At 70.1% G+C, this 55,761-nt stretch carries 55 protein-coding genes and 2 tRNA genes (1 of these 57 only partly in view); 28 read left to right on the top strand and 29 right to left on the bottom strand.

Features of this window, described 5'->3' with window-relative positions; genetic code table 11:
- Together KXC43_RS37150 and KXC43_RS37145 are read left to right on the top strand one after the other, a co-directional pair.
- On the top strand, window positions 1-491 hold the 3' portion of the coding sequence (locus KXC43_RS37150; protein WP_221380911.1) for a YceI family protein. Its footprint begins 88 nt before the window's first position; only the last 491 of its 579 coding nucleotides appear in the window; its start codon lies off the left edge, out of view; the stop codon is at window positions 489-491.
- 160 nt (window positions 492-651) lie between these two features.
- Window positions 652-2,118, top strand: coding sequence for a glutamate-cysteine ligase family protein (locus tag KXC43_RS37145; protein WP_221380950.1), 1,467 nt, complete (start codon window positions 652-654; stop codon window positions 2,116-2,118).
- Between the two features lie 5 nt (window positions 2,119-2,123).
- Here KXC43_RS37145 and KXC43_RS37140 read toward each other — a convergent pair whose 3' ends face one another.
- Window positions 2,124-3,455, bottom strand: coding sequence for a Hansenula MRAKII killer toxin-resistant protein 1 (locus KXC43_RS37140; protein WP_221380910.1), 1,332 nt, complete (start codon window positions 3,453-3,455; stop codon window positions 2,124-2,126).
- Between the two features lie 166 nt (window positions 3,456-3,621).
- Between KXC43_RS37140 and KXC43_RS37135 the strand changes: the two genes are divergently transcribed.
- Window positions 3,622-4,719, top strand: coding sequence for a PASTA domain-containing protein (locus tag KXC43_RS37135; protein ID WP_221380909.1), 1,098 nt, complete (start codon window positions 3,622-3,624; stop codon window positions 4,717-4,719).
- 4 nt (window positions 4,720-4,723) lie between these two features.
- Here KXC43_RS37135 and KXC43_RS37130 read toward each other — a convergent pair whose 3' ends face one another.
- A complete protein-coding gene (locus KXC43_RS37130) occupies window positions 4,724-5,023 on the bottom strand; it encodes a hypothetical protein (protein ID WP_221380908.1) in 300 nt (99 codons plus the stop codon).
- Between the two features lie 389 nt (window positions 5,024-5,412).
- On the opposite strand from KXC43_RS37130, the gene KXC43_RS37125 reads away from it, so the two are divergent.
- The 3 genes from KXC43_RS37125 (at window position 5,413) to KXC43_RS37115 (ending at window position 7,090) form a co-directional block, all read left to right on the top strand.
- Complete coding sequence (locus KXC43_RS37125; protein ID WP_221380949.1) at window positions 5,413-6,294, top strand: helix-turn-helix domain-containing protein; 882 nt, start codon at window positions 5,413-5,415, stop codon at window positions 6,292-6,294.
- Window positions 6,264-6,482 (top strand): DUF397 domain-containing protein, encoded by a 219-nt coding sequence (locus KXC43_RS37120; protein WP_438870937.1) that lies wholly within the window; start codon window positions 6,264-6,266, stop codon window positions 6,480-6,482. Before KXC43_RS37125 ends, KXC43_RS37120 begins: the two co-directional genes overlap by 31 nt.
- A 155-nt stretch (window positions 6,483-6,637) precedes the next feature.
- Window positions 6,638-7,090, top strand: a complete 453-nt coding sequence (locus KXC43_RS37115) for a hypothetical protein (RefSeq protein ID WP_221380906.1) — start codon at window positions 6,638-6,640, stop codon at window positions 7,088-7,090.
- Between the two features lie 2 nt (window positions 7,091-7,092).
- On the opposite strand, the gene KXC43_RS37110 is transcribed toward KXC43_RS37115, so the two are convergent.
- From KXC43_RS37110 to KXC43_RS37100, 3 genes are all read right to left on the bottom strand, one after another.
- On the bottom strand, window positions 7,093-7,707 hold the full coding sequence (locus KXC43_RS37110) for a hypothetical protein (protein WP_221380905.1): 615 nt from the start codon (window positions 7,705-7,707) through the stop codon (window positions 7,093-7,095).
- 91 nt (window positions 7,708-7,798) lie between these two features.
- On the bottom strand, window positions 7,799-8,614 hold the full coding sequence (locus tag KXC43_RS37105; RefSeq protein ID WP_308129425.1) for a WecB/TagA/CpsF family glycosyltransferase: 816 nt from the start codon (window positions 8,612-8,614) through the stop codon (window positions 7,799-7,801).
- A gap of 471 nt (window positions 8,615-9,085) precedes the next feature.
- Window positions 9,086-9,168, bottom strand: a tRNA-Leu gene (locus KXC43_RS37100).
- Window positions 9,169-9,365: 197 nt separating this feature from the next.
- On the opposite strand from KXC43_RS37100, the gene KXC43_RS37095 reads away from it, so the two are divergent.
- From KXC43_RS37095 to pknB, 7 genes are all read left to right on the top strand, one after another.
- Window positions 9,366-10,169, top strand: a complete 804-nt coding sequence (locus tag KXC43_RS37095; RefSeq protein ID WP_221380903.1) for an FHA domain-containing protein — start codon at window positions 9,366-9,368, stop codon at window positions 10,167-10,169.
- A gap of 5 nt (window positions 10,170-10,174) precedes the next feature.
- Window positions 10,175-10,657 carry an FHA domain-containing protein FhaB/FipA gene (locus KXC43_RS37090; protein ID WP_221380902.1) on the top strand — a complete coding sequence of 161 codons (483 nt, stop codon included), beginning with the start codon at window positions 10,175-10,177 and terminating at the stop codon, window positions 10,655-10,657.
- Complete coding sequence (locus tag KXC43_RS37085) at window positions 10,654-12,108, top strand: PP2C family protein-serine/threonine phosphatase (RefSeq protein ID WP_221380901.1); 1,455 nt, start codon at window positions 10,654-10,656, stop codon at window positions 12,106-12,108. The genes KXC43_RS37090 and KXC43_RS37085 overlap by 4 nt, the downstream gene beginning before the upstream one ends.
- A 79-nt stretch (window positions 12,109-12,187) precedes the next feature.
- Window positions 12,188-13,645, top strand: coding sequence for an FtsW/RodA/SpoVE family cell cycle protein (locus KXC43_RS37080; RefSeq protein ID WP_221380948.1), 1,458 nt, complete (start codon window positions 12,188-12,190; stop codon window positions 13,643-13,645).
- On the top strand, window positions 13,642-15,138 hold the full coding sequence (locus KXC43_RS37075; protein ID WP_221380900.1) for a penicillin-binding transpeptidase domain-containing protein: 1,497 nt from the start codon (window positions 13,642-13,644) through the stop codon (window positions 15,136-15,138). Before KXC43_RS37080 ends, KXC43_RS37075 begins: the two co-directional genes overlap by 4 nt.
- A gap of 2 nt (window positions 15,139-15,140) precedes the next feature.
- Entirely contained in the window at window positions 15,141-16,481 is a 1,341-nt protein-coding gene (locus tag KXC43_RS37070; RefSeq protein ID WP_221380899.1) for a serine/threonine-protein kinase, read from the top strand.
- Complete coding sequence (pknB, locus tag KXC43_RS37065) at window positions 16,478-18,331, top strand: Stk1 family PASTA domain-containing Ser/Thr kinase (RefSeq protein ID WP_221380898.1); 1,854 nt, start codon at window positions 16,478-16,480, stop codon at window positions 18,329-18,331. The genes KXC43_RS37070 and pknB overlap by 4 nt, the downstream gene beginning before the upstream one ends.
- 48 nt (window positions 18,332-18,379) lie before the next feature.
- Here the strand turns inward: pknB and KXC43_RS37060 are convergent, their stop codons facing one another.
- From KXC43_RS37060 to KXC43_RS37045, 4 genes are read right to left on the bottom strand one after another with little or no spacing between them, the layout of a single operon-like run.
- A complete protein-coding gene (locus tag KXC43_RS37060) occupies window positions 18,380-19,030 on the bottom strand; it encodes an aminodeoxychorismate/anthranilate synthase component II (protein WP_221380947.1) in 651 nt (216 codons plus the stop codon).
- A gap of 1 nt (window position 19,031) precedes the next feature.
- The gene (locus KXC43_RS37055; RefSeq protein WP_221380897.1) at window positions 19,032-19,328 is read right to left on the bottom strand and encodes a hypothetical protein; all 297 of its coding nucleotides are present in this window, start codon (window positions 19,326-19,328) and stop codon (window positions 19,032-19,034) included.
- Between the two features lie 3 nt (window positions 19,329-19,331).
- Window positions 19,332-21,311 (bottom strand): class E sortase, encoded by a 1,980-nt coding sequence (locus KXC43_RS37050; protein ID WP_221380896.1) that lies wholly within the window; start codon window positions 21,309-21,311, stop codon window positions 19,332-19,334.
- Window positions 21,311-22,123, bottom strand: coding sequence for a DUF881 domain-containing protein (locus KXC43_RS37045; protein WP_221380895.1), 813 nt, complete (start codon window positions 22,121-22,123; stop codon window positions 21,311-21,313). The genes KXC43_RS37050 and KXC43_RS37045 overlap by 1 nt, the downstream gene beginning before the upstream one ends.
- A 179-nt stretch (window positions 22,124-22,302) precedes the next feature.
- On the opposite strand from KXC43_RS37045, the gene KXC43_RS37040 reads away from it, so the two are divergent.
- A complete protein-coding gene (locus KXC43_RS37040; RefSeq protein ID WP_184954305.1) occupies window positions 22,303-22,566 on the top strand; it encodes a cell division protein CrgA in 264 nt (87 codons plus the stop codon).
- A gap of 173 nt (window positions 22,567-22,739) precedes the next feature.
- Window positions 22,740-24,884: a (Fe-S)-binding protein gene (locus tag KXC43_RS37035; protein ID WP_221380894.1), complete on the top strand. Its 2,145-nt coding sequence runs from the start codon at window positions 22,740-22,742 to the stop codon at window positions 24,882-24,884.
- Window positions 24,885-24,887: 3 nt separating this feature from the next.
- Here the strand turns inward: KXC43_RS37035 and KXC43_RS37030 are convergent, their stop codons facing one another.
- Window positions 24,888-25,556, bottom strand: coding sequence for a GOLPH3/VPS74 family protein (locus tag KXC43_RS37030; protein WP_221380893.1), 669 nt, complete (start codon window positions 25,554-25,556; stop codon window positions 24,888-24,890).
- Window positions 25,557-25,656: 100 nt separating this feature from the next.
- Between KXC43_RS37030 and KXC43_RS37025 the strand changes: the two genes are divergently transcribed.
- The 3 genes from KXC43_RS37025 to KXC43_RS37015 all read left to right on the top strand — a co-directional run bounded on the left by KXC43_RS37025 (window position 25,657) and on the right by KXC43_RS37015 (window position 29,050).
- The gene (locus KXC43_RS37025) at window positions 25,657-26,991 is read left to right on the top strand and encodes a hemolysin family protein (protein ID WP_221380892.1); all 1,335 of its coding nucleotides are present in this window, start codon (window positions 25,657-25,659) and stop codon (window positions 26,989-26,991) included.
- Window positions 26,984-28,051 (top strand): hemolysin family protein, encoded by a 1,068-nt coding sequence (locus tag KXC43_RS37020; RefSeq protein WP_221380891.1) that lies wholly within the window; start codon window positions 26,984-26,986, stop codon window positions 28,049-28,051. The genes KXC43_RS37025 and KXC43_RS37020 overlap by 8 nt, the downstream gene beginning before the upstream one ends.
- Window positions 28,052-28,168: 117 nt before the next feature.
- The gene (locus KXC43_RS37015; protein WP_221380890.1) at window positions 28,169-29,050 is read left to right on the top strand and encodes a laminin G domain-containing protein; all 882 of its coding nucleotides are present in this window, start codon (window positions 28,169-28,171) and stop codon (window positions 29,048-29,050) included.
- Here the strand turns inward: KXC43_RS37015 and KXC43_RS51700 are convergent.
- Window positions 29,043-29,168, bottom strand: coding sequence for a hypothetical protein (locus tag KXC43_RS51700; protein WP_255645489.1), 126 nt, complete (start codon window positions 29,166-29,168; stop codon window positions 29,043-29,045). The genes KXC43_RS37015 and KXC43_RS51700 overlap by 8 nt on opposite strands.
- A gap of 68 nt (window positions 29,169-29,236) precedes the next feature.
- On the opposite strand from KXC43_RS51700, the gene KXC43_RS37010 reads away from it, so the two are divergent.
- Window positions 29,237-29,734 (top strand): hypothetical protein, encoded by a 498-nt coding sequence (locus tag KXC43_RS37010; RefSeq protein WP_221380889.1) that lies wholly within the window; start codon window positions 29,237-29,239, stop codon window positions 29,732-29,734.
- A gap of 17 nt (window positions 29,735-29,751) precedes the next feature.
- On the opposite strand, the gene KXC43_RS37005 is transcribed toward KXC43_RS37010, so the two are convergent.
- The 3 genes from KXC43_RS37005 to KXC43_RS36995 all read right to left on the bottom strand — a co-directional run bounded on the left by KXC43_RS37005 (window position 29,752) and on the right by KXC43_RS36995 (window position 30,975).
- The gene (locus KXC43_RS37005) at window positions 29,752-30,009 is read right to left on the bottom strand and encodes a hypothetical protein (RefSeq protein WP_221380888.1); all 258 of its coding nucleotides are present in this window, start codon (window positions 30,007-30,009) and stop codon (window positions 29,752-29,754) included.
- A 342-nt stretch (window positions 30,010-30,351) separates the two neighbouring features.
- Window positions 30,352-30,422 (bottom strand) — tRNA-Gly (locus KXC43_RS37000).
- Window positions 30,423-30,474: 52 nt separating this feature from the next.
- Window positions 30,475-30,975, bottom strand: coding sequence for a pyridoxamine 5'-phosphate oxidase family protein (locus tag KXC43_RS36995; protein ID WP_221380887.1), 501 nt, complete (start codon window positions 30,973-30,975; stop codon window positions 30,475-30,477).
- Between the two features lie 105 nt (window positions 30,976-31,080).
- Here KXC43_RS36995 and dcd point away from each other — a divergent pair, with 105 nt between their 5' ends.
- On the top strand, window positions 31,081-31,659 hold the full coding sequence (gene dcd / locus KXC43_RS36990) for a dCTP deaminase (protein ID WP_221380886.1): 579 nt from the start codon (window positions 31,081-31,083) through the stop codon (window positions 31,657-31,659).
- 197 nt (window positions 31,660-31,856) lie between these two features.
- Here dcd and KXC43_RS36985 read toward each other — a convergent pair whose 3' ends face one another.
- The 3 genes from KXC43_RS36985 to KXC43_RS36975 form a co-directional block, all read right to left on the bottom strand.
- The gene (locus KXC43_RS36985) at window positions 31,857-32,606 is read right to left on the bottom strand and encodes a hypothetical protein (RefSeq protein ID WP_221380885.1); all 750 of its coding nucleotides are present in this window, start codon (window positions 32,604-32,606) and stop codon (window positions 31,857-31,859) included.
- Window positions 32,607-32,761: 155 nt separating this feature from the next.
- Window positions 32,762-33,238, bottom strand: coding sequence for a YcxB family protein (locus tag KXC43_RS36980; RefSeq protein ID WP_221380884.1), 477 nt, complete (start codon window positions 33,236-33,238; stop codon window positions 32,762-32,764).
- A 254-nt stretch (window positions 33,239-33,492) separates the two neighbouring features.
- Entirely contained in the window at window positions 33,493-34,353 is an 861-nt protein-coding gene (locus KXC43_RS36975; RefSeq protein WP_221380883.1) for an LLM class F420-dependent oxidoreductase, read from the bottom strand.
- 74 nt (window positions 34,354-34,427) lie between these two features.
- On the opposite strand from KXC43_RS36975, the gene KXC43_RS36970 reads away from it, so the two are divergent.
- Window positions 34,428-34,703, top strand: a complete 276-nt coding sequence (locus KXC43_RS36970) for a YciI family protein (RefSeq protein ID WP_221380882.1) — start codon at window positions 34,428-34,430, stop codon at window positions 34,701-34,703.
- Here the strand turns inward: KXC43_RS36970 and KXC43_RS36965 are convergent.
- Window positions 34,700-35,242 (bottom strand): phosphoribosyltransferase family protein, encoded by a 543-nt coding sequence (locus KXC43_RS36965; protein WP_221380881.1) that lies wholly within the window; start codon window positions 35,240-35,242, stop codon window positions 34,700-34,702. The two genes, KXC43_RS36970 and KXC43_RS36965, sit on opposite strands and share 4 nt — an antisense overlap.
- 100 nt (window positions 35,243-35,342) lie before the next feature.
- Here KXC43_RS36965 and KXC43_RS36960 point away from each other — a divergent pair, with 100 nt between their 5' ends.
- Together KXC43_RS36960 and KXC43_RS36955 are read left to right on the top strand one after the other, a co-directional pair.
- On the top strand, window positions 35,343-36,470 hold the full coding sequence (locus KXC43_RS36960) for a PP2C family protein-serine/threonine phosphatase (protein ID WP_221380880.1): 1,128 nt from the start codon (window positions 35,343-35,345) through the stop codon (window positions 36,468-36,470).
- 457 nt (window positions 36,471-36,927) lie between these two features.
- A complete protein-coding gene (locus KXC43_RS36955; protein ID WP_221380879.1) occupies window positions 36,928-38,784 on the top strand; it encodes an acyl-CoA dehydrogenase in 1,857 nt (618 codons plus the stop codon).
- Between the two features lie 52 nt (window positions 38,785-38,836).
- On the opposite strand, the gene KXC43_RS36950 is transcribed toward KXC43_RS36955, so the two are convergent.
- On the bottom strand, window positions 38,837-39,355 hold the full coding sequence (locus tag KXC43_RS36950; RefSeq protein ID WP_221380878.1) for a SixA phosphatase family protein: 519 nt from the start codon (window positions 39,353-39,355) through the stop codon (window positions 38,837-38,839).
- Between the two features lie 88 nt (window positions 39,356-39,443).
- Here KXC43_RS36950 and KXC43_RS36945 point away from each other — a divergent pair, with 88 nt between their 5' ends.
- Complete coding sequence (locus KXC43_RS36945; protein ID WP_221380877.1) at window positions 39,444-39,740, top strand: DUF6458 family protein; 297 nt, start codon at window positions 39,444-39,446, stop codon at window positions 39,738-39,740.
- 63 nt (window positions 39,741-39,803) lie between these two features.
- Here KXC43_RS36945 and KXC43_RS36940 read toward each other — a convergent pair whose 3' ends face one another.
- Window positions 39,804-40,643 carry an SDR family oxidoreductase gene (locus KXC43_RS36940; RefSeq protein WP_221380876.1) on the bottom strand — a complete coding sequence of 280 codons (840 nt, stop codon included), beginning with the start codon at window positions 40,641-40,643 and terminating at the stop codon, window positions 39,804-39,806.
- A gap of 116 nt (window positions 40,644-40,759) precedes the next feature.
- Here KXC43_RS36940 and KXC43_RS36935 point away from each other — a divergent pair, with 116 nt between their 5' ends.
- On the top strand, window positions 40,760-41,131 hold the full coding sequence (locus KXC43_RS36935; protein ID WP_308129424.1) for a winged helix-turn-helix transcriptional regulator: 372 nt from the start codon (window positions 40,760-40,762) through the stop codon (window positions 41,129-41,131).
- Here KXC43_RS36935 and trhA read toward each other — a convergent pair.
- Complete coding sequence (trhA, locus tag KXC43_RS36930; protein WP_221380874.1) at window positions 41,128-41,805, bottom strand: PAQR family membrane homeostasis protein TrhA; 678 nt, start codon at window positions 41,803-41,805, stop codon at window positions 41,128-41,130. The two genes, KXC43_RS36935 and trhA, sit on opposite strands and share 4 nt — an antisense overlap.
- Window positions 41,806-41,872: 67 nt before the next feature.
- On the opposite strand from trhA, the gene KXC43_RS36925 reads away from it, so the two are divergent.
- Genes KXC43_RS36925 through KXC43_RS36915 form a run of 3 tightly spaced genes read left to right on the top strand, consistent with a single transcriptional unit; the run spans window position 41,873 to window position 44,050 of the window.
- Window positions 41,873-42,481 (top strand): 5-oxoprolinase subunit B family protein, encoded by a 609-nt coding sequence (locus KXC43_RS36925; RefSeq protein ID WP_221380873.1) that lies wholly within the window; start codon window positions 41,873-41,875, stop codon window positions 42,479-42,481.
- Window positions 42,478-43,299 carry a 5-oxoprolinase subunit C family protein gene (locus KXC43_RS36920; RefSeq protein ID WP_221380872.1) on the top strand — a complete coding sequence of 274 codons (822 nt, stop codon included), beginning with the start codon at window positions 42,478-42,480 and terminating at the stop codon, window positions 43,297-43,299. The genes KXC43_RS36925 and KXC43_RS36920 overlap by 4 nt, the downstream gene beginning before the upstream one ends.
- On the top strand, window positions 43,286-44,050 hold the full coding sequence (locus KXC43_RS36915) for a LamB/YcsF family protein (RefSeq protein WP_221380871.1): 765 nt from the start codon (window positions 43,286-43,288) through the stop codon (window positions 44,048-44,050). The genes KXC43_RS36920 and KXC43_RS36915 overlap by 14 nt, the downstream gene beginning before the upstream one ends.
- 181 nt (window positions 44,051-44,231) lie before the next feature.
- On the opposite strand, the gene KXC43_RS36910 is transcribed toward KXC43_RS36915, so the two are convergent.
- The 8 genes from KXC43_RS36910 to KXC43_RS36875 form a co-directional block, all read right to left on the bottom strand.
- Entirely contained in the window at window positions 44,232-46,025 is a 1,794-nt protein-coding gene (locus tag KXC43_RS36910; protein ID WP_221380870.1) for an NHL domain-containing thioredoxin family protein, read from the bottom strand.
- Window positions 46,026-46,085: 60 nt separating this feature from the next.
- A complete protein-coding gene (locus KXC43_RS36905) occupies window positions 46,086-50,189 on the bottom strand; it encodes a hypothetical protein (RefSeq protein ID WP_221380869.1) in 4,104 nt (1,367 codons plus the stop codon).
- A gap of 297 nt (window positions 50,190-50,486) precedes the next feature.
- A complete protein-coding gene (locus tag KXC43_RS36900; protein WP_221380868.1) occupies window positions 50,487-50,627 on the bottom strand; it encodes a hypothetical protein in 141 nt (46 codons plus the stop codon).
- A 167-nt stretch (window positions 50,628-50,794) separates the two neighbouring features.
- A complete protein-coding gene (locus KXC43_RS36895; RefSeq protein WP_221380867.1) occupies window positions 50,795-52,246 on the bottom strand; it encodes a dihydrolipoamide acetyltransferase family protein in 1,452 nt (483 codons plus the stop codon).
- 5 nt (window positions 52,247-52,251) lie between these two features.
- Window positions 52,252-53,241 carry an alpha-ketoacid dehydrogenase subunit beta gene (locus KXC43_RS36890; RefSeq protein WP_221380946.1) on the bottom strand — a complete coding sequence of 330 codons (990 nt, stop codon included), beginning with the start codon at window positions 53,239-53,241 and terminating at the stop codon, window positions 52,252-52,254.
- The gene (gene pdhA, locus KXC43_RS36885; RefSeq protein ID WP_221380866.1) at window positions 53,238-54,377 is read right to left on the bottom strand and encodes a pyruvate dehydrogenase (acetyl-transferring) E1 component subunit alpha; all 1,140 of its coding nucleotides are present in this window, start codon (window positions 54,375-54,377) and stop codon (window positions 53,238-53,240) included. Before pdhA ends, KXC43_RS36890 begins: the two co-directional genes overlap by 4 nt.
- A 456-nt stretch (window positions 54,378-54,833) precedes the next feature.
- A complete protein-coding gene (locus KXC43_RS36880) occupies window positions 54,834-55,037 on the bottom strand; it encodes a hypothetical protein (RefSeq protein WP_221380865.1) in 204 nt (67 codons plus the stop codon).
- Between the two features lie 451 nt (window positions 55,038-55,488).
- On the bottom strand, window positions 55,489-55,761 hold a 273-nt coding region (locus KXC43_RS36875), incomplete at its 5' end, for a hypothetical protein (protein WP_221380864.1).

The following is a 55,761-nucleotide window of genomic DNA, read 5'->3' as shown; positions in this document are numbered from 1 at the left end:
GGGTCGGCTTTGTGGCGCGACACCTCATGGTCAGCAAGGTTCGCGGTCAGTTCGCGGACGCGTCTGCTGTCATCACGATCGGCGAGGACCCGCTGACGTCCTCGGTCGAGGCGACGATCAACACCGCCAGCATCGAGACCGGCCAGGTCGACCGGGACAACCACCTGCGCAGCGGTGACTTCTTCGAGTCCGAGAAGTACCCGGTCATGACCTACCGCAGCACCGGCATCAAGAGCCACGCGGGCGGCGAGTTCGTGCTCAACGGCGAGCTCACCATCAAGGACGTGACCAAGCCGGTCGAGCTGCTCGTCGAGTTCGAGGGCGCCGGCACCAGCCCGTACGGCCAGGCCGTCTTCGGTTTCAGCGCGACCGCCGAGATCGACCGCGAGGCGTGGGGCCTGACCTGGAACATGGCCCTCGAGAGCGGCGGCGTCATGGTGAGCAAGAAGATCAAGATTGAGATCGAGGGCGAGGCCATCCGCCGCGCCTGATCCACCGTCCACTGTCGAACCGCCGTCCGGGCCTCCGGGCGGCGGTTCGTCGTTGTGTGGCGCGCCCCAATCCGGAATGGCAAGGTAGACGCAAAGCAAGCAATCGGTCACAGAGTGATGATCGATGTCCGTTCCGACCCTGGCCGCCCCGGGAGGGCAAGTGGGCAAGGATCTCGCGACTCTCGGCTTCGCCCCCGAGGCTCGCGTCACCTACCGCCAGAAGGTACGCCGATGCCTCGACGCCTTCGCCCAGATGCTCCACCGGGGCCTGTTCGACGACTCCGACGGCATGACCGGGCTCGAGATCGAGCTCAACCTGATCGACGAGCACGCCCGGCCCGCCATGCGCAACGCCGAGGTGCTGGCCGAACTGGACGACCCGTGCTTCCAGACCGAACTCGGCCGGTTCAACCTCGAACTCAACGCGCCGCCGCGGTCGATCGCCGGTCGTGGCCTCGGCGACTACGAGCACGATCTGCTCGACAGCCTGCGCCGGGCCACCGCCAGGACGGACTGCGGCATTGTGATGATCGGCATGCTTCCGACGCTGTCGCCCGACGACCTGGTGCTCGAGAACCTCAGCGCCAACGAGCGGTACCGCCTGCTCAACGACGAGATGGCCGGCGCCCGCGGCGAACAGTTCGACCTCGACATCCGGGGCGTCGAGCGGCTCCGCAGCGCCAGCGCCTCGATCGTCCCCGAGGCGGCCTGCACGAGTGTCCAGTTTCACCTGCAGGTGCCACCCGATCGCTTCCACAGCTACTGGAACGCGTCCCAGGCCATCGCCGGCATCCAGGTCGCGATCGGCGCCAACTCGCCCTATCTGCACGGCCGGCGGCTCTGGGCCGAGACCCGGATCGCCCTGTTCCAGCAGGCCACCGACACCCGGCCGGAAGAGCTCAGGGCTCAGGGTGTACGACCGCGAGTGTGGTTCGGGGAACGCTGGATCACGTCGGTGACCGACCTCTTCGACGAGAATGTCCGCTTCTTCGCGCCCCTGCTCCCGATCCTCGAGGACGAGGATCCGATCGAGGTGCTCCGGGCCGGTGGGGTGCCCCGGCTCGGCGAGCTGCGACTGCACAACGGCACGGTCTATCGCTGGAACCGGCCCGTCTACGACGTGATGGACGGGCGGCCGCACCTGCGGGTGGAAAACCGGGTGCTGCCGTCCGGCCCGACCGTGGCCGACCTGCTGGCGAATGCCGCGTTCTATTTCGGGCTGGTGCGCCGGCTGGCCGAGGACGAGCGCCCGATCTGGTCCCGGCTGCCGTTCGCCGCGGCGCTGGACAACTTCCACGCCGGTGCGATCGGCGGGATCGAGGCGACGGCCTATTGGCCCGGCCGGGGTGAGATCCCGGTGGCTGAGCTGGTGCGATCGGTGCTGCTTCCCCTGGCGTACGAGGGTCTGGACCGCTACGGCGTGGAGCCGATGACCCGCGACCGGCTCCTGGGGATCATCGACGAGCGCTGCCGTCTGCGTTGCAACGGAGCGTCGTGGCAGACCGGGGCCGTACGCTCCGCCGAGCGCCGCGGTCTTTCCCGGAGCGCAGCCCTGCACGAGATGTTGCTGCGCTACTCGGAGTTGCACCGCACCAACGAGCCCGTGCACACCTGGCCCACCGACTGAAACGCTCAGTCCTTGGCCGTCGGCTTGGGGTTGATCTGCGCGACGGTGGGTGCCGTCGGTGGCGGAGTCACGGTGGACTTCGGCGTTTTGCGCGCTTCGGGAGCCGTCGCGGCTTTTCGTGGCTTCGGGCGAGGGCGGGCGGCCGACGCTATCTCGGCGTCGACGACGGCGCTCGCGGGCCTGCCGTTCGTCTGCGGGTCGTTCTTCTCGGTCGCGGACTTGGCGATGGGGGCGGGCTGGGCCGGTATGTCCTGGGCGGAGCGTTCCGGCCCGGGTGCGGGGGGCTTGACCCGGCCGAAGAGTCCGGTCTTCGGCTTGGCGGGTGGCGTCTCTTCGACCGTGGCCACGCCGACGGGGGCGAGGCGGGGGGTCGGTGCTTCGGCCGGGCGGGCGCTGGGCTCCGTGGGAGCGCGAGGGCCGGGTGCTGCTTGCGTCGGGTGGTCGGCGGTGGCTTGTGCGCGGCGGGATCGGCGATCGGCGAGCGCGCGGGCGGTGGCTACGGCCAAGGCCGAGCCGGCCAGACCTGCCAGGGCCGCGTACGGAGCGATCAGGTATGCCGACTCGATCGCGCCCAGGGCTCCGGTCAGGCGGGGCGCCAGGGCCAGGAAGGCGATGGCCACCAGTAGGGGGCCGGCGGCGCCGGAGGTGGTGGCGCCGACGCCCAGGTCGCCGCGCCGGGCGGCGGGGGTGGCGGCCAGCGCGCCGACCAGGAAGGCGGCGCCCAGCGTGAGCAGGGCACTCGGCCAGTAGATGGTGCCGTAGCGGCCGCTGCTGGCCACCTCGGCGAACTGCCAGCTGGTCAGATAGGTGGCCGATTGCCGATTGGTGCTCAGCTCGACCACGATGCCGGCGACGGCCAGCGCCCACAGCCAGACGCCGGTGGCCATCAGGTTGGCGGCGACGGGTCTCGACGACACCGCCCAGAACGCCACCACCAGGCCCAGCGCCAGGCCGACCGCGGCGTAGCCACCGGCGATGACCTGCGGCGAGAAGGTGTCCAGCCGTACGGCGGAACGGGCTGGAAGCGCGATCAGGGCGACAGTCACGAGGGCACCGACCGCGGCGCAGGCGGCAAGGGCGAAGCGCCAGGCCGCGCTCGTGCGGGGGCCCGGACCGCCCCGGTAGCGGCTGCCGAGCACTGCCCCGAACACCGTGGCGCTCGCCGTGATCCAGGTGGCCCAGCCGAGACTGCCCAGCCAGGCGCTGTCGTCGGGGGTCGGGGTCACCGGCCACACCACCACGCCCAGGCCGTAGCCCAGGCCCAGTTGCGCGGCGCCCGTCCCCGCGGCGGCGCCCGCCGCCGTGGCTATCCGTGCCGTCCAGCCCTTGTCGGCCATGGGCCGCACTGTAGCGGTACCCACCGATGCCTGCGAATCGGTGCGGCGCTGACCCTGTATGCGTTTCAACCGTAGCCACCTGGTGTGTTTGTCCTGCGGAGGCCAGACATGTCTCGCAAGATTCGATACGTTGACCCCTGCTGGTGAACGAGCCCAAGGAGAGGCGATGCCCGACGAGAGCGACGAGACGCGACGTTTCTCGCCCGGCGACGCCGACGACCCGCCTCCCGAGCCGAAAGCCGCCCCGGCGGGCGGCGAACCAGCCGATTCCGACGCCACCTCAGCGCCCGGCGGGCCGGCTGATCCCGATCCCCAGCCGGATGGCGCCCCGGCTGACCGCGACGCCACCCAGATGGGTGGCACCCCGGCTGACCTGGACTCCACCCAGGTGGGTGGCACCCCGGCTGACCTGGACTCCACCCAGGTGGGTGGCACCCCGGCCGAGGCGATGACCGTCGGCCGGGCCGCCGTGCCTCCGCCCGATGACGAGGACACACTGCCCGGCAAGGGCAGCCGCGACGACGACACGCTGGACGACGCGCGCCAGGTGCCGACGGTCCAGGACGAGCCGACCGTGGTCACCAACCGCCCCGGTTCGACCGCGATCCTGCCGCCGGTGAACGACGACTGGGCCCCGAGCCGGGCCAACCCCGCGTGGTCGGGCCGGGCCGAGGTGCGCGCCCCGCAGCCGGGCCGCGGATACCCCGAGGTCGACTGGGCCGCAGCCGCGCCGCCACCGCAGCGCGACCGCTGGTGGATGCCGATCGTCGTCGGCATCATCGCCCTGGTGCTGCTGGCCGTGCTGGGCTGGGCGGTCTATCTGCTCGTGAACACCTCGAGCGACGAGCAGACGCCCGCACCGCCCGTCACGAGCAGTGCGGCGGCCACGCCCACCGACACGGTCACGCCCACCGAGACCGCCACAACCGAGCCTTCGTCGCCCAGTCCGACGCCGACCACAACCACACCCTCGCCGGAGCCGTCCACCACCGATCCGACCAGCGCCGAGGTCATCATTCCGGCGCTGCGCGGGCTGGCGTTGAGCGAGGCTCAGGCGGCGCTGCGCTCGACCGGCCTGAACTACCGGCTGATCTACCGGCAGGCGCCGGACGTGCCGGCGGGCACGGTGATCGACAGTGACCCGGTGGAGGGGCAGGAGGTGCCACCGGACACGACGGTCACCCTGGTGATCGCGGCCGAGGCCACGAACACGCCCACGACACCGACCGGTCCCACGGAGGAGCCGGACCAGGGTCAGAACTGACCGGTCAGCGGTTGGAACGGACCGCGCGGGGCTGGACCGTGCCGCTGACCAGGCCGGGCTGGCGGCCGTTGCGCGCCCGGGGGTCGGGCGCCTTGCCGACGGCCCGCAAGCCGCTGACCTGAACGAAGATCGATCGCCGCTCCACCGCGTCCCCCGCTGCGTTCAGCTCGTATCCGTCCAGCCAGATCCAGCCGTCGTAGGTCGGCCAGTCGTGGACCCGGATGACACGGAACAGCATCGGCGCTGCGAATTGGACGCTCGCCGCCTTCGTCACGTGGAGAACATCACCGGACCGAGGAAGCACGTCATCTCCTGCCCTGAAACTTCGTCGCGGGACGAACCTTGACACGAAAGCACCAAGTGTGCCCGGCAAAAACCGCAGTGCAAGCCTCTGGTGATGCCAATCATCAAAAGCGTTGCACAACGTCACCGTCACCGATCCGGTGGCCGCCCGAAAGTGGATCAGTCCACGTCGGACGAACATTAAGATCGGTACCCCGTTAACGATGGCGCATCTGAGGGTTGAGCGGGGCCCAGCCGCATCGCCCGGATGGGCGTAGTGACGTGGGCCATACCGAAAAGATTGCACCACGAGTGGGGTCGATGCAAGTTGCATGTCAGCCCTTCGTGATTACCGATCGGTAGGCAACGGTCAACTTGAATCGCTAAATGATCGACAGGAGACTGGTGGCTGTGAATCAACATCGCAGTCCCACCATTCGCCGCCGCCGGCTGGGTGTCGAGTTGCGCCGGCACCGCGAGGCCGCTCGGGTCACGATCGACATGGTGGCGGAGCGACTCGGTTGTTCCACGTCCAAAGTGTCCCGAATTGAGACGGGGCATACCAGTGCTACTCCCGGTGATGTCTCGGCCATGATGGACATTTACGGCGTTTCCGACGAGGCGAAGCTGGAGCTTGTCCAAATTGCCCGAGAAGCACGGCAAAAGGGATGGTGGCACCCCTTTTCGACCGTTCTTACCGGCGCCTATGTCGGCCTCGAGGCCGCCGCGAGGCTGGTCCGCACGTACGAGTCGCAGGTCATTCCGGGTCTGTTGCAGAGCGAAGAGTATGCAATTGCGATGATTCGGGCCGCCCGGTCGGGGGACAGCGACCAGGAAATCGAGCAGCGGGTGCGCGTCCGGATGGAACGGCAGTCGTTATTGATTCAGGACGATCCGATCGATCTTTGGGTGGTGCTCGATGAGGCGGTGGTGAGCCGGCCGGTCGGCGGCGACGAGGTCATGCGTGATCAGTTAGCCAGATTGATCACGACGGCCCGGTTGCCGAACGTGACGTTGCAGATCTTGCCGTTCGCGGCGGGTGCGCACGCCGGGATGGACGGCACGTTCGCCATTCTCGAGTTCGAGGAGGAAGGCGACGCCGACGTGGTGTTCACCGAGAACGCGACCGGTGGCCTGTTTCTCGAGAAGGCCGAGGAGCTCAGCAAGTACATCTCCATCTTCGAAACCATCCGGACGACGGCCCTCCCACCGGAGGAGTCCATCGGGATGATTCAAATGCTGGCAGAGGAGCCATTGTGGAAATCGAAGCGAAGGGTCTCCGGGTCGATCTGAGCCGGGCACAGTGGTTCAAGAGCACTCGCAGTGGGCCGAACTCCGACAACTGCGTCGAGGTCGCATTCGTCGACGAGGCGATCGCGGTCCGCGACTCCAAGGACCCGCTCGGAGCGGCGCTGATCTTCACCGCCGCCGAGTGGGACGCGTTCGTGGGCGGAGCCAAGGACGGCGAGTTCGACCTCTGAACCGCCAGGTCCGCCGAGCTGCGGCCGGCCCCTCCCGTCCGGTGCGGGGGAGCCGGCCGTAGTCATTTCCGCGCTCGCCTCGTTGAACGCCAAAAGCGCGGTCCGGACCGCGCACACCGGCGGGGTCAATTCCCCGAACGAGGCAGGGCAGACAGATGACGATTGGTTCGGAAAACCTCAGCAGCAGCTCGTCGACGGCGCAGGACAGGTTCAGCGGCGGAGTCAGCGCGTACCGGCAGAACCGGCGGGACGCGGCACTCTCCGGAGACACCTCGGACGGCGAGCTGATGTCGCGGGGCAGCTCCTCGGGCCTGCCGACCCGGTCGCCGGGGCGGTCGCACAGCATCGAGCCGACCAGCCCGCTCGACCGTGCGGCCCAGCTGCCGTCGCTCGACCTGCACGGGCTCAGCGAGCCGGTCTTCCCGTCCAGCGGCTGGCCCGATTCCGGCTCGTCGGAGTCGATGGCCGATCACCCGCTGCTGCGTGGCCTGCTCCTGGAGCTGCCCGCCCGCGGCACACTGCCCACATCGGACTGGCTGGACCGGTGGTTCGAGGCGGCGCGGTCGATCCTCGAGCTGCTGTACGTGCAGGAAGCCAAGAAGAGCTGAGCTCAGCGGGACGAGTCGACCGGCGCCCGTAGCCGGTTGCGGCCGATCGGAGCCAGCACCTGAAGGCTGAGCCGGCTGTGCCGCAGCCCGGCCCGGATGCCGATCGCCAGCACGGCCACCCCGACCACGGTGATCGCGATGCCGGCCAGGTCGGCGCCCGGCACCTCGACCAGCCCACCCGCGATCGGCAGGCTGATCAACGTAGCCAAGCCCGTGACCTGCAGCGGCACCAGAATCAGCGGATGTGCGGCGGCCGCGCGCAGGGCAGGCGGCACCGGCGTCTGCGGCGCGGTGTCGAAGGCGCTCGCACCGCGGCGTACCTGAGCCACCCGGCGCAGGGTGGCAGTCAGGGCGACAAGAGCGGGAACGGCCGGCAGCAGAGCCGCCGCCGGCGCCGTCGAGTCGCCCGGCAGCAGGCCGGTGACCAGCGGGATCGCGACGAACACGGCCGCACCCCCGGCGACCAGCGCGGTGAGCAGGCCGGCCCGGTGCCGCATCTGGAGCGCCGAACGGGCCGACGGCAGCGCGTCGGCCAGCAGCCCGGCCGTGAGCCAGACGGCGACGAGGGCGCCGGCGAGGATGAGGTCCGCGACGATGTTCACATCGACAGCGTTCACCGATGGGCTCCGACGCGAAACCGGGTTATCACCCCACCGGTCCCGTAGGGGAAGTGTCGTCGATTACCCCGAGACCCCTCGCCGGCGGGGATCACACGGAGAAGCTGGTGACCGGCTCGGTGGTCGGCGGGGGCGGGGTGGCCTTCCACAGGCCGCTGCGCTGAGCGGCCAGCCGGACCAGGTAGGCCGGGTTGAGCAGCACATACCGCTTCCACAGCCGCTTCGGCTCGAGGCCCAGGCGCCACAGCCATTCGAGGGCGTACTTCTGCATCCATGCGGGCGGGTTCCTGAGCAGTCCCGCGTGGTAATCGAAGGCGGCGCCGACCGCCAGCAGCGGCATGTCAAGAAGCGGACGCATGACGTACGTGAAGATTTCTTGCCGCGGGCACCCGAGCCCCACCAGAACGATGCGCGCGCCCGACGCCTTGATGCGCTCGGCGATCTCGCCGGCCTCGCCCGGGTGCGACATCCGGAACTTCGACGCCTCGACGCCGGCGATCTTGAGCGCCGGGAACATGCCTTCCAGCGCCGGCACCAGCCGGTCGAGCGTGGGCTGCGTGGATCCGTACAGATAGACAGGAAGACCCTCGGCTGCGGCCTGCTCGACAACCTTGAGCGTCAGTGTCGGCCCGTAGACCCGGTCGGCGAGCCCGGCCTTGTGCACCGTGTTGAGCGCCCACCGCACCGGCTGCCCGTCCGGCGTGACCAGATCGAAGGAGTTCAGCCGGCGGTTGTGCTCCTTGTCCTGCACACCCGTCATGACTCCGTGCACCGCCAGCGCCGTGACCGCGTACCCACGCCGCTCCCGCGCGGCTTCCATGATCCGCGCCGTGGCGTCCGCGTAGTCAGTGATGTCAACGAGCACACCAAGCACACTGCGCTTGCCCGTCCCGGTAGCGGCAGTCACGGTCGGCACCCCTGACGTAAGTGTTTCTCCAGCCATTTTCCGCCGCCGAGCATAGCGACCAGAACCCCCATCACCCGTCCGGGCTCATCCCCTCCGGCCCGATCCCGTGACCCAGGGCCCGTGCGCCCATCCGCGACACGTCAGCTCCCGATTCCGCGACCCACCGCCCGTGCGCCATCCGTGACCCCGGCAGCACCCGATCCCGTGATCCGAGGGTCCCTCTACGCCCGCAGGTCTCAAGGTTGGAACCAGACCGTGACCAACCACGCAGAGCAACATTCCATGACCGGTAAGCGACTTTTATCCGATAAACCCGGTCCCCGGCGAAGCCGGCACCCATGCAGCCAGAGTGAGATATCCCGCTAAGCCCACACCCGCACCGCGGGGTTTCAGGGGGCTCGGCCCCTTGAGCAGAAATGACGAGGCGCAGAGGTCCGCGCTTCTCAGCGGACACTCTGCGCCTGCGACTCGTGGGGATGGGGGGAGTTGAACCCCCACGTCCTTTCGGACACACGGACCTGAACCGTGCGCGTCTGCCATTCCGCCACATCCCCGTGGCTTATAAGACAGGCCGAAGACCTGACTTTTTGTTACTGGCTGCGACAGACTACGCTGTCGCACGTCACCAAGCGAGTTGATATCGCCCGCGACGCCAGGGAAGACTAGCACGGCGTCTACGGGTGTCATACGAGGGTCAGAAGTGCCGGTCGACCTTGCGCAACAGGTGCGCAAGCGGCGGCCGGATACCATCATGTCCTCGGAAGCCGAGGAGGAGCCGGTGAGCGTGCTGCAGCGCTTTGAAAAGCGATTGGAAGGCCTGGTTGAGGGGGCCTTCGCGAAGGTGTTCAAGGGTGTCGTGCACCCGGTGGAGATTCTGAATGCCATGCAGCGGGAGGCCGAGGCGCACAAGGCCATCCTTGCCGGTGGCCGCACGCTGGTGCCGAATCGCTACGTGATCGACCTTTCGCCCTACGACCACAGCCGGTTGGCGCCCTACGCCGCCGCGCTGGCCCAGGAACTCGCACAGTCACAGGCCGAGTTCATCGGCGAGCAGGCCTGGACCGTCTACGGCGACGTGATCGTCGAGATCGAGCGTGGTGACGGGCTCGACACGGGCATGTTCCGGGTCACCGCCGAGGTCTACACCGGTGGCGAGGTCGCCCCGGTGCAGCAGCCGGCGTACGACGCGGGCCCGCAGTACCCGCCCTACGAGCAACAGCAGCAGCACGGCGGCTACCCGCCGCACGGCGGCGGCGGTGCTCCGAACGGGCGCGGCGGCGTGGGTCTCATCTCCGGTGACGGGCGCACCTACCCGCTGCAGATGGGCTCGACCGTGATCGGCCGTGGCGACCAGGCCAACCTGCGCCTGCCCGACGTCGGCATCTCGCGCCGGCACGCCCGGCTCGACTACGACGGCAACCAGGTCGTGCTGACCGACCTGGGGTCGACCAACGGCACGATGGTGAACGGCCAGCGCGTCTCGGCCGTGGCGCTCAACCCGGGCGACATGATCCAGCTGGGCACGACCACGCTGACATTCCGAGTGGACGGCTAGGCACCTTGCCCGAATTCGTCCTCACCGTCGCCCGGTTCGGCTTTCTCATCCTGCTGTGGATCTTCGTGTTCACGGTCGTCGGGGTGATCCGCCGGGATCTCTTCGCTGGGGTCCGGTCCAAGAGCATCGTCGCCAGCCCTCGGGGGGTGGGTGGCGCGGTTCCCGAGGGCCGGCCGGCGAAGGCGAAACGCGGTAAGGCCGCCAGGCAGCTCGTGGTTACCGCCGGCAACCTGGCCGGCACCCGCATCACGCTGGGCGAGGCTCCGATCACCATCGGGCGTGCCGAGGATTCGACCCTCGTCATCACCGATGACTTCGCCTCGGCGCGGCACGCACGGCTCGTTCCGCGCGACGGTCAGTGGTTCGTCGAGGATGTCGGCTCGACGAACGGCACCTATCTCGACCGCGGTAAGGTCTCCGGACCTACTCCCGTCCCCCTTGGCGTGCCGATCCGGATCGGGCGCACTTCCCTCGAGTTACGGCCATGACCCTGACCCTGCGCTATGCCGCTCAGAGCGACCGCGGTCTGATCCGAGACCTCAACCAGGACTCCGTGTATGCCGGGCCTCGGCTCCTTGCCGTCGCCGACGGCATGGGCGGTATGGCTGCTGGTGACGTCGCGTCCAACATCGTCATCGCCGCGATGGCGCCGCTCGACGAGGACGTCCCCGGGGACGCCATGGTCGACGCGCTGCGTCACGCGGTGGGCACGGCCAACCAGCACCTTCGTGACACCGTCGACGCGAATCCGCAGCTCGAGGGCATGGGCACCACGCTGACCGCGGTGCTCTTCTCGGGCAGCAAGTTCGGCATGGTGCACATCGGTGACAGCCGGGCCTACCTACTCCGCAACAACGAGTTCGCCCAGATCACCAAGGACGACACGTACGTCCAGATGCTGGTCGACGAGGGCCGGGTCAGCCCGGAGGAGGCAAGCAGCCACCCACAGCGGTCGCTGCTCACCCGCGCGCTCGACGGCCGCGACATCGATCCGGAGTACTCCGTCCGTCAGGTGCTCAAGGGTGACCGCTACCTGATCTGCAGCGACGGCCTCTCCGGCGTGGTCAGCTCCGACACCATCGGGCAGACGATGCGTGAGATCGCCGATCCGCAGGCCTGTGTCGAGCGGCTGGTGCAGCTCGCGCTGCGCGGCGGCGGCCCCGACAACATCACGGTCGTCATCGCCGATGCGACCGACCACGACATCGTCGAGCAGGCGCCGATCGTGGGTGGCGCCGCCTCGCTCGACCGGGGCAACAACACGGTTGCCGACAGCTCGACCTCGGCCGCCCGGGCCGCCGCGCTCCAGGCGCCGCGTCCGGCGCAGCCGCAGCCCGAGAACGACAACTACGCCGAGCCGGAACCGAAGGGCCATCCGGTGCGGGCCGCGCTGCTCGTGCTGGTGCTGCTCGGGGTGCTCGGCGGGGGCCTGTGGCTGGGTTACCAGTACACGCAGAAGCAGTATTACGTCGGCGCGACCGAGGCCGGTCAACTCGCGATCTTCCGCGGGGTGCCGGGCGAGATCGCCGGCCTCGACCTGTCCAACGTCAACGAGACCAGTCCGTCCCGCCTCGACGACCTCACCGTGGTCGCGCAGGAGCGGGTCAAGGAGGGCATCCACGCCGACGACCGGCCGGACGCCCAGCGCATGATCGCCGAACTGACCGACGACGTGCCGACCAACCCGAATCTGAAGCCGCTTTGCATCGTGCCCACCACCGCGCCGGCTCCCACGTCGGTGCCGCCGGTCGCACCCTCGGCCGGGGCGAGCAACCGTGCCGGCAGCACTGCGCTGCCCGGCAGCACCACGACACGGCCCGCCGCGAACGGCAGCACCGTCGCGGCGCCGCCCTCTTCCGTACCCACCAGTACGCCGTCCGCTCAGGCGTCAGAGTCCGCGCCCGCTGCCGATCCGGCCGGGTGCCGGACCGTCAACTGAGCTTCGGCTCGACCATGTCTGGGGATTCTTCTTGACCGCGCCCGCCGTGCCCGCCTCCTCGCCCGCCTCCACGGGCGAGATGGCGCGTATCCCGGGAATGAAGACCCAGCGCAATGCCGAGCTGGGTCTGCTCGCGTTCGCCATGGTGCTGGTGGCGGCATACGGCGCCACCGTCGAGGCGAGCCGGATCGGTGAGATCACTCCGACGTTCTGGGTGCCGGCCGCGCTGCTGAGCATCCTGTTCCTCGGTCTGCACGTGGTGGTGCGCTTCACTGCCCCGTACGCGGACCCGGTGATCATCCCGGCCGTCGCGCTGATCAACGGGCTGGGCGTGGGCTTCCTGCGCCGGCTGGACATCGGTGACGCGCTCAGCGAGAAGCTGCCCGTGCCCGGCATCTTCGCCGGTATCGGGGGCCGCCAGCTGGCGTGGACGCTGATCTCGCTGATCCTGGCGGCGATCCTGCTGCTGGTCGTCCGGGATCACAAGATCGTCTCTCGGTACGCGTACACGCTGGGCCTGACCGGCATCGTGCTCGTCATGATCCCGGCGGTGCTGCCGGGCAGCATCTCCGAGGTCAACGGGGCCAAGCTGTGGATCCGGATCGGGTCGTTCTCGATCCAGCCCGGCGAGTTCGCCAAGATCGCGCTGGTCTCGTTCTTCGCGTACTACCTGGTCCGTAAGCGCGAGGTGCTGTCGCTGGCCAGTCGCCGGGTTCTCGGCATCGACCTGCCGCGCGGCCGCGACCTCGGCCCGGTCGTCACGGTCTGGCTGCTCAGCCTCCTGGTGCTGGTCTTCGAGAAAGATCTCGGCACCGCGCTGCTGTACTTCGGCCTGTTCATCGTGACGCTCTATGTCGCCACTGAACGGGCCAGCTGGTTGATCATCGGTCTGCTGCTGTTCTTCGGCGGCGTCTACGTGGCCTACCTGCTGGGCGCCTCGGTCGGCGGTCCGTTCGCCAACTTCTACGACCGGGCCGAGGTCTGGCTCAACCCGTTCGACAACGCGAACTACGAGCGGCTCGGCGGCAGTTATCAGCTGGTGCAGGGCCTGCTCTCGCTCGGCACGGGTGGCTTGTTCGGCACGGGGCCCGGCGCCGGTTCGCCGCGGTTCGTGCCCGAGGTGCAGAACGACTTCATCTTCGCCGGCATGGGTGAGGAGATCGGCCTCTTCGGCCTCTCCGCCCTCCTGGTGCTCTACCTGCTGATCGTCGAGCGGGGTCTCCGCTCGGCGCTGGCCGTGCGCGACTCGTTCGGCAAGCTGGTGGCCGGCGGCCTGTCGTTCACCCTGGGTTTGCAGATCTTCGTCATCCTGGGTGGCATCACCGGCCTGATTCCGCTGACCGGCCAGACGACGCCGTTCCTGTCGTCCGGCGGATCGTCGCTGATGGCCAACTGGCTGCTGATCGCCATGCTGCTGCGGATCTCGAACGCGGCGCGCGGCCCGGCGGCCAGCGGTGGCGGCAGCGACCGGTCCGGCGGACCGAAGAAGGCACCAACCCAACTGCACGGCGCCATGACGGAGGTGATCAAGCCGTGAACGCACCCCTTCGACGGGCCGGCGTGGTCATCCTCGTCCTGTTCGCCCTGCTCTTCGCGAATCTCAACTGGGTTCAGGCTTACAAGGCGGACGACTACCGCACCAACGACTACAACCGCCGGGTGGTGGTCGCGCAGTACGAGCGGCCCCGCGGCATCATCGAGGCCGGTGGCACCGGGGTGGCGACCAACAAGGTCACCGACGACGCGCTGAAGTACCTGCGTGTCTACCCCCGCAAAGAGGTTTACGCGCCGGTCCTCGGTTACCGGCCCGTCGGCCTGGCCGCGACCGGCATCGAGAACGCCGAGAACGACTTCCTCTCCGGTGAGAGCGACAAGCTCTTCGCCGACCGGGTCAAGGACATGTTCACCGGGAACAACACCGGTGGCGGCAACGTGCTGCTGACGATCAACACCAAGGCGCAGGAGAAGGCCTGGAAGGAGCTCGTCGACAACGAGCGCGGGGTCGACAAGGGCGCTGCGATCGCGATCGACCCGCGTACGGGCGCCGTGCAGGCCATGGTCTCGATGCCCAGCTTCGACCCGAACACGCTGGTCACGCACGACGAGAAGGCGGCGTCAGCGGCGTACAGCAAGCTCAACAAAGACCCCGACCAGCCCCTGCTGAACCGGGCGACGGCCGAGACCAAGCCGCCGGGTTCGGTCTTCAAGGTGATCGTCTCGGCGGCCGCCCTCCAAAACGGTTATACAACCGAGACCGAGATCGAAGCAGGGCGCGAATACCGCGAGAGCGGCGCAGTCATCAACAACTCCGAAGACGAAGTTTGCCCTGGTAGCCAGATCGATCTGAAGGACGCGCTGACCACCAGCTGCAACACCGGCTACGCCCGGCTCGGCGTGAAGCTCGGCCGCGACAAGGTGTTCGGCGCGGCCAAGGCGTTCGGCTTCGAAGACGACCAGCTGACCGTCGGCAACCTCGAGGGTGGGGGCCTGCCGGTCGCGATGAGTGACACCGGCAAGGCCGCCAACCCGGACGGTGGTGTCGACAAGGGCGCGCTGGCCCAGTCGTCGCTCGGCCAGCGCGACGTCCGGATGACGCCGCTGCAGGGCGCGCTGATCGCCGCCACGGTGGCCAACGGCGGCAAGCAGATGCGCCCCTACCTGGTGCAGAAGCTCACCAGCCCGGATCTCCGGACGATCTACACGGCCGACCCGAAGACGCTGCGGACGCCGATCAACGGCCAGGTCGCCGGCGACCTCAAGGACATGATGGTCAGCGTCGTCGAGAACGGCACCGGCAAGCGGGCGCGGATCGACGGCATGGAGGTCGGCGGCAAGACCGGCACCGCGCAGAACGCCGAGGGGGCCGACCCGCACGGCTGGTTCATCGGCTTCGCCTACAACGACAAGGGCGATCCGGTTTCCGCGGTGTGCGTCATGCTGGAGAACGTGCCCGGTGGCCACGCGAGCGCCGAGGCTGCCCGCATCGCCGGGCTCATCATGAAGGCCGCGGCGGGTCAGGGAGGGGACTGAGCATGATCAGCCCTGGGGTGACCCTCGGCGGCCGGTACCGCCTCGACGAGCGGATTGCCGGCGGTGGGATGGGCGATGTCTGGCGCGGCACCGACGAGGTGCTGGGCCGGACGGTCGCTGTCAAGATCCTGCTGCCCGCGCTGCTCGACGAGCCCGGCTTCGCCGAGCGGTTCCGGGGCGAGGCCCGCACCATGGCCACGATCAACCACCCCGGGGTCGTCGACGTCTACGACTACGGCAGCGACCAGCAACTCGCGTTCCTGGTCATGGAGTACGTCGAGGGCGACGCCCTGTCCCGCACGCTGAGCCGGGTCGGCCGGCTGACCCCGGCCCGCACGATGGCGCTGATCGCCCAGGCCGCCGACGCGCTGCAGGCCGCGCACGCGAACGGCATCGTGCACCGCGACGTGAAGCCCGGCAACCTGCTCGTCCGCCCCAACGGCACGCTGGTGCTGACCGACTTCGGCATCGCCCGCTCGGCCCTGGTGGGTCAGCTCACCGTGGCCGGCTCGGTGCTCGGCACGGCGTCCTACATCTCGCCCGAACAGGCCTCGGGCGCGGTCGCGACGCCCGCCTCCGACGTGTACGCCCTCGGCGTGGTCGCCTACCAGTGCCTGTCCGGCCACCGGCCGTTCGACGGCGCCACCCCGATGGAAATCGCCATGAAGCACGTGCGTGAGACGCCGCGCCCGCTGCCCGGCGACATCCCGCCCCAGGTGCGCGTGATCGTGGACCGCGCTCTGGCCAAAGACCCGAATGCGCGCTGGCCCTCAGCCTCGGCCCTGGCTGCCATCGCCCGGCAGGCCGCCGCGTCGCTGGCCAACACGGCATCGCAGCCGGCCGGTCAGACCGTCCGAGCGTCCGGCCCGGCCAGTCAACCGACCGGTTACCCGTCGAGCGGCGCGCCCACGCCCGGCTCGCCGGCCGCTGGTCGTCCCCCGTACCCTCCGGTTCCGCGTCCCGTCTCGGGCGCGCGCGGCGCCGCTTCCGTGCCTTCCGGACCGCCCGCCGCGCAACCCGTTCACAAACCGGTTCAACCGCAGGCCTACCGTCAGCCGTATCAATCACCGGCGACGCCGGCCGCCAAGCCGCAGAGTTCGGGCGGGCGGCAGGTCCTGATCGTGCTGGCTGTTGTGCTGGCGCTGCTGGTCCTGCTGTGTGCCGGGGTGATCTCGTTCCTCTACAAGCAGGGCCAGAACGCGAGCGGCACGCCGGCCGGCGTGACCGTCGTCCACACGGGCGTGACCGGTGGGGATCCATCGGTGGCGTCGAACCGTCCAACCACGCAGGCGGGCGCGAACCCCGGCTGGACAAGAGCTAACGAAGGACGACAGACGCTATGACGGCGCAGGCCCGCCTGCTCGGTGGCAGGTATCAGGTCGGCGAGCTCCTGGGCTACGGCGGCATGGCCGAGGTGCACCGCGGACGCGACCTCCGCCTCGGCCGTGACGTAGCGATCAAGATGTTGCGGACCGACCTGGCCCGTGATGCCACGTTCCAGGAGCGCTTCCGCCGGGAGGCACAGAACTCGGCCGCCCTCAACCACCCCGCTATCGTTGCTGTCTACGACACCGGCGAGGAGATCTCGTCGACCGGCGAGAAGCAGCCGTTCATCGTGATGGAGTTCGTGAACGGGCAGACCCTCAAAGAGGTGCTGGCCCAGGAACAGCGGCTCCCGACCCGCCAGGCCCTCGAATACATCGCCGACATCTGCGCCGCCCTGGAGTTCAGCCACCGGCACGGGATCATCCACCGGGACATCAAGCCCGGCAACGTGATGATCACGCAGAACGGCCAGGTCAAGGTCATGGACTTCGGCATCGCCCGGGCCCTGGCCAGCGGCGCCACCACCATGACGCAGACCAGCGCGGTCATCGGCACGGCGCAGTACCTCTCGCCCGAGCAGGCCCGCGGCGAGTCGGTCGACGCCCGCTCCGATGTGTACGCCGCCGGGTGCGTGCTCTTCGAGCTGCTGGTCGGCAACCCGCCGTTCGTCGGCGACAGCCCGGTCAGCGTCGCCTACCAGCACGTACGGGAAGAGCCCAAGGCGCCCAGCGACATCGTTCCCGGTGTTCCGGCCGACGTCGACGCCATCGTGCTCAAGGCGCTCGCCAAGAACCCGGTCAACCGCTACCAAAGCGCGCAGGAGATGCGGGCCGACGCACTGCGGGCGGTTGCCGGCCGGCCTGTGCTGGCCGAGCCGGTGATGTCACAGGCCGAGACGATGGCGATGCAGGGCGCGACGCAGCGGCAGTGGCAGCCGCAGTCCGCGACGACCATGCAGCGACCTGTCGGTGGCCCGCCGCGGCAGCCGGAACGGCGGTCGTCCTCGTGGGTGTGGGCGGCCCTGGCCGCGCTCGGCGTTCTGGTCGTGGTGGTGCTCGGCGTCGCGCTCATGCAGGAACGCGGCAACAAGAACAACAACAACGCCAGCGGCGACACCCCCAGCTCCGCCCCGGTGACCCACGAAATGCCCGATCTTGTGGGCATGACGAACGCCGAAGCGGTGAAGGCTCTGCAGGCGGCGGGCATAACCAACTCCTCGTCGGACGCACCCGAGTTCCGATCGGACTGCAAGGGCACTGTCGTCAAGCAGGAGCCGGGCAAGGGCGCCACCGTCGGCGCGAACGACCCGGTCAGCTACCAGCTCTGCCAGAAGCCCGACAAGGTCGAGGTGCCCAACCTGGTCGGCTCGACCCGGGAGAGCGCCCAGACCCAGCTGCGTGGCCTCGGCTTCAAGGTCGACCCGCAGGAGGTTGACAGCCTCAAGCAGGCCGGCATCGTCGTCGAGGTCGAGAAGGAAGGCCGCGAGGTCGACCCGGGCACCGAGATCACCATCAAGGTGTCCAACGGCCGCCTGGTCAAGGTGCCGGACGTGGTCGGCAAGAGCCTGGCCAACGCGCAAGGCGTCCTCGAGAACGCCGGGCAGTTCAACGTGAACACGGTCGACGTGCAGGACCCGAACGGCGAACCGGGCACCGTGATCGAGCAGACGCCCAAGGCGAACACAACGGCCGAAAAGGGCGACCGGGTGACCCTGTCGGTCGTCGCCGAGCCCGACGACCCCGGCACCGATCCCACCGATCCCACCCAGACGGAGACGCCCGGGAACGGCGACGGCGGTGGCACGGGCGCGAACGGTTTGATCGGCAACTCGATCAACGCGGTCCGGCGGGACGACACCGGCATCTGAGCGGAAACGAGAAACGGCCCGCCGTGAAGGCGGGCCGTTTTTTGTGATCTAGGTGGTGGCGAAGGCAGCCCGGCGACGGGTCTCGACCTCGGCGGCCAGCGGGGGCGCCTTCTCGAGCGCTTCGGGCAGGCCGCACGAGGCGAGCCAGTTGGCCAGCATGGTGTGGCCGCCCTCGGTGAGCACCGACTCGGGGTGGAACTGCACGCCCTCGATCGGCAGCTCGCGGTGGCGCATCGCCATCACCACGCCCGATTCCGTCCGCCCGGTCACCTCGATCTCGGCCGGCAGGGTCTCGGGCAGGACCGCCAGCGAGTGGTAGCGGGTGGCGGTGAACGGCTCGGGCAGCCCGGCCAGCACACCTGCACCGTCGTGATGCACCTCGGAGGTCTTGCCGTGCAGCAACTCGGGAGCGCGGGTCACGGTGGCCCCGAACGCCGCGCCGATCGCCTGATGACCGAGGCAGACGCCGAACATCGGCACCTTCCCGGCGTACGCCCGGATGACGTCCATCATGATGCCGGCGCGCTCCGGCGTGCCCGGGCCGGGCGAGAGCAGGATGCCCGCGGCGCCGAACGTGCCGACGTCGGACACGTCGATCTCGTCGTTGCGCCGCACCTCGCACTCGGCGCCGAGCTGGCCCAGATACTGCACCAGGTTGAAGACGAACGAGTCGTAGTTGTCGATGACCAGGATGCGCATGTCACTCACCGGGAATGCCTTCTGAGGGGTGGGGCTGGTTCGACTCGGTGCTGTACGGGATGTCCTCGGGCGCCTCGTGGTCGGGGTCGCCGGGAACGGTCACATCCGAGTCGTTGCCGGCCGGGCCCTGCTGCTCGGTGCCCGTGCCGACCTGCACGTCGTCGAACGGCAGCAGCGGGGTGGCCCAGGGGAAGACCACGTACCAGAGCAGGGCGGTCGTGGCCGCCAGCAAACCCAGCGAGCCGGTGAGCTTGCCCCAGAAGCCGAACGGGAGCTTGCGCCAGATCCAGGCGTACATGGGTCAGGCCCCCTTCACTTCGGCCGGCATGCCGGCGTTGGGCAGCTTCTGGTCACGCTTGGTGGTCGAGACCAGCTCGGCGTGCACGATGAGCCGCTCGTAGTTGTTGTACTTCGGGTTACAGGTGGTCAGCGTGAGCAGCGACTTCGTCGGCTTGGCCTTGGGCCTGCCGGGCACGGGGGCGACCACCTCGACCGCGCTGGGCTTGACGACCTGGCTCGTGTAGACGCGGTAGACGTACCAGTTGGAACGGGTCTCCACGCCGATCACGTCGCCCGACTTGAGCTCGTCGAGCCGCCAGAAGATCTTCTTGATCCGGTGGCCGGCCACCGAGAAGTTGCCGACCTGACCCGGCTTGGCCGAGTCGGGGTAGTGACCGGGCGCGTAGCGGATGTCGTCGGGCTGCACGCCGTCGACAACCACCCACTCCTTGTCGAGCTTGGGGATGTAGAGACGGCCGACCAGGTTGCTGCCGGGCGCCACGGGCGCCTTGGTGGCCGCCGACGGGGTCGGGCCGACCGTCGGGTCGTTCCACACCTCGTCGAGTTCGGTGCTGAGCGCGTTCTGCTCGTCCTGCACCTTGGCCGAGTTGCCGAACACCTCGTAGCCGGCGAAGAGCAGGACGATCAGACCGAAGGTGATCATCAGCTCGCCGGAGACGCGGATCGCGCCGCGGATGCGGGAGCCGACGGTGGGCCGGGTCATCTCGGAGTAGACGCTCTTGTAGCCCTCGCCGGTCTGCTCGGGTCGCAGTTTGACGACCTTCTCGCCGCGTTTCGGCTGTTCCGGCACGGGCTCCTCCGCTGCGGGAGGCCTCGGTGAGCCCGGGGCCGCGGGGGAGACCGAGGCGGCGCCGAGGGCGGCGTCGGGCTCGGCTTTCGCCTTCGCGGACTGGGCGGCGAGGCCGGGGACCGCGGAGAGGAGCGCGGTGGGGGCCTGGATGGGGGGCGGGTGCTCGTCGGAGCGCTTCATCGCCGGCAACAGGCCGGTGGGGGCGTCGGACGTACGGATGACAGCCGTCTCCCGCGGATCCTGCGGCGTTCCCGCGAGGCGTGGGTCTTGGGGCGTTCCCGCGAGGCGCGGGTCTGCGGGGCCATCGGCGGCGGGTTGACCGGAACTGATCGGGACGCCGGGGTTGATCGGGACACTGGGGCGGCCCTGGTCGGCACCGTATCCGTGCGGCCCCGTGGGGTAGCCGCCCGAATTGTGTCCAGCGGTGGCGGGCGGCACGGCGGGCCGGAAGCCCTGGGACGGGCCGGGCGGGACCGCGGCGCCGAAGCCCGGAGGGGAACCGGGCGGCACCGGGCCGCCGAAGCCCTGAGAAGGGCTGGGGGAGACCGGGGCGCCGAAACCCGACCCACCCTGGGGCGGGTCGCCGAACGACCGGCTCGGGGCCTGTGGGCTGCCTGAGGGCGTCTGTGGGCCGGCCGCGGGCGCCTGCGCAGCCGAGAAGGCGGTGTTGTAGCGCTGCGGCGGGGCCGCGGGCGGCTGGGCGGTCGGTTCCTCGGCCGCGGCGAAGAAGTCGAACTCGTTGCGCTCGGGCTGGCGGGGCTCGGAGTGCGCGGCCCGCGGGACCGCGCCACCCGCGGCTGCGCCCCGGACGATCCGCTGCTGCACCTCTTCGTCGGTGCGCAGCACGGCCGTCTCGGCCGCCGAGGGGGCGGACGGCGGCAACGTGGGTGGCGCGCTCCGCTCACGCGGGGCCGGCTGTGCGCCGAAGCCGACTGGAGGGACGAGCGGGGGCGTGGGTGGCTCGGGCCGGGCCGGCTGTGCGCCGGGGCTGATGGGGGGCGTGGGGGGCGCGCTCTGCTCGGCCCGGGACGGCTGTCCGCCGAGGCCGATCGGAGGGGCGAGCGGTCCGCCGGGCACGCCGTCGGGCGACGCGTCGGTGATCCGCGGGATGTAGGCGGTCTGGGCCTCGGCGTCGGGGGCGCGGTGCCGTCCCGACCCGGGCCCGGCCGGCGGCTGGTCCGGAGCGGCCATCAGCCGGTGACCCGCGCGGACCGGAGGTCGCTCGACCCGTCGTACGCCCGCACTGTCACGTTCCTCTCGACGGTTTCCTGATAACCCAGGCCGAAGTCAGCGACCGCATCCTTGAATTGGCGGACTCCGTCCGCGGACTCCAACGCGCGATGCATCTCTGTGGGTTCGCCGATCGCCGTGATCCGGAACGGTGGCGAGAAGACCTGGCCGTGTAGGAGCAGCGTGTTGCCGACACAGCGTACAGCGCTGGTGGAGATCACGCGGACATCCATGATCGACATTGCCTCGGCCCCACCAGCCCAGAGAGCATTCACCACTGCCTGAACATCACCCTGGTGGACGACAAGATCGTCATTGTCGGGAGCGTTGGCGGCCACGAAATCGTTGCTTCGGCGCGAGGAGTCGTCGAGTGTCACGGTGAGGCCGGGGCCCTGGAGCGCGGTGAAGCCGGCGGGCGCCCGCAGCTTGTCGGCGCCCTCGCGGGCTTGCTTGACCGGACCGTCGACCTCGGCCAGGCGGGCCGTGTCCTGATCGACGGCTGAGCGGAGTTCGGCCGCGGTCTGCTCGCGGTTGTCGAGGCGTACGCGCTTGTCGGCGATCAGCTGGGCGAGCTGGGGGCGGCGGTCGTCGCGCAGTGTCGTGCCGTCCGCGGTGGTGGCCGAGGTCGTGAACAGCAGGCCCGCAGCCAGGAAGATCAGGGGTGTGACGACCGTCCAGCCCCGCATGGTGCGAGCCGGCCGGCCGGGCCGCAATCCCGTCCACGCGCGGCGCAGAACGAGCCGCCACGAGGGCGTGCCGGTGGTGTATTCCACGTCCTCGACTCCCCCCGAAAATCGCACCGGACATTTTTACTAGCCCGGCGGGTGCCGGTGTTCCCACCGACTTGACTACGCTAGCTGTCGAACATTAATCGCCACGGGCAGCATTCGGGGTCGCCGAAGCCGCTCAGCGGTGGGGTTGTTCACCACTTGTTGCCCTTCAGGAGTCCACCGTGCCGAAGTCCCAGGTTCGCAAGAAGAAGGTCTACACGCCGCCGACGGACATCCGTCCGGCGGCAGCAGCGGCGTCGAAGAAGCCCAGCCCGATGTGGCTGCCGATCAGCGCGGTCGCGCTGATCGTGATCGGCATCGCCTGGCTGGTCGTGTACTACCTGTCGTCCCAGCAGTACCCCGTCGAGTCGCTGCGGTACTGGAACCTGGCGATCGGCTTCGGGTGCATGGTGGCGTCGCTCGGCATCTTGTCGCGCTGGCGTTAGCCGCTTTTACCAGCGTTTACGCAGGTAGGGTGGCTTTTGCCCGTTTGAAGCGCACCTCGTGCCACCGGCCGGGGTGCGCTTCGGCGCCTCCCTTGACCCTTGGCGTGCGGCCGTCTATTACTCGTGGGTAACATGGGCGCGGCGGACAGCCGAGGCGAGGAGGCACAACGCAGATGGGCATCGCGCAGATAGTTGCCACCGTTCTGGCCGGCGCCATCACCGTCGTGGCCGTCGTGCTCGCCGTGCGGGCGGTGCTGACCATCACGGCGGTGATCCGTCAAGGTCAACCGGACCCGGCCCGGTTCGAGAACAAGCCGGCGCGTACGAAGACCATGCTGGTCGAGACGCTCGGCCACACCCGCATGCTGAAGTGGAGCGCGATCGGCGCCGCCCACTGGCTCGTGATGGTCTCCTTCATGATCCTGTTCCTGCTGGTCGTGGAGGCGTACTTCGAGGTCGTCGACCCCGAGGGCGGACTGCCGATCATCGGGCACTGGGTCGTCTACGGGTTCGTCACCGAGTGGATCGGCATTCTCGGCCTGATCGGCATCGTCTACCTGATCCTCGTGCGCCAGCGGAACATCCGGCAGAAGCGCAGCCGTTTCCTCGGCTCCACGATGTGGCAGGCGTACTTCGTCGAGGCCGTGATCCTGGGCGTGCTGGCCTGCGGGTTCCTGATCCGCGGATTCAAGGTCGCCAACGACACGTTCGAGTACCCGGGCTGGGCGACCCCGCTGTCGCACGGCGTCGGCAGCCTGTTGCCCGCGGCCGAGGACGGGCCCACCTGGGTGGCGCTGGTCAAGCTGTTCATCTCGATGGGCTGGCTGATCACCATCGCGCTCAACCCGACCATGGGCGTCGCCTGGCACCGCTTCCTCGCGTTCTTCAACATCTTCTTCAAGCGGGCGCCCGAGAAGCCGGCCGGTTCCGGGCTGGGTGCGCTGCGGCCGATGATGAGCCAGGGCAAGCCCCTCGACTTCGAGGAGGCCGACCCCGAGAAGGACCAGTTCGGCGTCGCCCAGGTGGAGCAGTTCACCTGGAAGGGGCTGCTCGACTTCTCGACCTGCACGGAGTGCGGGCGGTGCCAGTCGCAGTGCCCGGCGTGGAACACGGCCAAGCCGCTCTCGCCGAAGCTCCTGGTCCTGTCGTTGCGTGATCATGCGTACGCGAAAGCGCCTTATCTTCTGGGCGGCGGCGGCAAGGATCTGACCGGCGAGGAGAAGGCCACCGAGGCCCAGCTGGCCCACATGGACGTGCTCGCGCTGGCCGAGGGGAACCGCCCGCTGATCGGCACGGCCGATGAACAGGGCGTGATCGACCCGGACGTCCTGTGGTCGTGCACCACCTGCGGCGCCTGCGTCGAGCAGTGCCCGGTCGACATCGAGCACATCGACCACATCGTCGACATGCGCCGCTACCAGGTGCTGATCGAGTCGTCGTTCCCGTCCGAGGCCGGCGTCATGCTGCGCAACCTCGAGAACAAGGGCAACCCGTGGGGCGCGCCGCAGAACACCCGCGAGGACTGGACCAAGGGTCTGGACTTCGAGGTGCCGCGGGTCGGCGAGACGGAGGACTTCGACTACCTGTTCTGGGTCGGCTGCGCCGGCGCGTTCGAGGACAGGGCCAAGAAGACCACCCGCGCGGTGGCCAAGCTGCTGCACGAGGCCGGGGTCAACTACGCGATCCTCGGCGAGGGCGAGACCTGCACGGGTGACCCGGCGCGGCGCATCGGCAACGAGTTCGTCTTCCAGATGCTGGCCCAGCAGAACGTCGAGACGCTGAACGAGGCGTTCGGGGACCGGCCGACGAAGAAGATCGTGGCGACCTGCCCGCACTGCTTCAACACGCTCGGCAACGAGTACGAGCAGCTGGGCCTGAAGGTCGAGGTCGTGCACCACACGCAGCTGCTCGCCCACCTGGTCAAGGAAGGCAAGCTGACACCGGTCCAGCCCGTCGAGGGCGACGTGACCTACCACGACCCGTGCTACCTGGGCCGGCACAACCGGGTGTTCGACGCTCCCCGTGAGGTGCTCGGGGAAGCGGTCGGCAACCTCGTGGAGATGCCGCGCAACCAGGAACGCTCCTTCTGCTGCGGCGCCGGCGGCGCCCGCATGTGGATGGAGGAGAAGATCGGCAAGCGGATCAACGTCGAGCGTACGGAGGAAGCCCTGGCGACCGGGGCGAAGACGATCGCGGTGGGCTGCCCGTTCTGCTACACGATGATCGGCGACGGGGTCACCGGCAAGGGTGAGCAGGAGAACGTCGAGGTCGTGGACGTCGCGACGGTCCTCCTGCGCTCCCTCAAGCAGGAGGTGTAGGCCTCAGTTCGGCGTGCCGGCGGTGGCCGCGGTGGTCGAGGCGACGATCGCGACCATCACGGCCGCCTGGATCTCGTCGAGCGCCTTCTTCACGGCCTCGGCGGCCCAGGCGCCTTCGCTGATCTCGCGGAGTCGCGTCTTGACGACCTTGCGGTCGAGGCCGGCGAAGACCTTCCCGTCCAGGCCGGTCGCTGCGACGAGGGCGCACAGGGCGGCCGTACGGGGCTCGACCTCGCCCGTACCGAGCACGGCGTTTCGCATGCGGTCACGGGCGGCGGTCTCCTGCACGGGCTCGACGCCGTGGGCGGCCGGGTACTTGGTGCGGGGGAAGACCCAGAGGACCTTGTCCTTCTCCGTACGCAGGATGCCCTCGGCCACGAGCCGGTCGAGCACCTGCGGCCGGGTGTCCTGCGCGAACTTCGAGACCCAGTAACCGGGCTTGCGTGGCTTGTCGTCGCCGACGATGCGCATCAGGGCGTTGTCCAGCAGCGGGTCACCGGTCGGATTGATGTCGAGCGCGACCACCTTCTTGTCGGCCACGTCGACCCGGCCCGCCAGGGCCAGTTCGAGCAGCAGGCCACCGCCGAGACCGTGGTCGAGGTGGGTGCCGTCGGTCAGCGGAGTGCCGTCGTCGTCGTACGCGAGCAGCGTGAACTCTTCGACCAGGTTCATGCCCTGACGGTATCCAGATTCGCGGCGTGCCAATCCTCACCTCCGGTGGGCAGGCCGGACTCGCCCGGTTCCGGCACAATGAGACCGAGGTGAACCGATCATGGACGGCCTGCTCCTGACCGCGGTGCTCCCCTTGGCCGCGTTCGCGCTGCTCACGGCGGGCAACGCGTTCTTCGTGGCCGCCGAGTTCGGGCTCGTCACGGTCGACCGGGCCGAGATCGCGTCCCGCTCCCGCTCGGGTGATCGCCGTGCGCGCACGGTCGAGCACGCGCTGCACGAGCTTTCGTTCCAGCTCTCCGGCACCCAGTTGGGCATCACGCTCACCGCCCTGCTCACCGGCTATCTGGCCGAACCCGCGCTCTCCAAGATCTTCGAGCCGGTGGTCGAGCCGGTCGCCGGGAACGCCACCGACGCCGTGACGCACGGGATCGCGCTGGTCGTGGCCACCCTCGTCTCGATGCTCTTCGGCGAACTGGTGCCCAAGAACGCGGCTCTGGCCCGGCCGATGCGCGCCGCGCTGCTGACTGCGGCCCCGTTGCGTACGTTCTCGAGGCTCTTGAAGTGGGTGATCGGCGGCCTCAACGGGTCGGCCAACTGGCTGGTCCGCCGCCTGGGCATCGAGCCGCAGGAAGAGCTGGCCAGCGCCCGGTCGCCCGAGGAACTGGGCCTGCTCGCCGCCATCAGCGCCCGCGCCGGCGCCCTGCCGGCCGAGACAGCCACGCTGCTGCGCCGCACGATCCGCTTCGGCGAGAAACGCGCGGCCAAGGCGATGACGCCGCGCGTCGACGTGGTCGGACTGAAGACCACCGCCAGCGTGGCCGAGCTGATCACGGTCGCGCGCGAGACCGGGCACACCCGCTTCCCCGTCTACGAGAACACGATCGACCTGGTCATCGGCGTCGTGGGCGTCCCCGACGCGCTGGGTGTCCCACCCGAGCGCCGGGCCCTGACCCAGGTCGCGACGATCGCCCGGGAGCCCGTGTACGTCCCCGAGAGCCTCAGCCTCGACAAGGTGCTGACGGCGCTGCGCGAGGCCGACGCCGACCTGGCCATCGTGGTCGACGAGTACGGCGGCACCGACGGCGTCGTCACCGCGGAAGACCTGATCGAGGAACTGGTCGGGGAGATCGCCGACGAGTACGACGTCGAGCCCGCCCAGACCTCGACCGAGGAGCTCACGGCCCCCGGCGGCGAGAAGTCGTACGCGGTCGACGGCCTGCTGCGCGAGGACGAGCTGATGGAACAGACCGGTTTCGCGCTGCCCGAGGGGCCGTACGAGACGCTCGCCGGTTTTCTGCTGGCTCGGCTCGGCCACATCCCGGCGGTCGGCGAATCGTACGAGACACGCGGGTGGGAGTTCACCGTGACGGCCGTCGACCGGCACCGCATCGAACAGGTGCGGGTCTCTGCGCCGCCGGAGCCCGAAGATGACTGAGCTGCTGGTCACCGCCGTGCTGCTGATCGGCAACGGGCTCTTCGTGGGCGGCGAGTTCGCCCTGATCGCGTCCCGGCGTACGGCGTTGGAACCGCTCGCCGCGAACAGCAAGCGGGCCCGCTGGGCGCTCTCGGCGATGAGCCAGATCCCGCTGATGATCGCCGGCGCTCAGCTCGGCATCACGATCTGCTCGCTCGGCCTGGGCGCGCTGGCCGAACCGGCGCTGGCCCACTTGCTCGAGGGCCCGTTCCGCGAGATCGGCCTGCCCGAGAACGCGATCCATCCGGTGGCGTTCGTGCTGGCCCTGGGCATCGTCGTCTTCCTGCACACGGTCATCGGCGAGATGGTGCCGAAAAACATCACGCTGGCCGGGCCGGAAAGGGCGGCGCTGATCCTGGGCCCGTTCATGCTGGCCTTCTGCACGGCGACGAAGCCGCTGCTCAACGCGATGCGGTGGGCGGCGCGCATGGTTCTGAAGATCTGGTCGATCGAGGCCACCGACTCGGTGAAGACGGTGTTCACGGCCGAGGAGCTGGCCGGCATGGTCACCCAGGCGCGCAGCGAGGGCCTGCTGGGCACGGAACAGTACGCGCGCATCCACGCGGCGCTCGAACTGCACGAGCGTACGGCCGGCGACACGCTGCGGCCCTGGTCGAGTGTCACCACGATCGCGGACGACGTGTCCCCGGCGACGGTCGAGGCGGTAGCAACCCGCACGGGGCGCTCCCGGTTCCCGGTCGTGCAGCGCGAGACGCGGCGCGTGCTCGGCTTCGTGCACGTCAAGGACATCCTCGGGTACGGCGCCGAACGCCGCACGATGCCGATCCCACCCGAGATCATCCGCCCGTTGGCGGTGGTGGCGCCGGAGCGTTCGCTGGGCGACCTGCTACTGGTGATGCGCCGCGACCGCCTGCACATCGTGCTGGTCAGCGACGGCCGCCGCCCACTCGGCGTGATCACCCTGGACGACGTGATCCACGCGGTGGTGGGCGAGCCGGCTCACCCCGTGCAACCGCCGGCGGTCGCCCAGCCGAGGGACGCCGGCGTCTCCCACCACTGACCGGACCATCCGGAAGTGACCGGTGCGGCGACCGCATTCGGGTTGTTTCACCCTTCGCCCGGCGGGTCGAGGTAGCCCCGATGGCATAGCCCGCCGACCATTTCCGACAATAGTTGCATGTCTCGCAAACGATGGTGGTCGGCTTCGATCGGGGCATTGGTTCTGGTCGGAGTGGCCGTCCACGCGCAGCGGCCCTCGTCGCCACCGGCCTTCGCCGTCGGGCGGCCGGCCGTGTCCGCGAAGCCCGCACCGCTCGACCTGACCACCCGGACCCAGCGCGGAGCCGGCGCCCTGGCCGGTCTGCTACCCATTCAGGAACCGGGCGCATCTCCACCGCCGGGCCGCGTCAGGACAGCCGCCGGACCGGTGTCGGTGCGCTACACCTTCGACGGGGGCGTCGGCCGTCCGATCACCGACCACCTCGGCCGCCACGAGCTGCGGCCGCTCGGCCAGAACGGTGGCGCGCTACGGCTCGTACGCCAGGGGTCAGGTCTGGCCCTTTCCTACCCCGACCGCTGCCGCCTGGCCCGCGAACGTGACTGCCCCCGGGCCATCCTCGAGGGACGGCGTGACGACACCCTCAACCCCGGCACCAAACGCCTGCAGTACGGGGCCGCGGTGCGCATGACCCCAGCCGACCTCTCCGACGGCGCGAACGTCGTGCAGAAGGGCTACTCGGTCGGCCGGGTCAGCCAGTACAAGCTGCAGGTCGACCACCGCCTCGGCCACCCGAGCTGCGTCCTGGCCGGCAACGGCGCCATCTATCGGGCCGAGCCCGCCGTGAACGTGGCCGACGGCCGCTGGCACAAGCTGGAGTGCACCCGAACCCGCAACAAACTGACCCTGACCATCGACGACGCCCCCGCCGCCACGGTCGCCGTCCCGCCGTCCCTCTCCATCGCGAACGCCGAGCCCCTGCGCGTCGGCGGCAAGGGAACGAACAAGTCCAACGACCAGTTCGCCGGCGAGATAGACAACGTCTTCATCCAGATCAGCTGAGCAGCATCCGCTCCGACGGGCGCGCGACTCGGTGCCACGAAACCTGCCGCACGCCGGCCGGGTCGGTGCGCCGCGCGGTCTCCACCACGCGGACCGGGTCGCCGTCGCCGCCCGGCATTCCTGTACCCGCGTCGCCCCGCCTCCCCAAACCGGCGGGGCCTGGTGTGCGCTGCCTACACTCCGGCTGTGCGGATCGGTCGACGGCGCCTGAGCGCCGCCATCGCGGGATTCTTGCTGGTCATCGTCGTGCTGCTCGGTGCCATCACTCTCGTACGCTGGAGAGCCGCCGGCACCGCGCACGAGATTCTCCGGCCCGCGCAGGCGTCCACCCAGCTCCCCGAGGGCGAATACGAAACGGTTGTGGACAACCGCGCCAACATCATCGCGCTGGCCCTCCGCAACGACCGCGGTCCAGCCACCGTCCACACTTACGCGCTGCCACCGAACTCCCCGTGGCTGCAGACGCAGAAGCGCGTAGCCACCCAACTCGACCACTGGCCCCAGACCGGCGACTGCACCGACAACCCGGACGCCAGAATCCTCGAATGCACGTGGCGCGAGCCCACCCGCTGGTGGCCCCGCGAGGTACGACTGACCATGATGCGCCCACCCCCACCAGGCGAGCCCCGCAGCGGCTGGCCCAACCTGACCATCGTGATAATCGGCTCCGCCCCGGGCGCCTAGCCAGACCCTTCGCACGGTCAGTTCGGGGACACCGGTCGCCTCGGTCTATGCCGCGATGGCGTCCTCAGTAGGTGAGCTAGCTCCTCAAAGATCTTTTTGGCTGCCCACACCCATTTGTTTCGAGGGTCGATGTTGGCCTTAGTGACCTTGTCCATGGGGGTGCCCTCGTAGTTGAGGTCCACGAACATCTGAGCGGCCTGTTCCACGGTGATGCCGTGGTAGATCTCGATGGTCACCAGTTTGTTGAGAAGCTTGTCCTTCAGCGCCTGCGACACGCTTTGGTCGGCATTGATGTAGAGGCCGCACAGGTGCCGGCACTCACCGTCGGCGAGAGTGCTGCATCTTCGCGCGCATCGGAGCGAGCTGGGCCACCCGCTCGTCAAGGGTGTATCCCTGATCGATGTCGCGGAGAGCATCCTCCAGGACAAGGCCTGACGCGAAGGTGTCGAGCAGCCACTTGAAGGGCATGACTGTCGTGCCCAAGCCCCAAGCCCTCAAAGCCCCACCGCCCACCGACCGCAAGTGACCGCAACGTGGGGTCTGGGGGCTCGGCCCCCAGGCAGAAATGCGAGGAGGCCCGGTTCGCGCTTTCCGCGAACACGGGCCTCTCACCGACGAGCGGGTGACGGGAATCGAACCCGCACTGTCAGCTTGGGAAGCTGATGTTCTGCCATTGAACTACACCCGCAGCGGGCATCACTGTACCCGATCTGGGGGTGGGGCGGCGGGACCGGGCCGGTTCAACTCACGGCTGCGAGGGGGCGGGGTAACTCGGCGCGCCAGGAGCGGGTGAGTGGGGCCACCAGGGGGCCCGCGGCCAGGGGGAGGGCGCCGGCGGGGCCGTGGGTGCGGAGGGTGGCCGACTCGATGGAGAGTTCGAACAGGCGCCAGTCGACCTCGGGGGAGGCGTGCAGGTCGGCGGCCAGGCGGGCTATCACTCGGGGGTTGTGGACGGGGGTGGCGCGGCCGGTGAGGATGGCCTCGTCGTCGTTCTCTTCCGGGGGGAAGGAGTGCAGCGCGTAGCGGCCGTCGCGTTCCAGGTCGCGGCGTTTGGGGGACGGGACGATGAAGCAATACAGGCCCTGGTCGGTGAAGACGGGGGAGACCGGATGGAGGCGAGGGGCGCCGTCGGGTCGGACCGTGGCCAGGTAGGCCAGGCCGGGACCGTACTGCTGGATTAGCGCTCGGATGCCCGCGGCCAGCGTGGGCTCGGAGGCGGCGAAATCGGACCAGGAAGCCATGCGATGATTCTATCGAACATACGTTCGACACGCCCACAAACGCGCCGATCGAGTGACGTGGTGTGCGGCAAGGGTCGGTCGGGGTCCGCTAGGTATGGTGTTGCGATGCTGCTCTCCGACCGTGACCTGGTCTCCGAGATCAAGGCGGGCGACCTCGCTCTGGCGCCCTTCGAGCCCGAGCTGATGCAACCGTCCAGCATCGACGTGCGGCTCGACCGCTTCTTCCGGGTGTTCAACAATCACCTCTACACCCACATCGACCCGGCCGAGCAGCAGGACGATCTCACCGCCCTGGTCGAGGTGACCGACGGTGAGCCGTTCGTCCTGCATCCGGGTGAGTTCGTGCTGGCGTCGACGCTCGAGGTCATCACGCTGGGCGACCAGCTCGCGGGCCGGCTCGAGGGCAAGAGCAGCCTCGGCCGTCTGGGCCTGCTGACCCACTCCACCGCGGGATTCATCGACCCGGGTTTCTCCGGGCACGTCACGCTGGAACTGTCCAACGTGGCCAATCTGCCGATCAAGCTGTGGCCGGGCATGAAGATCGGCCAGCTCTGCATCTTCCGGCTGTCCAGCCCGGCTGAGCACCCGTACGGCTCGGCCGTCTACGGCTCCCGTTACCAGGGGCAACGCGGTCCGACCCCGAGCCGCTCGGCGCAGAATTTCCGGGTCTGGTCCACGAGCTGAAGATCAAGACCTGGATGTCGTAGCGGGGTGGGGGGTCCGGGCCGCTGCTCCCGCCGAGGGCGCGGCCGGGGCGAGCAGGGCGCTGGCGCGCCCAGGACGCTCACCCCGACCGCGCGACCTGCGTGAGTGGTTGCGCTCCGAAACCCGCTCGGCCGAGCCCGGAAAGGACTCGGCCCGAAGAACGTCGTACCGGAAGGTCAGCGCAACCAGCCGGGCCAGAAGACGCCGCCGCGGAAGCCGGTCGACCACTGGTGGTCGGTGCACGAGGTCCTGGTGGCGAAGCGCTGGTCGTCGATGATCGCCGTGGTGCCCGGGTTGTAGGTGCCCAGACCGAAGCCGATGCCGGTTACCGTCATCCTCGGGTTGTCCGCCACTACCTGGGCGAACGTCTTCTCCGGGGCGCCGCCGGCGGTCTTCGCGAGGCCGGTGATCGTGGTCGACGGGGTCCACAGCTTGCCCTGCAGGACGTTCCACTCGGTCCGGAGGCCGCGCTGCGGGTTGCCGGGCAGGCCGATCTGGCCGAGATACCAGTACGGCTCGAAGACCAGGGTGCCTTCGCCGGCCGGGGTCTTCACGTAGATGTGGTAGGCGGGCAGCGCCGCGTCGTTGACGCCCGCTCCGGCCTGGTCCAACTTCACGGTCTCGTACGAAAGTTCGTTGACGGTGTTGGCGGCGACCGGCCGGAAGTTGGCGCGCCACGACACCTTGTCGTCGTTCTTCGACGGGGCCGTCGCGACCTTGAGGCCGTCGGCGCCGAGGGTGGCGGTGCCCGTTCCTACCTTGACGACGCCGTCGGTGTTGCTGTGCTTAACCACCGTGCAGGGACGATGCGAGGAAGCCAGGGCGGGCTGGGCGTTGGCGACGGCGAGGCCGGTCGCCGCGGTCATCACCACGGCGGCGGCGAGCAGCGGTCGCCGCGAGAGTGAGATCTTGGCGTTTTTGTCCATTTGTCCACTGTATGGCGTAAGGACGTTATAAGCACTTTAAGGAGCTTCGTTCGGGTTAAGCCGCCGGGTCAAACATCTATGCCGATCGACGTGCGCGAACGCCGGACGGCGGACGCGCCACCGGCCTGTTTGGACACGACGCGGTGATGCGACGCTCAGCCTCGGCCAACCGGGACGCCGTGGGCCGCGGCCGTGGTCAGCACCTGGTGGATCTGCAGGGCCGACATGCCCCGGGTCGGCACCTGCACGAAGCGGCTGCGACCGAGCCCCAGCACCAGCTGGCCGGCGAGGTGGTCGACGTGACTGAAGGCGTTCCACGCGTACGCATGCCGGCTCTCGACGGTCGAGCAGGCCACCCCGTCGTCGCTGATCTCGACGGTGGTCGGGCCGCCGTCGCGCAGGACCCGCCGCACCCCGCCGTTCAGCAGGAACATCGGGACGACCACGGCCAGGGCGACGCCCGCGACGAGCAGCGTGAAGTTGAGGCCGTCGCCGTGCAGCCGGAGCAGCAGGGCCAGACCGAGGAGCGCCCAGCCGCCGAGCCGGGCGAGCAGCACCGGCCGGCGTAGCGCGTGGCGCAGGGCTTCAGCGGTCAGGAGGGGATCCGGCCGCGCGATGATCTGCAGAAACACTCCCAAAAAGTAACTTTTCCGGTAGTCGGCCCGGCATCCTCCGCTCGGCGGACCGCCCGGCCCCGGTTCGCCGCACATGAGCCAAAATCCGGTGCACTTTCCGCTCGACCAGCCGGGCCTGTGCCCTACGCTGTGCCGCTATGGGCGCGATCAAACCTTGGCACCTGCTGATCCTGTTCAGCTGCTTCCTGGCTGTCACCGGGATCGTGGCGGCGATCTCCATCGTGATCGCCAAGCAGCGGCGTAAGTAAGGCTCAGAACAGCGCCTCGGCGACGGCTCGCCACTCCGCACGCGGCAGGTGCGGGCTCGGATCGGCCGACAACACCTGCAGGGCCACGTGGTCGGCGCCGGCCTCGAGATGAGCGTCGACGCGGGCGCGTACGGCCGGACCGTCGCCCCAGGCCACGGCCCAGTCGGCCAGGCGGTCGCTGCCCTCGCCGGCCAGGTCGTCGTCGGTGAAGCCGAACCGGCGCCACGGGGTCGTGTAGTTCGGCAGAGACAAGTACGGCTTCAGCACCCGCCGCGCCACAGCGCGCGCCTCGACCGGGTCGGTGCCCAGGAAGACCTTCTGTTCGGGGACCAGCAGCCGGTCGGCCCCGAGGATCTCCCGCGCCTCAGCCGTGTGTTCCGGTGGCATCAGGTAGGGCAGCGCGCCGGCGGTCAACTCGCGTGCCGCGGCCAGCGCCTTCGGGCCCAGGGCGGCGATCATCCGCTCGTCCGGCGGCACCCGGTGCAGCTTGTCGGTGAGGAAAGCCCGCAGTTGCGTCAGCGGCTTCACATAGCTCTGCCCGACCGCCGCCGCCGTCGGCGCGTGCCCGGAACCCACGCCCAGATAGAAACGCCCCGGGAACTGCTCGCGCAGCCGGACGTGCGACGCGGCCAGGGCCTCGCCGTGGCTGTGCCAGATGTCGACGATGCTCGTGCCCGCGACCAGAGTCGTCGTCGCGGCGAGCACGGCCTCGGGCAGGTCGAGGTCGTCGGGTGGGCTGCCGCCGAACCACACCGAGCCGAAGCCCAGGCTCTCGAGTTCCTGGGCGCCCGTGGCGATCAGGTTCGGCTCCTGCGGCCAGCTGTGGTGGGAGATCCAGATTCCGTACCGCCCGAGGTTGTTCACGATCTCGATCGTACGATTACGGACGAGTTGACACACCCGGCGACCGCCCGAGAGGAACACCACACGTGTACCTGATGATCTCGAAGTACCTGGTGCCGATCGAGCAGGTCGACGAGGTGCGCGACGCGCATCTGGCCTATCTGGAGGGCCTCGAGGCGCAGAACCTCGTCGTCACGGCCGGCCGCCAGGACCCCCCGAACGGCGGGGTCGTGCTGCTCAACGTCGACGACGAAGCCCGCGCCCGCGAGCTGATCGGGCAGGACCCGTACGTGCTCCGGGGTGTCGCCGAGTACTCGGCCACCGGCTGGCTGCCGACCCGGGGCGCGCTCAAGGACTTCCCGAAGCCCTAGAGCTCGATGTCGGCCCCCGTGAGCAGGCCCCGCAGGGTGAGCTCACGGGCCACCTCGGGCGGGCACTCGTTGACAATCACCGCGGTGCCGACGTACCGGCCGGCGAACAGCGTGCGCAACGCCCGGGCCTGGGCGCCGGTGGCCGCCCAGTCGTCCACCACCAGCACCCGGTCGTCGGCTCGGATCAGCTCACGCCGTACGCCGAGATGCTGGTTCTCGCCGCGATGGTCGGCGGGCACCTCGGCCCAGATCATCGGTTCGGCGATCGGCCGTCGCGCCCCGGCCCGGTAGGCCTCGACGAAGCCGGCCCCGAGGGCCCGCGCCACCAGGGGGCCGACCAGAAACCCGGTCACCTCGGGCGAGACCACCACGGTCGGCCGTTCCGCGCGGAACAGCTCGGCCAGCCCGTCACCGAGCTTCGCGAGGATCGCCGGGTCGCGCCACCAACCGGAGCGGTCGCTCACCAGATAGTCGCTGCCGTCGCCCGGATCGGTCCACCGGAAAGCCGCCCTCAGATGATCACGCAGATCGGTTGTCACGCGAACATCCTGTCACCGCCCGGCCGTCCCCTTCGGCCGCGCGGTCAGAACCCGCTCAGACTAGGGGTCAATTTAGTGCGGTCGGTCGCCTCGATCGTGCATGCTGTGTCGCGTAGCCATGCCTGACCTACCGCCGGGCCGACGCCCGCTGAGCCCTGGATCCCGCGCCGGACTCGGCGCGGCCGTTGTGCTGCTCGCAGTAGTGTCCGCCGTGGAACTGGCGGACCGCCGGAACACCGACTTCGTGGGCCTGTTCGCGGCCGTCCCGTTCCTGGCCGTGGTGTTCGCGTACTGGCAGACCGTGCTGGTCGCCGGGGTGCTGGCCACGATCGTGGGCATGGTCTTCGTGGGTATGGCCGGCCCGCTCACCGTCACGGGCGCCGTCAACATCTTCGGCATCGTGCTCGCCACCGGCATCGCGGCCGCGGTCGGCACGCTGCGGCAGCGCCAGGCGAACCAATTCGCCGAGCTGCAGCGGCTCGCCGCGGTGGCCCAGCAGGCGGTGCTGCGGCCACTCGGCCCCCAGGTGGGCGCGCTCGCGGTCGCGGGCCGCTACATCTCGGCGACCGCCGCCGCCGACATCGGGGGCGACCTCTACGAGGCGCTCGACACCCCGTACGGGGTCCGGATCATCATCGGCGACGTCCGGGGCAAGGGTCTGGACGCGGTCCGGCTGGCCAGCATCGTGCTCGGCTCCTACCGGCATGTGGCGTACGAGCGGGCCGATCTCAAGGCGATGGTCACCGACCTCGACCGGGCCGTCGCGCGCAGTGTCGGCGACGAGGATTTCGTGACTGCCGCGCTGGTGGAAGAGCGCGGCGGCACGCTGACGATCGTCAACTGTGGACACCCCGCCCCGCTGCTGCTGCGGCGCGGCAAGGTCATTCCGCTCGAGCCGCCGGCGCCGGCCCCTCCGCTGGGGTTCATGCCTGAGGTGAAGGCCCGGGTCGAGCGGCTCGAACCGGGCGACCGGCTGCTGCTGTTCACCGACGGCCTGGGCGAGGCGCGGCGGGAGGGCGAGTTCTTCCCGACCGCCGACCGGGCGTGGCGTCTGCTGGGCCATGGCACGGTCGGTGACGGTCTGGCTTCGCTCGAGACGGCCCTGGTCGACTGGGTCCATGGCCGGCTGGAGGACGACATCGCGCTGGTGCTGCTGGAATACGCCGGGCCGGACGACGGCGCGACGCTGCCGATGCCGAGCTGGGAAGTCGGCGCCGCCGGAAGTTAGGCGGCGGGCTGAGCCGAAGTGGAGTCCGACGGTTCCCCGACCGGCGCCGGCGATACCGGCACCGGCACGGGTTCAGGACGACGGTGACGCCCGATGTAGTGGCGTGGCTGGGCCGCCTGGCGGGGCTCCGGAATGAGGCTCTTGATAGTGGCGAACATGGCGCGCCCCCTTGGCGGCTGGTCGGAGCGGAAAAGCTCCGTGTCTATCCGGAGCAACGAGCCGCTGGGCGCGCCGATACGACGGTCGCGCATGGGAGTCGGCAAATAGCCGAACGGCCATCCTGCTGGCCACCCGATCGGAGGCGTTTGATGTGCGAACCGACGGACAGACCCCCACCGGAGGGTGGTTGGTCACGAAACAGCTCGCGGGTTGTCCGGTCCTACCGATCAGTAATACAGTGGCTGTTACTGACGGGTAACTCCAGACCGGCGGCGTTCGGAGAGCGGGGCCAAGCAGCATGACTCACTACAAAAGCAACCTTCGGGACCTCCAGTTCAACCTGTTCGAGGTCTTCGGGGCCGACCAGGCATTCGGTCAGGCGCCGTACGACGAGATCGACGCCGAGACCGCCCGTGACGTGCTGACCGAGGTCAACCGTCTCGCCACCGAGGATCTGGCCGCCAGCTACGTCGAGGCCGACCGCAACCCACCGGTGTTCGACCCCGCGACGCACACCGCGCCGCTGCCGGAGTCGTTCAAGAAGTCTTTCGACCAGTGGATGGCGTCCGAGTTCTGGCGCCTCGACCTGCCCGGCTCGCTCGGTGGCACGCTGGCCCCGCGCGCCTTCTGGTGGGGCCTGGCCGAGAACGTGCTCGGCGCCAACGCCCCGATCTGGATGTACTCGTCCGGTCCCTCCTTCGCGTCCGTGGTCGACGCCGAGGGCACCGAGGAGCAGAGGAAGTGGGCCAAGCTCTTCGTCGAGAAGCTGTGGGGCTCCACGATGGTGCTGACCGAGCCCGACGCGGGTTCGGATGTCGGCGCCGGCCGGGCTCGCGCGATCCCGCAGCCCGACGGCTCCTGGCACATCGAGGGCGTCAAGCGCTTCATCACCTCGGGTGAGCACGACCTGACCGACAACATCATCCACTACGTGCTGGCCCGTCCGGTCGGCGTCGAGGGTGTGGGCGGCCCGGGCACCAAGGGCCTGTCGCTGTTCATCGTGCCGAAGTACCACTTCGACGCCGAGACCGGCGAGCTGGGCGAGCGCAACGGCGTCTACGCGACCAACGTCGAGCACAAGATGGGCCTCAAGGTCTCGAACACCTGCGAGCTGACCTTCGGCGAGCACGGCACCCCGGCCAAGGGCTGGCTGCTCGGCGAGAAGCACCAGGGCATCCGCCAGATGTTCATGATCATCGAGTACGCCCGCATGATGGTCGGCACCAAGGCCATCGCGACCCTGTCGACGGGTTACCTGAACGCGCTGGAGTACGCCAAGAACCGCGTCCAGGGCGCCGACCTCGTGCAGAACGACGACAAGGCCGCCCCGCGCGTCACGATCACGCACCACCCCGACGTACGCCGCTCCCTGATGCTCCAGAAGGCCTACTCGGAGGCCCTGCGCGCGCTGGTCATCTACACGGCCACCTGGCAGGACAAGGTGGCCATCGCCCAGGCGGCAGGCGACGTCGAGGCCGCCAAGGCCGCGAGCAAGGTCAACGACCTGCTGCTTCCGCTGGTCAAGGGCGTGGGTTCGGAGCGGGCGTACGAGCTGCTGGGTCACGAGGCGCTGCAGACGTTCGGTGGTTCGGGCTTCCTGCAGGACTACCCGCTCGAGCAGTACGTGCGGGACGCGAAGATCGACACTCTGTACGAGGGCACGACCGCGATCCAGAGCCTCGACCTGATCTTCCGCAAGATCGTGAAGGACCAGGGCGTCGCGCTCGCCTCGCTGGCCGGTGAGATGCAGGCGTTCGTCGAGAGCGAGGCCGGCAACGGTCAGCTCAAGATGGAGCGGCTCGGGCTGGGCAAGGCGCTCGCCGACATGCAGCAGATCCTTGCCTCGACCATGGGCTGGCTCGGCGCGGTGCAGGGCGGCGAGACCCGTGAGCTCTACAAGGTGGGCCTGAACTCGCGACGCATCCTGCTCGCCCTCGGCGACGTGGTGCTGGCGTGGCTGCTGCTGCGGCAGGCCGAGGTTGCGCTCAAGGCGCTGGGTGGCGACATCTCGGCGGCCGACAAGAACTTCTACGAGGGCAAGGTGGCGGCCGCGCGCTTCTTCGTCCGCGAGGTGCTGCCTCGGGTCGGCGCCGACCGACGGGTCATCGAGAACGCCGCTCTGGACATCATGGACATTTCCGAGGACGTCTTCTGACGTCGCCCCCCACAGAAAAGCCGGCGGACGCCCCCCGTCCGCCGGCTTTTTCTCATCCCCGCGCGGTGTGCCGCTCGACCAGGCGCATCGAACGGGGCTCGAACGAGGACCACGGGTTGTCCGAGCGGTGGACGGCGAGGCCCGAGGTCTTGAGCTCGACCGCCGCGCCGTCGTACTGGTCGTCGGGGATGAGCATCAGCGACACCTCGGAGACCCACGGGTTGTGCCCGACCACGAGCACCGTGCGAACCGTGTCGGGCACCCGGCGTACGAGATCGAAGACCTCGGTCACACCCCCGTTGTAGAGCCCGTCGTCGTAGCGCACCTCGGGCGTCCCGCCGCCCGTCTGAGCCTGGGCCAGCGCGATCGACACGCCCTGCCAGGTCTGCCGCGTGCGGGTGGCCGACGAGCAGAGGACCAGGCCCGGATGCAGCCGCTCGTCGGCCAGCCAGGCGCCGGCCGCGTCGGCGTCGGTCTCCCCGGCCGTGGTGAGTTTCCGGTCGAAATCGGAGAGTCCGTCCGGCCTCTCAGCCTTGGCGTGGCGCAGCAGAACGAGCGTCCGTGTGGTCATGCTTCCAGCTTGCCTGATTGATTTTTCGAACGTGTGGGTAAACACCGTTCAGAGGCATTGACCACGGTGAGGATCAAGGAGGCCCGCGATGGGCATCGGCGGAAGCATCTTCCTGCTGGCGTTGGGCGCCATCCTGGCGTTCGCCGTCAACGCTGACATCAGCGGGATCGACATCAATATCATCGGCTGGATTCTGATGGCGGCCGGCCTGATCGGCCTGATCATCACGCTCTGGTACTGGAACAGCCGCCGTCGCACGGTCGTGACTCGGCAGAGCGCGACCCCGGTCGCGGGCGACCCGGCGTACCCGAACCAGCAGGTGCGCAGCGAGTACCGCGAGACCCGTCGCGACGACGCGCCGCCGCCCCCGCCTCCGGGCTACTGATCCCCTGACTCGCGACGCCGGCAAGCCGCTCATCCCCCTGGCGGCTGCCGGCGTCGCGCGTTGTCAGCCGTTCAGGGCAGCCTTGATCGACTCGGTCAGCGGCGTCACCGGGCGGCCGAGCAGCGTCTCGAGGTCGTCGCGCGGTACGAACAGCGCGCCCTGTGCGGCAGCCCGGTCGGCGTCGGCGTAGACGGCCGCCGCCTCTTCGGGCAGACCCACGCCGACCAGCATTTCGCGGTACTTCTCCTCGCCCAGGTCGGTGTAGGTCACCGGCTTACCGGACTGACGGGAGATCTCGGCCGCGAGCTCGGCCATCGTGAAGGACTCGCCGCCCAGTTCGTACACCTTGCCCTGGTGGCCCTCGGTGGTGAGCACCGACGCGGCTGCCTCGGCGTAGTCGGCCCGCGGCGAGGCGCTGATCCGGCCGTCGCCGGCCGCCCCGAACATCCCGTGCTCGAGCGCCTGCGCGACGTTGTAGTTCTCGGTGTACCAGCTGTTGCGCAGGATCACCGACGGCAGGCCCGACTCCTTGATCATTTGCTCGGTGGCCAGGTGCTCCCCGGCCAGCTTGAGGTCGGTCGTGTCGGCCTTGGGGGCGCTCGTGTAGACCAGGAGGCCCACGTTGGCCGCCTTGGCCGCGTCGACCACGTTCCGGTGCTGCGGGATCCGCTTGCCGGGCTCGCTGCCCGAGATGAACAGGACCTTGTCGGCGCCCTCGAACGCGGCTCGCAGGGCCTCCGGATCCTCGTACGCGACCTTCTTCGCCGTCACCCCGAGGTCGGCGATCTTGTCGACCTGGCGGCCGAGGCCGACGATCTCGCTCGCGGGCACACCCTTGGCGAGCAGCGACTGGATGGTGAGCCGGCCGAGGTGTCCGGTGGCGCCCGTGATGACGATGGTCATGCTGTCCTCCTGCTGGTTGTTCTGCCAACAGCAGCCAAAGCCGCAGGTCAGCGGTCACTTCCCGAAAGATAGAAGGCACCTTGAAGTGCGGTACTCACCCGAGGGATAGTAATGGGGTGGATGCCAGTGCGTACGCGAAAAACTGCCCCAGCCGCCAGATCCTCGACCGGATCGGCGACACCTGGAGCGTCCTCGTCGTGATGATGCTCGCCGACGGGCCCCAGCGGTACACAGCGTTGTCGCGCCGCATCGAGGGGGTGAGCCCCAAGATGCTCACCCAGACGCTGCGCGGCCTCGAGCGGGACGGGCTGATCGGCCGCACGGTGCACGCCGAGGTGCCGCCGCGGGTCGACTACGAGCTGACCACCCTCGGGCGCAGCCTGCTCAGCCTGGTCGGCGCCCTGGAGAACTGGGCCGAGACACACATCGAGGACGTGCAGGCCGCACGCGAGGCCTACGACAACCCCGGCATCAAGGTCAGCGCTTAGGCGTACAGGGCGAAATAGATCGCGATGTGGTGGCAGATCGCCGCCACCAGGGTGCAGGCATGGAAGAACTCGTGGTGGCCGAAGACCTCGGGCCACGGGTTCGGACGGCGCAGGGCGTAGAAGACGGCGCCGACGCTGTAGATCACGCCGCCGGCGGCCAGCAGCACCAGGCAGGTGACGCCGCCGACGCTCAGCACCTCGGGCAGGATCGCGACCGCGCCCCAGCCGAGCGCCAGATAGAGCGGCGCACCGGCCCAGCGGGGCAGGTGCGGCCAGATCGTCTTGAGCGCCACCCCGCCGAGCGCGCCACCCCAGATCAGGCTCAGCATCAGCGTCGCCTTGCCCGGCGGCAACAGTTCGATGCAGAACGGGGTGTACGTGCCGGCGATGAAGATGAAGATCATCGAGTGATCCATCCGGCGCATGATCTGGTAGCCGCGTTCGGTCCAGACCCGCCGGTGGTAGAGCGCGCTGATGCCGAACAGCCCGCACACGGTGATGCTGTAGACCAGCGTGCTCAGGAACGGCTCGATGCCGGGCCGGGTGAGGGCGATCGAGCACAGAACGATGCCGCAGACCAGGGCGACGAAGAACGCGTACTGATGCAACCGGCCACGCAGTCTCGGCTTGCCGAGGTCGGCCGGCTCCATCCGGAACGGGGCGGAGGTCGTCACGGCTTCCAGGTTACGGTATCGTAAGTTACTCATGGGTAGTGAGTCTCTTCACTGGCACGATGTGGTCATGAGAGTACGACGGGCCGGGGCGTCGGCGCTGCTGATCGAGTGTCGCGACGGTGAACAGGTCGAAGCTTGGCGAGTTGCGCTCGGACGCCGGCGCGAGGCCGGTGAGCTGCGGGTTGTCGACATCGTTCCCGGCGCCCGCACGCTGCTCCTAGACGGCGTCGAGCCGGGCGCCGAAGAGTTGCTGGCCTCGTGGCCCCAGCCCGACACGGCCGTTGCCCGTGATCAGGGGCCGTTGGTCGAGATCCCGACCGTGTTCGACGGTGAGGATCTGGCCGGTGTCGCGGAGCTGTGGGACCTGACGGTGCCGGCGGCTGTCGAGCTTCTCGCCACGACCGCCTTCACTGTCGCGTTCTGCGGGTTCGCGCCCGGTTTCGCCTACATGCGGGGGCTTGGCGAAAAGTTTGGAGTACCGCGGCTCGACTCTCCCCGTCCGCGGGTGCCGGCCGGTTCGGTCGGGCTGGCGGGCGACTACTGCGGCATCTATCCCACGGCCTCGCCGGGCGGCTGGCGGCTGGTCGGCCGCACTGCCGAGACCCTTTTCGACGTACGGAACGAGCCGCCGGCCCGCCTCGGCCCGGGCACGCGCGTACGCCTGGTGCCGGCATGATCACGGTCGTCCGGGCCGGCCCGCTGACCACCATCCAGGACCAAGGGCGTCCCGGGTACGCCCACCTCGGCGTCCCCCGCTCCGGAGCTCTCGATCAACGGGCGCTGCGCCGCGCGAACGCCCTGGTCGGCAATCCGGCCGCCGCGGCCGCCCTGGAGACCACGCTGCTGGGCTGCGCACTGCGCTTCGAACAACCGGCCCGGATAGCGGTGACCGGCGCCGCGGCCGACATCAAGGTTGACAACCTGGTGACGGCCGGGGTGCTCGAGGTCGGCGCCGGCTCGGTGCTGGATGTGGGCCGGGCCACCCGGGGCGTCCGGTCCTATGTGGCCGTCGCCGGGGGCATCGATGTCGAACCCGTGCTGGGCAGCCGCTCGACCGATACGCTCTCGGGCCTGGGCCCGCCGAAACTGGCCAACGGCATGACCCTGCCGATCGGCACTGCGCAGGGGGACCTGACCGCTCAGCCGGACGGTGGCATCGCCGATCAGATCGACCTCGGCGTGTGGCTCGGGCCGCGGGACGACTGGTTCTCCGGCCGCGAACTGTTCGAGTCCGACTACCAGGTGAGCCCCCTGAGCAACCGGGTCGGTTGCCGGCTGACCGGCACGCCGCTGACTCGTGCGACTAAGGGGGAGCTGCCGTCCGAGGGGGTGGTGCTCGGCGCGATCCAGGTGCCGGCCGACGGGCAGCCCCTGATCTTCCTGGCCGACCATCCGACCACCGGGGGTTACCCGGTCCTCGGAGTGGTGGACGACGTGACTCCGCTCGCGCAGGCGCGGCCGGGGAGTACGGTGCGGTTCCGTGAGCTCCGTTGATCTGAACGCCGACCTCGGCGAAGGCTTCGGTCGCTGGACGCTGGGCGACGACGAGGCCCTGCTCGGCATCGTGACCTCGGCCAACGTGGCCTGCGGCTTCCACGCGGGTGATCCGTCCACGATGTACCGCATCTGCGGCGCGGCGGTCGAGCGGTCGGTCGCCATCGGCGCCCAGGTCGGCTATCGCGATCTCGCCGGCTTCGGGCGACGGCGGATCGACTACGACCTCGGCGAACTGCGGGACGACATCCTGTACCAGATCGGCGCGCTCGAGGCGTTCTGCCGGGTGGCCGGTGGGCGAGTGGGCTATGTGAAGCCGCACGGCGCGCTCTACAACACCGCGGCCGTGGAAGAAGGCCAGGCCGGGGCGGTCGTGGCGGCTGCCCGTGCCTACGACCCGGCGTTGCCGGTGCTCTGCCAGCCGGGGTCGGTGCTGGCCCGGGTGGCGATCGAAGCCGGGGTCACGGTGGTGGGCGAGGGGTTCGCCGACCGTGGTTACCGCGCGGACGGGACGCTGATGCCGCGCTCGCTGCCGGGCGCCGTGCTGCACGACCCGGACGAAGTGGTGGCCCGGGCCGTACGGATGGCAGTTGAGCAGGTCGTCGAAACCGCGGACGGTGAACTGGTGCCCACGCCGGTGGCCTCGATCTGCGTTCACGGTGATACGCCGGGTGCGGTCGGCCTGGCGTCTCGCGTCCGTGCCGGGCTGGCCGGCACGGGGCTCGCTGTGGAGTCGTTCAGCCGGCCGTAGTCGCGCGTCCGAAGGCGCCCGCCAACCCCATGATCGTCCGCAACTCCGACCCCGCCCTCCCAGGGGGAGCCCCCGCTGGTCATTATCGCGGAGAGTCCCATGATCGTTTGGGTGGCCTGTGGACAAGTCGGGACTGTGGAAAACGCGTGAGCGGCTGACCTGCGGAATGCCGGAAAGCGGCTCAGGCCTCCTCGTCCATGCCGCGCAGGATCAGCGGGAGGCGGGCCGGGCCGTCGGGGGTGACGACGACGGGGACGCCCCAGTCCTGGCGGGTCAGGTGGCAGGCGGCGAATTCCACGTCGAAGTCGCAGGTGGCGGCCTGGGCTACCACTTGGAGGACGCCCTTGGGGACGTCGGGGTTGATCACCAGGGAGCGGGACAGGTCGGTGGTCTTGCCGGCGCCTTCCAGCAGGAGTTCGGGCGGGGACGCCGAGACCTCCAGGCGCGTGGACGGGCCGAACTGGTTGTCGAGCTTCTGGCCGGGTGCGGGGGTGAAGACGACGTCGAGGGTGAGCTTGCCGGGGGCGACCGGGCTCGCGGGGCGTTCGGTGCGGTGGCGTTCGCCGGTGACAGTGCGAACCGCGCCGGGGGCCAGGCGGGTCAGACGGTGGGCGCCGGATTCCACCACCAGGACGTCGCCCGTGCTCGTGAGCAGCACGTCGCTCGGTTCGGCCAGGCCGGAATCGACCGTGGAGACCTCGCCGGTGTGGGGGTCGAAGCGGCGCACCGCGCCGTTGTAGGTGTCGGCCACCAGCACTGAGCCGTCGGGCAGCGCGGCCACACCCAGCGGGTGCTGGAAGAGCGCCTCCTTGGCCGGGCCGTCGACGTGACCGAAGTCGAACAGGCCCTGGCCGACGGCGGTGTGCAGCACGCCCGCCTCGATATAGCGCAGCGCCGACGTCTCGCTGTCGGCTATCCACAGCCGCTCGCCCCTGACGGAGAGGCCGGACGGCTGGGCCATCCACACGTCGGGGATCGGGCCGTCGCGCAGCGACTCGACCGTCGTGCCGGCGTAGACGCCGACCGTGCGCCTGATCGGGTCGAACCACCAGAGCTGGTGGATGCCGGCCATCGCGATGATCACGCGGTCGTCGTACCAGGCCACGTCCCACGGGGAGGAGAGATCGGTGGCGAGAGCGTCGTGCGGGTGCTCGTCGACGGCCGAACGCCACGGGCGGCCGGACCCGGCGACCAGGGTGATCTCGCCGTCGGCCAGGCGCAACCCGCGCAGCTGGTGATTGACCGTGTCGGCCACCACGACGTCGTAGCCGACCGCGGAAGCGACCTCGGCGGGCAGCAGGAGCAGGCCCTGGGGCTCGCTGAACGGGCCGCCGCGCTCGCCGCTGCCGAACCGGCGGACCAGCGTCTCGCCGTCGGCCTCGACCTCGACGATCGAGTGCCGGGCGGTGTCGCTGACCAGCAGGTGACCGCCGGGCAGCTCGATCGCCTTGCCCGGGAACCGGAAAACCGTCTCGGCGGCGGGCGGGGGAACGTACGGGCCGTCGCCGCGGTGCAGCGTGCCGTCCGCCGTGTGCTTGGCGATCAACTCGACGACCAGCCGGGACAGGCCCTCGGCGTGACCCTCGCCGGCCATCGAGGCGACCAGGTAGCCGGTCGGGTCGATCACGGCCAGGGTGGGCCAGGCCTTCGCCGCGTACTGCTGCCAGAGGTGCATGTCGCCGTCGTCGACGACCGGGTGGTGCACGCCGTAGCGCTCGACGGCCGCGGCCAGTGCCTGCGGGTCGCGTTCGTGCTGGAACTTCGGCGAGTGGACGCCGATCATCACGACCGCGTCGCCGTACTTCTGCTCCAGCGGCCGCAGCTCGTCGAGAACATGCAGGCAGTTGATGCAGCCGTAGGTCCAGAAATCCAGGATGACGATCTTGCCGCGCAGGTCGGCGAGCGTCAGATCCCGTCCGCCGGTGTTGAACCAGCCCCGCCCCCGCAGTTCGGGCGCGCGCACACGTGCAGTCATCGCACCATCGTGCCGCACCGGTTGCTCCGGTACGGCACGAAGGTGGTCAGGATGACAGCGTCAGGAGTTCGGCTTCAGGCAGAGCACCTGGTTCTTGCCGTCCGAGGTCTTGTTGACCACGTGCGGCTGCTGCGGGTCGGCGCACTCCTTCTTGTCGGCCACGATGGACACCACCTGGAACGACGTGGCGTCCGAACATTCCGACTTGACGGCGGACTCGCCCTCCCGCTTCACGCATTCGCCCTGGATCACCGACAGCGACTGGTCCTTGCCGCCGGCCACCAGATAGACGATGCCGAACACGATGCCGAGGATCAGGCCCGCGGCCACCACGACCGCGATCATGATCGGCAGCAGTCGGACGTGCGGCGTCTCCGGCTTGGCCGGAGCCGGCTCGGCCTTGAAGCTGTCGAACCGGCCCTGGTCGGCCTCGACGCCGGGCCAGCTGGTCGTTTCCTCCGGCGTCGGGGGCTTCACCGTGGCGCGGTTGGCCGAACCCGGGAAGTTGTTGTCGGGGCCGAAGCCGCCCGGTGACTGCGGGAAGCCGTCAGACGACTGTGGCCCGGGGCCGAAGCCGTCCGGCGCTTGCGAGCCGGGGCCGAAGCTGTCCGGCGACTGCATGCCCGGACCGAAGCCGCTCGGCGACTGCGTGCCGCCCGGGCCGAAGGGGCTGTTCCGCGGCTGAGTGGCCGGGTCCAAGCCGTTGAGGCCCGGGGGCATCTGCGGCAGGGCCGGCGCCGGCACGTACGGCTGCTGTTCGCGGCCCGCGATGTCCGTGGTCAGCTCGCTGTAGGGCTCACCGGGCCGTGGGCCGGGCGCACCCGGACGGTCGGAGTAGGGCGAGCCCGGCGGTGCGGGTTCAGGCGCCGCGCCGGGCAGAGCCGGTGCAGCCGACATGCCGGTCGGCGGGTTGCCGGGGCCGCCCGCCGGGGCGACACGAGCGCTGGCCGAGGCCCGGGCGCTGGCCCGCGCCGGCGACTGCGGCGCGACACCGGGCACACCCGGCTCGCTGCCGGGTGCGTTCGGGTACGCCGGGGAGCCGAATTCGCCCCCGGGCCGGTCGTCACCCGGCCGCGGGCCGAACGGCGACTCGGCACCCGGCCGCGGGCCGAAGGGCGAATCGGCACCTGGTCGCGGGCCGAACGGCGAATCGGCGGAGAACGATCCGAAGCCCTGGTCGGCGTCGCGCGGCGGCTCGGCCGGAGCCTCGTCGTCGGCGTCCTCCACCGGTGCCGGACGACCATAGACCCGGGCCTGCGGAGCGGCGGCCGGCGGAATCTCGGACGCCTCGACCGGCGCGGTGCGGCTGGCCGTGGGCACCGAGGCACTCGCGGCGACAGGCCGCGCCGAGCCGGTGGCCGGCGGGTTCTCGCTCGGGTCGCGAGGCGCGGGAACAGCACCGTTGCGCGAATCGGCGGCGGCCGGCGAGCCGAGAGCGGCGCCGGGCACCCGCTGCGGATAGCCGCCCGGGTTGTCGTCGGACTGCTCGGGCTGACCGAACACGTCGTTGTCGCCGCCGGCCTGGTCATCGTGACCGGGGCCGAACGGCGAGGCGGCACCGAACGAGGCGCCGGGCTCGCGCCTCACCCCGAACGGCGAGGACGGCTGCTCGGGACGCGCGCCGAACGGCGACTCCCCGTCATCGTCGCGGCCATCGCCGAACGGCGGGACCGGGCGGGCCGAGCCGTAGGTCGGAGCGGCGGCGCGGGAGTCGCTGGGCTCAGCTCCGGAGTCGCTTTCAGGCTGGCCGTACGACCCCGGGCGGGCCGAGCCGAAGGCCGGTCCACCACTGCCGGGAGTGGCCAACGGCGAGTCGCCACCCTCCGCCGATCCGAACGGCGAACCGGACCGCGCCGAGCCGAAAGCGGGGCCGCCGCTGCCGGGAGCTGCCTGGTCGGGGCCGCTTTCGGGTTGGCCGTAGGGCGAACCGGGCCGCGCTGAGCCGAAGGCGCCGGAGTCGCTGCCGGACGGGCGGGCGGATCCGTAGGCCGGGCCGGAAGACACTTGTTCCGAGCCACCGTCGGGCTGGCCGTACGGGGAACCGGGCCGGGCGCTGCCGGGAGTCCCCTGGCCGGCGTCGCTTTCGGGTTGGCCGTAGGGGGAGCCGGGCCGGGCGGATCCGTAGGCGGGGCCGCCGCTGCCGGGAGTCGCTTGGCCGGCGTCGCTTTCGGGTTGGCCGTAGGGCGAACCGGGTCGTGCCGAGCCGAAGGTGGAGCCGTCGTTGCCGGGAGCTGCCTGGTCGGCGTCGCTTTCGGGCTGGCCGTAGGGAGAACCGGGCCGTGCCGAGCCGTACGCCGGGCCGGAAGACGCTCGGTCGGAGCCGCCGTCGGGCTGGCCGTACGGGGAACCGGGCCGGGCGCTGCCGGGAGTCGCTTGGCCGGCGTCGCTTTCGGGTTGGCCGTAGGGGGAGCCGGGTCGGGCGGAGCCGAAGGCAGGGCCGCCGCTGCCGGGAGTCGCCTGGTTGGTGTCGTTCTCGGGTTGGCCGTAGGGGGAGCCGGGCCGGGCGGAGCCGAAAGCCGAGCCGTTGCCGGAAGCCGCCTGGCCGGCGTCACTCTCGGGCTGGCCGAAGGGCGCCGCGGGGCGGGCTGATCCGAAGGCGTCGCCCTCGGGCTGGCCGAACGGGCCGGCCGGGCGCGCGGAGCCGAAGGCGGGGCCGCCGCTGCCGGGGGTGGCCGAGCCGGAATGGTCTTCGGGCTGGCCGAAGGACGCCGCCGGGCGGGCCGAGCCGTACGTGGGGGCCTCATTGTCGGCGCCGGGCCGGGCTGATCCGAAGGGCGGGTTGCCGGAGCCGTTCTCGGACGGGCCGAAGGAAGCGCCCGGGCGGGCCGAGCCGAACACGGCCGGGCCGGTCGGCGACTGGGCCGCGGACTCGCCCGCGGTGCGGCCGAACGGGTCGGGGAGACCGCCACGCTCGGGTTCGCTCTCACGGGCCGGCTCGTGCTGTGGGGCCGGAGCGCCCTCAGGGGTCGAGGCGCGGCCGAACGGGTCGGCGAAGGGCTCGGGACGGCCGTACGGGTGGGGCGCCTGTTCCGCCGCTGCTGCCGGCGGGCCGAACGCGCTGAAGCCGTTGGACGCGGCCGGCGGCACCTGCGCCGCGCCGGCCGGTGGGCCGAAGGGCGCCTGCTGGCTGCGGACCGGCAGCTCGCCGGACGGCGTCGCGGCGGCGGGCGGGAACTGCTCGCCCTCGCTGCCGGGCGTGCCGCGCAGCGGGAAACCGCCGCTGTCGCCCCGACGGGTCGGGAAGCCGGCTCCACCACCGGCGGCGCCGCGCAGCGGGAAACCGCCGCTGTCGCCGGATCGAGGCGGCGGCGGAGCGTCGGGCAGGTCGGTGAGGGTGGCGCCGGGAACGCGGACGCGCTGGGCGCCGAACGCCGAGACGCCGGGCGGGCGACCGGCGGACTGGTCGGCCTGTTCGCCGGCGGAGGGCCCGCGCTCGTCGGCTGACGACCCGCGCGTGGCGGCGGCGGCGAAACCGTCGAAGCCGACGACCCCGTCGACACTCGCCGAGTTGGCGTTGCGCTGGGGCAGCGGGGCGCCGGGGCGCTGGATGAAGTTCTGCTCGAGCGGTTGCCGGGCCGGCGTCGTGGGGGGCGGCCCCCAGACCGACTGCGGCGGCTCGGCCGTGCCCGGCGTCGAGGCGGCAGCCTCGGCGGGCGGGCTGCCGAAGGCGGAGGACGAGCCGAACGGGGACGCCGGAGCGCCCTCGCCGTAGCCCGCGGCGTCACCGGGCGAGACCGAGCCGTACGGGGAAGCGGCGCCTCGCTTCGGCAGGCCGCCACCCTCGCCGGTGGCAGGCGCGGGGTTGCGCTGCGGCAGACCCCCACCCTCGCCGCTGGCAGGCGACGGGCTGCGCTGCGGCAGGCCGTTGCCCTCGTCGGGCGTGGGCACACGGGCCGACCCGTAGGAGGTGCCGGCGGCCGGACGCGGACCGTCGGGGCCCTGGCCGAACGTGGGGACGGCAGGAACCACGAACGGCGAGCCGCCGTTGGGCGTGGCCTGCGGCGGCGGACCGTAAGAGCTGGGGAAACCTTCGGCGGGAGGCGGGGCCGAAGCCCGGCCCGAGATCCGCTGACCGTCGGTGTCCGGCGGGAAACCCTCCGGCGTCGGACCGCCCGACGTGGCCTCGGCCGGTGGAGAACCGGCGTAGTGCCCCTCGGACGTCATGAGCGCCTCCTCGTTTCGTGCGGCCGTGCCAGCTCTGCACGGACGCCGGTGACCACCGGCGTCGTGCCCAGCTCTGAGGCCAGGCCGTGCGGGGGTCCGCTCGCGGTCGGAGCCCCGGCCTCGTGCCGACCGGCCGAGCCGGCTCGATGACCGTGCCCCACCGTACCGGGCGATCGCGGCCGGAGGAATCCCGGCGTACGCCCGGGAGGGGAACCTTGAACCGATCTTCGAGAATGCCGCGAAAAAGCAAACAGCCCGTCCGGAGGGGGTTCCGGACGGGCTGTGGCGCCGTTGACGTCAGAAGTGCCGGCGCTGGGCGAAGATGGCGATCTCGTCACGCATCGACTGGGTGGGCGCGGTCATCCAGGCCCGGTCGATGGCGCGGTTCTGGCGGTTGATCAACCGGCGCTGGCGAACGCGGTCGACGATGCTGCTCATTGCCTTGTCACTTCCCTCGGACCGGGATCGCCGGCCCATCGTGGTGCTCGTCTCGTGGTGTGTCTCCATTGTGCTCTTCCACGAGACGAGCCGCCAACGATTTAGGGGGTGACGCTGCGCACGTGCCTAACGATCGTAGGTCGAAAAAATAACTTGCCTACGAAAGTCTAAGTCCATGAGAGCAGCGCGCCTTCCGGGTCGGTGAGGAAGTCGCCGATGTCCCGCAGGAACCTCGAGCCCAGTTCGCCGTCGATGATCCGGTGATCGAAAGACAGTCCCAAGGTCGTGACCTGACGCACCTTGATCTTGTCTTTGTGCACCCAGGGCATCGGCCGGATCGCGCCGAAGGCCAGGATCGCCGACTCGCCCGGGGGCAGGATCGGCGTTCCCGTGTCCACCCCGAACACTCCGACATTCGTGATGGAAAGGGTGCCGGCTGCCATGTCGGAAGGCGGCGTCTTTCCGGACTTCGCCACTTGGACCAGTGTGTCGAGCGCCTCAGCCAGCTCCCGCAGGCTGAGCCGTCCGGCGTCCTTGATGTTGGGGACGATGAGGCCCCGTTGGGTGGCCGCCGCGATGCCGAGGTTCACGTACTCCTTGACGACGATCTCGTTGGTCCCGGCCGACCAGGTCGAGTTGACCATCGGGTGGCGCCGGACCGCGAGCAGCACGGCCTTGGCCACCATGAGCAGCGGTGAGATCCGCACGTCGCGGAACTCGCGCCGGGACTTCAGCTTCTCGAGCGCCTTCATGGTGCGGGTCACGTCGACCGTGAGGAACTCGGTGACGTGCGGTGCGGTGAAGGCCGAGGCGACCATGTTCTCGGCCGTGAGCTTGCGCACGCCCTTCACGGGGAGGCGCTGCTCGCGGCTCGCGTCGAAGACCGCCGCGGCCGGGGTGGTGGTCGCGGCCGGTGCCGCGGCGGGCGCTGCGGTCGCGGCGGCGGCGGCCTGGTGTACATCGTCCCGGGTGACCGATCCGAGCGGTCCGCTGCCGACGATCACCGTGAGGTCGACCCCGAGATCCCGGGCCAGCTTGCGTACCGGCGGCTTCGCCAAAACCCGGGCGTGCACCGGCTCCGCGGGCGGCGGAGGCGGCGCCACCACGGGCGGAGGCGGCACGGGCGGAGCCACCACGGGCGCCGACACGGCCGCGACCGGAGCACTGCTTCCCGGCGTACCGATGCGGGGCCGCCTTTTCGCCGTGGTGTTCTTCGGCCCGTAGCCCACCAGCACAGCCGTGCGGCCGCCCGGTGCCGGACCACCGATCATGCCCGGCTCGATCGAGCCCTCGGCCGGCGCGATCTCGACCGCGGCCAGCGACTCGGCCGACGGCGCGGGGCCGGGCATGTCGTCCGGCAGCGGACCGGCTGACGGCTGGGTGTCGATTGCCACGATGGGCGCCCCGACCTCGACCGTCGTTCCGGCCTCGACGTAGATCTTCGAGATCACGCCACCCCACTTGGCGGGGATCTCGACGGCCGCCTTGGCCGTCTCGACCTCGACGATGGGCTGGTTCAGCTCGACCGTGTCGCCCACCTTGACCAGCCAGGCCAGGATCTCGCCCTCGGTGAGACCCTCGCCGAGGTCGGGCAGGTTGAACTCCTTGATCCGCGACATCGGCGTCACCAGCCGAACGAACGGTCGACGGCGTCCAGCACCCGGTCGAGATCCGGGAGGTACTCCTCTTCCATCCGGGCTGCCGGGTAGGGGATGTCGTAGCCCGTGACCCGCAGCACCGGCGCCTCGAGCGAGTAGAAGCACTGCTCCGAGATGCGAGCGGCCAGTTCGGCGCCCAGACCGATGTTGCCCGGCGCCTCGTGCACGACGACGGCCCGGCCGGTCTTGCGGACCGAGGCGTAGATCGTCTCGTAGTCGACCGGCGACAACGAACGCAGGTCGATGACCTCGAGGTTGCGCCCGTCCTCAGCGGCGGCGGTGGCCGCGTCCAGGGCCGTGCGAACCATCGGGCCGTACGCGATGAGGGTCGCGTCGCCACCCACCCGGGCCACCCGGGCCGCGTGCAGCGGGTCGGCCCCGGACAGGTCGGCGCCGAGCTCGACGTCCCCCTTCTCCCAGTAGCGCCGCTTCGGCTCGAAGAACACGACCGGGTCGTCCGAGGTGATCGCCTGTTGGATCATCGTGTAGGCGTCGGACGGGTTGGAGCAGCTCACGACCTTGAGGCCCGGGGTGTGCGCGAAGTAGGCCTCGGGGGACTCGGAGTGGTGCTCGACGGCGCCGATGCCGCCGCCGAAGGGGATGCGGATGACGATCGGCAGCCGCACGTTGCCCTTGGAGCGGTAGAACATCTTGGCGACCTGAGCCACGATCTGGTTGTAGGCCGGGAAGACGAACCCGTCGAACTGGATCTCGCACACCGGGCGGTAGCCGCGGATGGCCAGGCCGACCGCGGTGCCGATGATGCCGGCCTCGGCCAGCGGGGTGTCGATGACCCGGTCTTCGCCGAAGTCCTTCTGCAGGCCGTCGGTGATCCGGAAGACGCCGCCGAGCTTGCCGACGTCCTCGCCCATGATGACGACCTTGTCGTTCTCCTCGAGGGAGCGGCGAAGGCCGTGGTTGAGGGCTTTGCCAAGCGTGATCGTCTCGGCCATCAGTGGTCGCTCCCCTCGAACGAGGCGTGGTAGTCGGCGAACCGGGCGCGCTGCGCGTCCACCTCGGGCGAGCCGTGGGGATAGACGTGGTCGAACATGGTCACCGGCTGTGGGTCGGGCATGGCGAGCACGCGCTCCCGCAGGTCGAGCGCGAGGGTCTTGGCCGACTCGTCGACCGCGGCGAAGAACTCGTCGCCGGCCATCTGTTGCTTGGTCAGGAACGCCCGGAGCCGGGAGATCGGGTCCTTGGCCTTCCACGACTCGACCTCGCTGGCGATGCGGTAGCGGGTCGGGTCGTCCGAGCTCGTGTGCGCGCCCATCCGGTAGGTGTAGGCCTCGATCAACGTCGGGCCCTGCCCGTTGCGCGCGTTGTCGAGCGCCGACCGGGTGACTGCGTAGCTGGCCAGCACGTCGTTGCCGTCGATCCGGACGCCGGGGAAGCCGAAGCCGGCGGCCCGGCGGTAGAGCGGGATGCGGGTCTGCCGCTCGAGGGGCTCCGAGATCGCGTACTGGTTGTTCTGGCAGAAGAAGACCATCGGGGCGTTGAAGACGCCGGCCCAGACGAACGCCTCGTTGACCTCGCCCTGGCTGGTCGCGCCGTCGCCGAAGTAGGCGATCACGGCCTCGCCGTCGGGGGTGCCGGTCTTGCCGTCCATGGTCACGCCCATGGCGTAGCCGGTCGCGTGCAGCGTCTGCGAGCCGATCACGATGGTGTAGCCGTTGAAGCGGTGCTCGTTGGCGTCCCAGCCGCCCTGGTCGACGCCGCGGAACAGGCCGAACGGCATGATCGGGTCGATGCCCCGGGTGTAGAGGACTCCGTGCTCGCGATAGGTCGGGAAGGCCATGTCCTGCGGGCGCAGGGCCCGGCCGGAGCCGACCTGGGCGGCCTCCTGGCCGAGCAGGCTGGCCCAGATACCCAGCTCGCCCTGACGCTGCAGGGCGGTCGCCTCGGCGTCGAGGCGGCGGACGGTCACGAGGTCGTGGTAGAGGCCGCGGTATTCCTCGTCGGTGAAGTCGACGGAATAGGTCGTGCCGTCGGCGGTGGTCACGCTCTCGCGGCGCTCACCGTCGGGGGTCAGCAGTTGGACGAAACCGCCGGCCGGGGCATCAGCCCCGACGTCGCTCACGCCGTTTGCCATCCGTGTCTCCCTGTTCATCTCTGCGCCCGCGACGGGTGTTGCCCGTCCGCGCGACGGACCGGTGGTCGTCGCGCCTGGCCCGGGTGAGGTTGCCGCGCGACGATTCGGCGCGGGCCTGGACCCCGCCGGGGAGTGACGGCGCCCACCTCGTGCCCCGCTGGGTCGGCGGAAGCGACGGCGGCGGTGCCGTCGCCCCCATCCTGACAGAGAACGTGAGCCTCGTTACAGGTCAGGTCGATCACAGTCGCGAAATTCTCCGGTCATATCGGTGCCCATATTTGTCCAATTAAGTGGCTTTCGTACGGTCACTACCGTACGAACGACCCCTTTACGCCGCTGCCGATATGCCCATGCGTCGTTCACCCCCATGACCACGGCGGATCGGTGTTGATCATTGCAGCCGGCCGCGCCCGTCGATGCCGACCCGGAAAGGGGGAGCCCGGAGGTGCCGGACGATCACGACGACCTCGTGCCGCCGATGAAGGTGATGCGCAAGCGGCTGAACGGGGTGTACCGGGCCGACACCGGGTTCAACGGGCCCACGCGGCGGTACGTGCTGATCGTGGCGATGCTGGTCGGACTGGCCTCGATGCCGACCCTGGCCGCGATCACCGCGGGCTCCCGGGAGATGTCGGGCGGGCGTACGGACACGATGGACATCCCGTTCCTGCCGCCGGCCTCGTCCGGGCCGGTGCGGCAGTCACCGTCGTCGCCGTCTTCGTCCGCGGGGCCCCCGGACGACGGGAACGGTTCGGCCCTCGGCGCATCGCAGAGCGCCGATGCGGCGGTACGGGCGGGGCGGCTGATCGGCCAGGCCGGAAAGCGCGAGCCGGTGACGTCGCCCGGCGGTGCGCCGGCTGGGGGTGCGACTGATGACGGCGTACGGAACGGGGCCGGGAAATCACGCGCCGACCGCGACCGGACCGACCGCGACCGGCGTGACCACCCTGCCCGCTGGCAACCCAAGCGGCCGAAGCCCGCCGCCCCGGCCAAGCCCGCAAAACCGCGCAAGCCTGCGAACCCGTCTCGGCCGGCCGTGCCCGGCCTGCCCGCGGTCCCGGACGAGCCGGCCGACGTTGACCGGCCGCCGCCCGCTGAGGGACGTCGGCCCTCAGTGCCCGACCTGCCCGACGTGCCGGACGACAACGATCAAGCCGAAGAGCCGGACGATGCCGACCACGGCGACGAGCCGGACGATGCCGATCATGGCGACGAGCCGGACGAAACTGGTCATGGCGACGAGCCGGACGAAACTGGTCATGGCGACGAGCCGGACGAAACTGGTCATGGCGACGAGCCGGACGACGCTGGTCATGGCGACGAGCCGGACGACGCTGGTCATGGCGACGAGCCGGACGACGCTGGTCATGGCGACGAGCCGGAC

Origin of the sequence: Paractinoplanes polyasparticus (assembly GCF_019710575.1) — a bacterium.
Taxonomy (GTDB): domain Bacteria; phylum Actinomycetota; class Actinomycetes; order Mycobacteriales; family Micromonosporaceae; genus Actinoplanes; species Actinoplanes polyasparticus.
The sequence above is the reverse complement of the archived record's forward strand: the minus strand, read 5'-3'. Positions and strand labels throughout refer to the sequence as shown.

Coding starts and splice junctions, on each gene's coding strand:
- KXC43_RS37135 (WP_221380909.1), top strand. CDS start 3,622: ATGCCCGACGAGAGCGACGAGACGCGACGTTTCTCGCCCGGCGACGCC.
- KXC43_RS36910 (WP_221380870.1), bottom strand. CDS start 46,025: ATGACTGCACGTGTGCGCGCGCCCGAACTGCGGGGGCGGGGCTGGTTC.
- KXC43_RS37095 (WP_221380903.1), top strand. CDS start 9,366: ATGTCCTCGGAAGCCGAGGAGGAGCCGGTGAGCGTGCTGCAGCGCTTT.
- KXC43_RS36925 (WP_221380873.1), top strand. CDS start 41,873: ATGAGAGTACGACGGGCCGGGGCGTCGGCGCTGCTGATCGAGTGTCGC.
- KXC43_RS36895 (WP_221380867.1), bottom strand. CDS start 52,246: ATGTCGCGGATCAAGGAGTTCAACCTGCCCGACCTCGGCGAGGGTCTC.
- KXC43_RS51700 (WP_255645489.1), bottom strand. CDS start 29,168: ATGCCGGGCGGCGACGGCGACCCGGTCCGCGTGGTGGAGACCGCGCGG.
- KXC43_RS36940 (WP_221380876.1), bottom strand. CDS start 40,643: ATGACCATCGTCATCACGGGCGCCACCGGACACCTCGGCCGGCTCACC.
- dcd (WP_221380886.1), top strand. CDS start 31,081: ATGCTGCTCTCCGACCGTGACCTGGTCTCCGAGATCAAGGCGGGCGAC.
- KXC43_RS37115 (WP_221380906.1), top strand. CDS start 6,638: ATGACGATTGGTTCGGAAAACCTCAGCAGCAGCTCGTCGACGGCGCAG.
- KXC43_RS36880 (WP_221380865.1), bottom strand. CDS start 55,037: ATGTCCATCGTGTCCGTACGCCCGCCCGACATCTCCCGGGAGCCCGCG.
- KXC43_RS36970 (WP_221380882.1), top strand. CDS start 34,428: ATGATCTCGAAGTACCTGGTGCCGATCGAGCAGGTCGACGAGGTGCGC.
- KXC43_RS37015 (WP_221380890.1), top strand. CDS start 28,169: ATGTCTCGCAAACGATGGTGGTCGGCTTCGATCGGGGCATTGGTTCTG.
- KXC43_RS36960 (WP_221380880.1), top strand. CDS start 35,343: ATGCTGTGTCGCGTAGCCATGCCTGACCTACCGCCGGGCCGACGCCCG.
- KXC43_RS37020 (WP_221380891.1), top strand. CDS start 26,984: ATGACTGAGCTGCTGGTCACCGCCGTGCTGCTGATCGGCAACGGGCTC.
- KXC43_RS36995 (WP_221380887.1), bottom strand. CDS start 30,975: ATGGCTTCCTGGTCCGATTTCGCCGCCTCCGAGCCCACGCTGGCCGCG.
- KXC43_RS37085 (WP_221380901.1), top strand. CDS start 10,654: ATGACCCTGACCCTGCGCTATGCCGCTCAGAGCGACCGCGGTCTGATC.
- KXC43_RS36945 (WP_221380877.1), top strand. CDS start 39,444: ATGGGCATCGGCGGAAGCATCTTCCTGCTGGCGTTGGGCGCCATCCTG.
- KXC43_RS36900 (WP_221380868.1), bottom strand. CDS start 50,627: ATGAGCAGCATCGTCGACCGCGTTCGCCAGCGCCGGTTGATCAACCGC.
- KXC43_RS37055 (WP_221380897.1), bottom strand. CDS start 19,328: ATGTACGCCTGGATCTGGCGCAAGCTCCCGTTCGGCTTCTGGGGCAAG.
- pdhA (WP_221380866.1), bottom strand. CDS start 54,377: ATGGCAAACGGCGTGAGCGACGTCGGGGCTGATGCCCCGGCCGGCGGT.
- KXC43_RS37070 (WP_221380899.1), top strand. CDS start 15,141: ATGATCAGCCCTGGGGTGACCCTCGGCGGCCGGTACCGCCTCGACGAG.
- KXC43_RS36985 (WP_221380885.1), bottom strand. CDS start 32,606: ATGGACAAAAACGCCAAGATCTCACTCTCGCGGCGACCGCTGCTCGCC.
- KXC43_RS37030 (WP_221380893.1), bottom strand. CDS start 25,556: ATGAACCTGGTCGAAGAGTTCACGCTGCTCGCGTACGACGACGACGGC.
- KXC43_RS37140 (WP_221380910.1), bottom strand. CDS start 3,455: ATGGCCGACAAGGGCTGGACGGCACGGATAGCCACGGCGGCGGGCGCC.
- KXC43_RS36905 (WP_221380869.1), bottom strand. CDS start 50,189: ATGACGTCCGAGGGGCACTACGCCGGTTCTCCACCGGCCGAGGCCACG.
- KXC43_RS37025 (WP_221380892.1), top strand. CDS start 25,657: ATGGACGGCCTGCTCCTGACCGCGGTGCTCCCCTTGGCCGCGTTCGCG.
- pknB (WP_221380898.1), top strand. CDS start 16,478: ATGACGGCGCAGGCCCGCCTGCTCGGTGGCAGGTATCAGGTCGGCGAG.
- KXC43_RS37050 (WP_221380896.1), bottom strand. CDS start 21,311: ATGGCCGCTCCGGACCAGCCGCCGGCCGGGCCCGGGTCGGGACGGCAC.
- KXC43_RS37080 (WP_221380948.1), top strand. CDS start 12,188: ATGGCGCGTATCCCGGGAATGAAGACCCAGCGCAATGCCGAGCTGGGT.
- KXC43_RS36955 (WP_221380879.1), top strand. CDS start 36,928: ATGACTCACTACAAAAGCAACCTTCGGGACCTCCAGTTCAACCTGTTC.
- KXC43_RS36950 (WP_221380878.1), bottom strand. CDS start 39,355: ATGACCACACGGACGCTCGTTCTGCTGCGCCACGCCAAGGCTGAGAGG.
- KXC43_RS37060 (WP_221380947.1), bottom strand. CDS start 19,030: ATGCGCATCCTGGTCATCGACAACTACGACTCGTTCGTCTTCAACCTG.
- KXC43_RS37035 (WP_221380894.1), top strand. CDS start 22,740: ATGGGCATCGCGCAGATAGTTGCCACCGTTCTGGCCGGCGCCATCACC.
- KXC43_RS36920 (WP_221380872.1), top strand. CDS start 42,478: ATGATCACGGTCGTCCGGGCCGGCCCGCTGACCACCATCCAGGACCAA.